This is a genomic window from Nostoc sp. DedQUE12b (genome assembly GCF_034530835.1).
In the GTDB taxonomy this organism is placed as follows: domain Bacteria; phylum Cyanobacteriota; class Cyanobacteriia; order Cyanobacteriales; family Nostocaceae; genus Nostoc.
The window spans coordinates 57,672-115,342 of the sequence record NZ_JAVRCI010000009.1 but is presented as its reverse complement, the minus strand read 5'-3'; the positions used below and the strand labels follow the sequence as shown (position 1 = coordinate 115,342).

Here is a 57,671-nt window from a genome sequence, read left to right as displayed (position 1 = left end):
CTGTTCGGGAGTTATGCCAGCATCCTTGAGAGCTAGTTCGATCGCTCTAGCGGCTCCGAGTCCACCAGGTACGGGAGAGGTGATATGGTAAGCATCACAGGTCATGCCATAGCCGATCATTTCGGCATAAATGTGAGCGCCGCGACTTAGGGCGTGTTGCAGTTCTTCGAGAATTAAAATTCCCGCACCTTCACCTAAGACAAATCCGTTGCGATCGCGGTCAAAGGGACGGCAAGCATGAGCCGGGTCATCATTGCTAAAAGAGAGTGCTTTGCAGGCGGCGAACCCAGCTATCGACAATGGTGTGACAGCTGATTCCGTTCCCCCACAAATCATCGCCTGGGCATATCCCCCTTGAATTAAGCGAAAAGCATCGCCTACAGCGTTAGAGCCAGCGGCACAGGCAGTTACTGGACAAGAGTTTGGCCCTTTAGCACCCGTATGAATTGCCGTTAATCCTGCGGCCATATTGGCGATCATCATCGGGATCATGAATGGACTACAGCGATCGGGTCCACGGTTGAGGTAGATAGTTTGCTGGTCTTCTAATACCTTAATGCCACCAACCCCAGAACCGATCATCACACCTACCTGTTCTGCATTCAGGTCATTGATCGCTAACTCCGAGTTAGCTAGAGCCTGTTTTGCTGCCGCAACCCCAAATTGGGAAAATCGATCCATGCGCTTGGCCTCTTTGCGGTCCAAGTAATCATGTGGATCGAAGTTTTTCACCTCACCAGCAATCCGGCAATCATGGCGAGACGCATCAAATAATGTGATGTAGTCAATGCCATTGCGTCCACTCAATAATCCATTCCAATATTCTGTTGCTGTGTTACCTATAGGTGTAATCGCGCCAACACCAGTTACAACAACGCGTTTACGTGTATGATCTGTCATGATTCAGTTAAAAATGGCGAAAAAGCAGCAGGCAAAAAATTTGAGGTTAGCAACTAGGTACTGGTGAGCCAGCGCGGTCTTAAAGATTTCCTTTACGAGCGACTGGCATCGGATTTGCTGACTTCAAGTGACTGTCGTTAACGTCAGCATTAGCGACATTAGCAGCGTCACGCGAAGGGTGGCTAGACATTAGAGAAAAATCTCCCCAATCCCAATCCCCAATTCCAATCCTCAGTTAAGCTGAGGCGGTAACTTTGTTATTGATGTAATCTACTGCGTCTTGAACCGATGTAATCTGCTCCGCAGCTTCGTCGGGAATTTCGATATCAAATTCTTCTTCCAAAGCCATCACCAACTCAACGGTATCGAGGGAATCTGCTCCCAGGTCTTCCATAAACTTGGCTTGTGGTGTGACTTTATCTGGGGGATCAACACTCAGTTGTTCGATAACGATTTTCTTGACCTTTTCAAAAAGTTCCGTTTGGCTCATAAATAAAAGTCCTTAACCACTTGCTACGATCTGCTCTTTAGAGGAGACATTGTTTTGAGCATATACATCTTATCGTCAAGCGCGATCGCCCGCATACTTCCAAGGGTTTTTCTGCTAGAAAACCTCTGCCATTTTTAAAATAAATGGAATAAGTTTTCTAGGAACACTTGAGCAGTGGAGCGTGCTACACCATCGCTGGTTCCGTGTAAATGCTTCAGTTTTATAATTATTGCTAAAATTTTTTACAATGTCTCGACCAGTATTTACAGTCTTGCTAGCAATTAAGAATATGTAGATGCTGCGACCCTTTAACCTAGACGCTTAAAGGGTAGCTAAACGTCAAACATCAGAATGGTGCTAACAAGGTAATGATAAAACAGTTATTGTTTAGAGCGATCGCTCTAACCCAAACATACTTCTATGCTACCTCAGACACTGAAATACGCTTACTTCCCTGGTTGTGTTGCTCAAGGGGCCTGTCGGGAACTTTACCAATCAACTCAAGCGCTTACCCAAGCACTGGGTATTGAACTAGTTGAACTTAAAAAAGCTGCTTGCTGTGGTTCGGGCACATTTAAAGAAGATTCGCAACTGCTAGAAGATACAGTCAACGCCAGAAATATTGCCCTAGCAGAAGAATTAGATCTGCCCTTACTTACCCATTGCAGTACTTGTCAAGGTGTTATTGGTCACGTCAATGAACACCTGAAAGAATGTAAGACTTCTAACCCTGTTTATATTGAACAGGTTAATGGTTTGTTAGATAAAGAAGGCTGTTCGCCTTATCGCGGTAGTACTGACGTTAAACATCTTCTTTACGCCTTAGTAACAGATTACGGTTTAGAGGAAATTACCAAACGTGTCACCCGAAAGTTAACTGGATTAAAATGTGCGGCTTTTTATGGCTGTTATCTCCTCCGCGCCCAAAAATCTATGCCTTATGACGACCCTTTCCAACCGGAAGCGATGGAAAATATGTTTCGGGCGGTGGGTGCAACACCAATTTATTACCGAGGGCGGACACAATGTTGTGGTTGGCCACTTGCTAGTTATGCCACTACCCAATCTTTTAAGATGGCGGGGATGCATATTCAGGACGCTATAGCATCTGGTGCTGACTGTATAGTTACACCTTGTCCTCTGTGCCACTTGAATTTAGATTCGCGCCAGCCAGAGGTAGAAAAGGTGATTGAACAAAAGCTAGGTTTACCAGTGTTGCATTTACCCCAGTTGATTGCTTTGGCACTTGGCGTTAGTCCAAAAGAACTGGGTTTAGACCGTCACATTGTTTCTACAAAGCCAGTGTTAGAGAAATTAGGATTTTAGTTTTAGGACTAGCCCTTTCAATGTGACTGGTAAAATCTCTTTTTCTCTCTGCGTCCTCCGCGTCTCTGCGGTTGAAAAGTCTTTTATTTAACCACAGAGGCACAGAGAACACAGAGTTAAGAGGGTGAACTACCCCGCCGTAAGATGGGCGGGGCTTCCCAATTCATCGGGAATAGCCTCCAGAACTTTATAAGTTCTCTGGAGTCTGCGCTAGCCTGAATGAACTCTATCAACTCTTCCATTTGTACTGCCATGCACCCTATCCATGACTTCCAATTTTCACCATATCAACAACTGTGATTTTTCACAAATGATTTAGGATTGCTATATGTGCGATCACCTGTCCCTAATAAGGCGATTTTTTTGCAGTGTATAGATTAATTGCACCCTTTAGTAACTTTATAGTTATGCAATTGATTTGTGCGAAAATCTAAGGTATGAGACATAGCTTTTATCCTCATTGCTGATTGCTAACTTACCAAGTTGTAACAAGCCCCAATCATTGGAGTAATTAAGCGATATGAAAAAGTCAATCATGTTGTCAATTCCTCTTGCTTTTGCCCTTGGCTCTATTTGTTCGGGAGCAGCAAGCGCAAATAATATTTTAATCAATTCAGGTTTTGAGAGTGGGAGTGCTGGATGGGTTGGAACAGCATTAAATTACTTTGGCTATAACTGTAGCCAAAGTAATTTTCCGGCAATCGATGGTCAATGCTTTGCTCTTTTTACATATGCTTCAGGCACATCTTTAACCCAGCATAATAAAATTCCGCGTTCTGGATACTATCAAGCATCTGTAGCTTTAATGGGGACAGGTAATGTACGGTTCGGTATTTGGGCATTCTGTCCTGGCGCTGCTCCTAGTTCATATGGATTTGGGTCAGTTAACCTGACGAACTCATGGCAAACATTGAAGGTTAAAACAGGTTATCTAAATGGTTGTGAAGTGAAATGGGAATTATATATTGACTCAGATAGTTTAGTCTTGGTTGATGCAGCAAGACTATACGAGACTTTTTAGTAAGTAGAACGAGGTGAAAAAACCAAACTGTGTAAAGATAAGTAAATAGGTAGAATGTGTCTACTAAGGTAACAGAGATATGGGCAGCCGTTTAAGAGTGTTTTTGACTTCAGAACAAGATAAAACTCTGTTCAACCTGAGAACGGCAGATGTACCCCAGAAAGTGAGAGACAGAGCAGAAGTGATTAGGTTAAGTGCTCATGGTTGGTACGTAGATGGATGCCTAAGCCAGGAAGTCACCCCCCTGACTCGTAATTATACAATTTAAATGTGGAACAGCTTATTAGCTTTGTAAAGTCAACGCTTCTTTTTCGAGGTTTTCATCCATCCAAGAAAACATATCGCCAATTGATTTAACCATATCTTCAACTCCTTCACGGAAGAGTTCAACATCTTTCTCAGACTTGGTATAAATTTGGGCTACTTGAATCAATTCATCTGTATGTTCTGGATCTAAGTGGCAGTGGAGATGAAAATATTCGATGGTATGGTCATCAATACCTTTAAATATCTTACGAAGTCCTTCGATATATTTGATGAAAATTCCAGGCAATACTTGCTCAATTGCCGCAAATCTTCCTAAAGAGCGTACTATAGGTTCATCATCACAAACTTCAAATTTCTTAAAGCGTAATGCCGGAATGAGAAACGCTCCATCATCGGCATTGATATCAATTTTAGGACAATCAATACCTTTCATAAAACGCATAAATAATGCTACATGAGCAAGCTCTGAGTTGAGTTCTCCATGCTCTGTAAATGCATTTTCTAGCATAATCGTTCTAGCATGGTAACTATCCATTTTAGACGCGACTTTCAGAAAAGCCATATTGAATCTGTTTGAGCCAGGTAGCATTTTTATAGCAAACTGGCGGATTGCATCTTGTGAAAATTCTCCATTAGCAAAGCGTTGAACAAAGGGATGTAGAGACAAATCTTGTGCAGTTGTGATTTCTAATAAAACTTGCTGTAATTGGCTGGATATTTCAGTATCTAAAGAAAGAATTGCAGTCATTATTTTAGGGGATAAGTGGGTTTTTATTGATGCTTGATTGTCTAATTTGGCGTGAATATATGGGCAATTATTCACGGAGCTTGCATAGCAAAGAATGCATACCTTTTGTAAGTATGGTTGCAAATGCTTATTAACGAAGTAAATTCACTTCAGTTACTTTATTGACAGATTCGATGCGAATAATGGAAAATTACTCAGGCAGTTTGCATAGTAAAATGTGCATACCCTTTGTAACCATACTTCACAAGTTATTTGCAAATGCTTATTTCGGTTCGGTTCGGCTTGAAAATTGGCATTATCTTCAACAATTGAGTTTAAACTTTAACTAAAATACGTTCCAAAAACTTTGTTTTTGGTTTACTGAACTGTATACACAGTTTTTAAACTAATTTGTTACCCTCTTTTATGAAAAAATTCAGTACAAGTTCGTACTTTGTCCTAATAAAGATTGTAGTCTTTATATTTTTTTATACGCAGAGAAAAAAGAATCATTAACTAAATCTTTACTTGTTCCCGCAATTTCTAAAGTTGGTATAAAATTATTAGGCAGCTTTTGTTTGTCATCTGCCAATAGGAATAAAAAAATCTTCTTGAACAAGAATACAGAATGGGACGTGCAAGATTCACGCCCCAGAAGAGTTAATTTGAATTTGGTTATGTAATTTAGATAACTTTCAGCTTATTCATTGCTATTTTTGAATTGACGTTGTAATTGTTTTAGCGATTGATACATATCTGGCAGGCGACCATAAACAGCACATACCTTGAGATATAGTTTGTAAGGAAGGGCTGGAGTTCCACAGACAACTTCTCCTGGTGCAACATCGCTGTGAATTCCAGTTTTAGCAGATGTCATTGCCCCGTCTCCGATTTTCACTTGATTGGCTATTCCTGTTTGTCCAGCTAAAATAACGCGATTCCCCAGTTTCACCCCTCCCGCCATGCCAACCTGACCTGCGATCGCACAACCAGAACCGATTTGGCAACCGTGACCTATTTGTACTAAGTTATCTATTACTGTATTGCGACCTACTCGTGTTTCTCCGACAGCTGGGCGGTCAATGCCACTGTTACAGCCAACTTCCACGCCATCTTCTAAGACTGTATAGCCTGATTGTTCCATTTTGAACCAACCAGTCCGGGTAGGAACAAAACCAAAGCCTTCTGCACCAATGACAGCACCACTGTGAATGACGCAATCTGCACCGATGCGGGTACGTTCGTGGATGGTACAGTTGGCGTGTAAGGTGGTGCGATCGCCTATTTTGGCATCTGGATAAATCACCACATTGGGATGAATGATTGCACCATCACCAATTTCTACCCCTTGTTGAATCACAGCATGGGGGCCAATGTAAACATTACTACCAACTTTTGCGGTGGAGTGAATCACAGCGGTAGGATGAATTTCTGGGGTAGGGCGATATGGTTGATAAAAAAGTGCGATCGCTTTGGCAAACAATAATCGCGGATCTGAGGTTGCTAGCCAGACAATACCCCTTTCTTGCGCAAGCGCTTGTAATTTTTCGTCCTGGGGCAAAATTAAGGCACTAGCATTGGTATTACCGACAAAAGACCCAAATTTTGCACTTTCTATGTAACCGATCGTACCGTTGGTAGCTTCATCAATGGCTGCTACCCCTGTAATTTCTGGGTCTTGGTCTGGGTTGCTAGTCAGGCTATGATTGGTGGCCGCGTCACCAAATTGACGGAGGATTTCGCTGAATTTCATTGTTGGGTGTGTTCAAAATTGATCTACAATTGCAAGATAATTTTCCCTCTTTATGCTCCAATACAATAATTTTATAGACGCGTAGCGGTGAGGTAATCAGACTGTTTCTAGTTTCGCTTCAGGTTGGATTACTTCACTGACATTCTTCTGTTGATGGCTCTCGTAAGCTTACTTTCACTGCATCTTGTCTCAATAGCGTCTTGAAGCGTTGATTATCTTCGGCAGCGATCGTTTCACCATAGTGATGAAGTTGAAAAAGCTGGCAATACCGATTTTGTTTAGCGCAAATCAAGCAGCCATAGGCATGATTACCGTTAGTACCACATAGCCGATGTCCCATCACCGGGCCGAGAGAAATATTTTGCTCGCTAGCTACAGTACTGAGAATTGAGCGCAGTTTTGACTCGAACTCTAATGACAAGTATTGCTTACGTCCTGGTTGTGTACGATTCCATTCTGGAACGATTAATTCCTGTTTTAACAGACTCGCTTCAATCTCTTCAGACATTACAAGCCCAGATAGGATAACGTGACGGGAAACATGAGGTAATAATGTACGTGCTAATTGCCACATTAAGGTTTCATCAAACCACTCTTCAACTAGTGGACGCAGATACCAACAACAGGGAATGCCAAGGTTTACTAAATCTTGCAGCAACTGTACCCGACTCGGAATTGAGGCTTGCTCATAGCCTGGTTTCAAGGGTGGTAGACTAACAAAGACAGTGACTCGAAGGGAATGAGGTTGCTCTAGAGTTTTTTTGAGGCGTTCTAGAAAAGATTGACCAGGATGAACTTTAGTGGTGATGTAGACGATGTTGGCAGCTTTGCGGTCAATCAGTGCATCCAAAATTGATAGTACGCGTTCTCGATGGGCTGGAATAAAAGGATCAGAGTAATCGCACAGTGAAATCGGAAAGCCCTTTTGTCCCTCGTGAGTAGCAAAAATGTAGTCTAGCAAAAGATCGAGCAGGTCGACCGGAGCTGAGACATCCTGAAAGTTTTGTGGATAATGATGCCAGTCACGGTCTTGGTGACAGACACAATAGGCACATTCTACCGGACAGCGATTTTGGGCATTTGGTAGAAATGGATTGAGACTGAAGTATTTGACAGCACGCTCATCATCAGGAATACCAAGCACTGGAAAGCCATGTAGGATATACTGGCTTCCTTGCAACATAATTTCAGACGCCGTATTTTTATCAGTATTCATTTATTTTTTGCGCAAAAAGTAATACACCCAGAAAAATTTACCTTCTCTAGGGTGGCTGGTATGAATATGGAGTGGCAAGGTGGGAAATGCTAGAGGATTAGTAAGAATTTTGATAAGTAAATATAGTTAAGTAGCGATCGCTTGTTCCTAAAGAACTGGTAAATAGGTTCGGGTTAACACGGAGACACTCTAGCTAACAAGTTTGGATAAGGAAAGGACTGAGATAAAATTTCCAAGTTATCTTTTTGATAAGCTCGTAGTAAGCACTTTAGTCCTTATTTTCCAGGCACTGAAGTGCTTACTACGAACTCTCTTAAGCTGTCATAATCCCTGTGGTGGTACTAATCGTTAGTCGCCATTGCCACGCCTGCTAAATACCCGGTTGTCCAAGCACTTTGGAAGTTAAACCCACCGGTAACGCCATCAATATCTAAGATTTCTCCGGCAAAATAAAGACCAGGAATTAACCTACTTTCCATTGTCTTGAAGTTGACTTCTTTGAGCTTGACGCCGCCACAGGTAACAAATTCTTCTTTGAAGGCTCCTTTGCCGTTGATTGAGTATTGTCCTTGAGTAAGTTCTTGCACCAGTTGATTTAAGGTTTTACTAGATATTTCTGCCCAACGGTCTTCTGTAGTAATGCCTACACGAGCAATAATATATTGCCAGAGACGATGGGGAAGATCAACGCCACGATGCAATGCGATCGCTTTTTTTCCCCATTCATCCTTAACTGCTAAAACTTTTTCTCGCACTTGTTCTTGGTGCAAATTAGGCAGCCAATTTATCAATAATGTGGCTTGATAGCGGCTTTCGTGCAGAACTCTCGCACCCCAAGCCGAAAGCTTCAAAACAGCGGGGCCACTTAAACCCCAGTGGGTAATTAGCAATGGCCCAGTTTGTTGTAATTGGGATTTTCCGCCCGCAGATAACCGCAATTGGGCAGGGTTAACGCTAACTCCAGCCAATTCCCGCAACTTTGGATCGAGAATGTTGAAAGTAAATAATGAGGGTACTGGCGATTCAATTTGATGACCTAACTCTCGAGCAATTTTATAACCCGCAAGGCTACTACCAGTTGCAAGAAGTAGGCGATCGCATTTAATTGTCTCTCCTGACTTCAGAAGAATATCAAAACCCCCATCTGCTGCGGTTCTCACGGAAGTTACATGCGTACCGATGCGGAGTTTTACCCCAGATTTCGCCACCGATTTAATTAGACATTCCACAATGGTTTCTGAAGTATTGGTGACAGGAAACATCCGGCCATCAGCTTCCGTTTTCAGATAGACTCCACCAGCAGCAAACCAAGCTACTGTATCTTGAGGCCCAAACCGAGTCAAAGCACCCCGCAAAGCTTTTGCACCTCTGGGGTAATTTTGCACTAACTCCTCCGGTTCAAAGCACGCGTGAGTAACGTTGCAGCGTCCGCCACCAGAAATTAGCACTTTCGCTAGGGGTTGGCGACTGGCTTCGAGTAAAGTAACTTGGGCATCAGGATTGGCTTTAGCACAAGCGATCGCGCCAAAAAATCCTGCTGCCCCACCCCCAATAACTACAATTTGTAACGGTAACAATTTCAAAAATGTCTCTTTTACAGCACCTACTTTCTAGGCTAGCTGTTATTTTCACTCTTCATCAGGTTCAAAGTCGGCTTTTGTCGCACCGCAAGTTGGACATGACCAATCTTCTGGGATATCTTCAAAGGCTGTTCCCGGCGCTATGTCGCTATCTGGATCGCCTTCTGCTGGGTCATATATATAGCTACAAACAGTACATTTATACTTTGCCATGTTCCTTTCCCCTCGTAAATTGTTGGCATTGCTTCCCTATTAAATACTTTTGGCAATCAGTCAAAATAGGCAAGCTACAATTCTTAAACGAGACTAGGGCATGAAAATCAAACCGCTTCGCAAAGTCATTTGTCATTAAAAACGCCACCATGTCCTTTGGGCGTAACTGATAATTCCGATCGCGATCGCCCCAAGTAGCAGTAGCCAAATAATTCCACCTGGGATAAAAGTGAGAATACCAATACCTCTCAGTACCCAGACGGCAACGCTAATGCCGAGAAGTGTACCAAAAATCTGGATTAATCTACGATTTAAAGAAGATTGATTCACCTAATTTTCCTCTCAACTCAACAGACATTACACTTGATATTGATAATTAAAATATGAAGTTACGATGAAGTTATAGTTTCATCAGAAATAACACGTAAAACCGAGAGATACTATCCAAACGTTAGGGTAAAGTACTTGATGTTAAATCGTGTTTGTGCCATTCTAGCTGTTAACAACGCAGTTTTTCATCTACAAGTATTACTTTGACAAAAGTCACTGGAGTATTAATTATGTTAATTGTGATAAGAAACACAGTTTTTACAGTAAAGTAACTGAAATGATGAGCAAAAAATCATCCTTTCCGGAAAAGATAAGTATTAAACTGGAACTAATTTAATAATGGGTTGGATCTAAATCAAGTTTTATGGCTTGTAGTTTCAACTCTATTTAGGTGGATGAGTTGAGGAGTAACTTAATCATTATGTCTGCGTCTTATATATCAGATTCAATTATTGCAGGTTCAGATATGGCTTGGAGTCAAGACAAGCAAAAGTTGCTGGTACAGGGTGAAATTCTCCTAGAAACGCGATCGCACAAGCTATCGGGTGGCGCGGTGACAGCCTGGATGTATTTGCCGATGGTGCGATCGCACGTTTGGCAGCAATTAACTGATTATCCCCGCTGGGTGCAATATTTTCCCGATATCACCAAGAGTGAGGTAGTACATAAAGGTGAAGTCAAACGTCTGTATCAAGCAGCACAAAAAGCTTTCTTCTTTTTTACGGCTCAAGTGGAAATTTACCTCAATGTTGTAGAAGTGCTGGGGCAGCAAATCCAATTTCGCATGGTAAATGGGACTTTTGAGGACTTTAACGCTAATTTAGAACTACAAGATTGTGGTAATGGCACAATACTTGCTTATACTGTGCAAGCAACACCTCTAATTCCGATTCCATCTATTTTTATTCAACAAGCGATGAATTTAGAGTTGCCTGCAAATATGCGTAAAATGCGACAAGTTATGTGTAAGACTCAATAAAAAATTCAGGCATTGCTGATAGGATTTTCACTTTACTTCTGAATAATTCAAAAACCCGCTCTCTGTTAGAAAACGGGTTTTTGTGTGTGATTTATCAGGTGTAATTATCCGGTAAAGACTTCAACTGGTAAACGGCTAAACGACAACCTTTCATTTTGCACATCAACAAAGATGGTGTTGCCGTCGTTGAATTCGCCGCGCAAGATGGATTTAGCGATTTGAGTTTCTAACTCTCGCTGAATCGCCCGCTTCAGTGGACGCGCCCCATACACTGGGTCATACCCTACTTCTGCTAAAAAGTCAAGGGCAGCATCCGAAAGTTTGAGAGATATTTTGCGATCGCTCAATCTTTGGCGCAATCTTTCCACTTGCAATAGCACAATATGCCGCAATTCCTTCTTATCCAAACCGTGGAAGATGATGATTTCATCAATCCGGTTCAGGAACTCTGGACGGAAGCTATTTCGCATTGCTTCCATGACTCGACGGCGCATTTCATCGTAGTGGCTGTTATCTCCAGCGATATCAAGAATGTACTGCGAACCGATGTTGCTAGTCATGATGATAATAGCGTTCTTGAAGTCCACTTTATGACCTTGAGCATCAGTGACGCGACCATCATCAAGAATTTGCAAGAAGATATTGAAGACATCGGGGTGTGCTTTCTCGATTTCGTCGAAGAGAATCACTGAGTAAGGACGGCGACGAATCGCTTCTGTAAGTTGTCCGCCTTCTTCGTAACCCACGTATCCTGGAGGCGCACCGATTAAGCGAGAGACGGCGTGTTTCTCCATGTACTCAGACATATCGATTCGCACCAATGCATCTTCGCTATCGAACATATACTGAGCCAGCGCTTTCGCCAATTCGGTTTTACCCACACCTGTCGGCCCAAGGAAAATAAAGCTAGCGATCGGACGATTAGGATCGGCCAATCCAGCCCGCGATCGCTGAATTGCATCGGCTACAGCTGTGACTGCTTCTTCTTGTCCAACTACCCGACGGTGCAGTTCATCTTCTAAATGCAGCAGTTTTTCTTTCTCCGATTCCACCAACTTACTGATGGGAATTCCTGTCCATTTAGAAATAATTTCAGCAATATCACCTTCTGTAACTTCTTCTCTTAATAGTGATTTACCACTTCTTTGAGTGTTTGCCAATTCAGCTTCTATTGCTTCCAATTGACGATGCAAACTGGTTAAAGTGCCGTATTTCAACTCCGCAGCGCGGTTAAGGTCATAGTCGCGTTCTGCTTGCTGAATCTCTAAATTGACTTGTTCAATCTCTTTTTTAACAGACTGAATTTTGTCAATGATATCTTTTTCAGACTGCCATTGAGTATTCAACGTTTTTTGTTCTTCTTTGAGATCGGCAATTTCTTTTTCCAGTCTTCCTAGACGTTCGCGAGAAGCAGCATCGCTTTCCTTTTGTAGCGAAAGCTTCTCCATTTCCAATTGCAGAATCTTGCGATCGATTTCGTCGAGTTCTTCTGGTTTGGAGGTAATCTCCATTTTTAATCTCGCGGCGGCTTCATCTACCAAGTCAATTGCCTTATCTGGTAAGAAGCGATCGCTAATATATCGACTCGACAATACGGCGGCGGCAACTAAAGCACTATCAGAAATCTTCACCCCGTGGTGGTTTTCATAACGTTCTCTCAACCCGCGCAAAATCGAAATACTATCTTCTACACTAGGCTGATCGACATAAACCTGTTGGAAGCGTCTTTCCAATGCGGCATCTTTTTCGATGTATTTGCGGTATTCATCCAGGGTTGTCGCCCCAATACAACGCAATTCGCCCCGCGCCAACATCGGTTTTAATAAGTTACCCGCATCCATCGCACCTTGGGTTGCACCAGCGCCGACAACGGTGTGAATTTCATCAATAAATAAAACAATATTGCCGCCAGATTCGGTAACTTCCTTTAATACTGCTTTCAGGCGTTCTTCAAATTCACCCCGGAATTTTGCCCCTGCAATCAAAGCACCCATATCTAAAGCGATTAGCTTACGGTCTTTGAGGGATTGAGGTACATCACCTGCGATAATACGTTGTGCTAATCCTTCAGCGATCGCAGTTTTACCAACACCTGGTTCGCCAATTAGCACAGGATTATTTTTGGTGCGACGAGAAAGAATTTGGACAGTGCGACGAATCTCATCATCTCGTCCAATTACTGGATCGAGTTGACCTTTACGCGCGGCTTCTGTAAGGTCACGCCCGTATTTTTCCAGTGCTTCATATTTGCCTTCTGGATTTTGATCGGTCACTTTTTGGCTCCCCCGAACTTGTTTAATAATATTTTTGAGTTTGTCTTCGTCTAAACCAAACTCTTGGAATAAAGCTTTGCCAAAGCGGTCATCTTTAGCGTAAGCCAACAATAAGTGTTCAATTGAAATATATTCGTCTTGAAACTCTTTGCGATATCCGTCTGCCCGATCTAGAAGTGTATCTAAGCTACGTCCTAAGTATACTGAAGTACTATTACCAGATACTTTCGGCTGACGTTGAAAAAATTGTTCAGTGCGATCGCGCAGTTTTTGGAGGTTAACACCCGCCTTGGTGAGAATCCCAATTGCTAGACCATCTTGTTCTAGCAGCGCTTTCATCAGGTGTTCGCTTTCAATTTGCTGTTGTTGATATTGTTTAACAATATCCGGGGTATGGGCGATCGCTTCCCAGGCTTTTTCTGTAAATTGGTTAGGATTAGTAGGTTGCATAGGCTTTTTCAGGAACGTAGAGGTGCAGCAGCTTGTCAGAGGCTACCACCAGAACACCAAGTAAAGATAATTTCTGCTGTTAATAGATATTGTATGAAGAGGGGAGCGATCGCCTAGATCGGTGTTCACGTCTTGTAAAAGTCGTATTTTCCCGTAGTTGCGATTTCCCTATGTGCGATTCTCAAGCTTTTAGCCATGTACTGAGATACTTCACTGTGCCAACTATGAGAGCAAAAGGCCCTTTTAAAACATTCTCTGATAGAGAAATTTTGCTGGATATTTTGCAAGTGGGCAATCTTACAGTTTAGCTGGATGAACCCTAATGGTGAGAACAGGTGGAGGAAGCGTTTAAGCAAGGTGCATCAGTTTCGCTGATAGCGCCTTCTAATGCGAGAGGAGATTTCAAGTCAGCAATTTTGAGTTTGGCATTGGAACTAATGGAAGTTGAGTTCTTGCAGGTTTATCCGGTAATGGAGGTTTGCAGAGGTCTCGTGAGGATTGGGGGTGAGATCGCGAGGCATAGAGGTATTGCAGTGACTAATGGCTAGGCTGAATTGGCAGCAAATTATGTAAAAAGAACCAATCCTGATAGTCTAAATGAAGAAACAAACGCATCAGATATTTATACTGATTTAAATGAAGATAGCGATGATGATTTTGAAGAAGAAGAGGGTGAAAGGTATTCTTCAAATAGAAACTTGAATACAGACATAACTAAAAATGAAAAATTACAAGAGCAATTGCTGGAGATATTTTTAGAAGCTTATTCACTTTTAGATAGTTTAGACAAAAGTAAAGAAGCAGAATCAAATATCACGTTTTGCTTGTATCGGTTAGAGCCTCATGAGCCAATACGTGAGAAGATAGTAGATTTACTTGACAGATTGCCTTGGCGTTCTGAAGCTATATGTTATTATTTAGGACGTTTTAAGAATGATTCATTTATTGTAGAAGAATTACAAAATTATATAAATAAACATAAGGTATATTCTTGGCATCGTGCTAATTCACTATGGTCTTTATATCAGATTAGCGGAGCTAATAATACTGCATTTATATGTCGAGAATGGCTAGCTGACACCCGATTGGACTGGTATGCCAGAATGATAGCCGCACGAATATTGGGAAAACTTCCCGGTCAACATTCCTATTTTATGGAATGCTTGCAGCAAGAACAGCATAACAGTAAAGATGATCCAGAATCTTCATCCTTGCTCAGACAAGAATTAGCTTATAGTGCTTTTCAGAGGATTAAATCACATAATAAGCTTTTGGCATTGTTTCGATTAATTTGTACTGATAAAAGCCCTATAATGCACAGATTAGCTATTTATCTTTTACAAATGAATAAATGTAGAGTTACTTGGGATGATTTAAAACCGTACCATCAAGAAATGAGCAAGCTGTCAGATTTAGTTATATCTGTTAGCTTATCACCAAACGCACCGAAAATATGCTTTATCTACCAAACACTTTCAACTATGTATAACGTCTCATTTTCATACAGCAATCTTTGTCTGTTTTATGGGGTGCATTATGAAAGAGCAGTCGAGAAGTTACGAGAATCTGTCAGTAGTTATCATAAATCACCTAATGCTTATATCAGTACTTTCCATCAATTTGCACATCTTACTTTAATTGCTTTTTATGAATACACTTTTCCTTCAGAATCAGGATTACATGACGGTTATGCATCTCTTACTGACAGAAAAGTTTTTACCGCTTCCCTTCCAAATGGCTGCGAAACCTGGAAAGAACTTGGCTCTATGCGGAACCGTGTTGATCATCCAGTAGATAAAAAAACCAAATCACACTCAAAAAAAATTACTATTGAAGAAACGGAATTTTTTTGTAAAAAACTCAATGTTGCTCTCCAAGAAATTTTTAATTTTTGGCTAAATTCATCACCTGCTTCTGCTCCTACTACTTCTATTCCTATATCAACAACATGACGAATTCAGGAATTATATAAAACTTGATAGCTGCCGTATTGTACTTACCAAAACTGTTACAATTATTGATTAGTTGAGGCACAATAGAACCAAAAACACTGTGAACACCAATGACTACTCAATTGATGATTCAACCCTCATCCTTAATATCTTCTGGTATCAGGATGAGCGAATTCGGTAATATTTATCTGTTTAAATTTACCGATGAGCTACAGTCTCGTTTTGAAGAACTCTTACAGAAGAAAAAAGCTGATGCGCTTACTCCAGAAGAAGAGGCTGAATATATAGGTATCTCCGAATTAGAGCGAATATTTACCTTGATTAACGCTCAACTAGCAGCGAAAAGTAAATGGTGTCCGAACAAACTCGAAGACTTGTAAGAAAACGATCTGAATATCTCTGCGAATACTGTCATTCTCCAGAATACTTGAGTCCAGAGCGTTTTACCATTGACCATATCATGCCGCAGTCTTTGGGTGGCTCTGATGAACTGGATAATTTGGCATTAGCTTGTCATCGCTGTAATGAGCGTCACTATAATTTTACAGTAGGTATTGATCCCAAAACCCAAGAACAAGTCTCTCTATTTCATCCCCGTCAACAAGAATGGTCTGAGCATTTCATCTGGACAGAAGACGGGATAAAAATTGTAGGTACAACTCCTATAGGGAGAGCTACTAGCGTTGGCGAAGCCCGCCGTAGGCATCGCTTTGACTTCAATGATGAACGTCGGGATGAGCCTTCGATTCAAGTGGCTCGTCGTTTTTGGGTAGAAGCTGGTTGGCATCCGCCCCAGTCAGATTCACGTCAAGAATAAGAGAAAATCCCCTTCAAGAAATTGGAAAGGTTATTGCCGAAGCGGGCTGAACCTCAGCATAAATCTAAATGTATACACTAAGCATGATGTATTAAAGTTCTTCTACCCCCACAATGATTGACTCCTACGACTTTGAAGATGATGACTTTGATTTTGAAGATGAAGATTTCTTGAAAATAAAACCCATCAGCCAAATGACTGAAGGGGAAAAGCTACAGCGATTTAAGCAATTCTTCGACAGCAGTAGCCGTGCGATGTTGCAAGACTGTCTATTTCGCATCATCAATTACGAAGATGGTACAGGCACGTTAGAAATTCTTTGCGCTAATGAAATCGTCAGGCAACGCCTCTCCAAGAAAAAACGCAAAATTACCAACAACATCAACACCTGCTGGAGTCATATCAGATGGTTTTCACTATGTGTCCAGCAAGATAGTGAGTTGGATTGTCAAAAGTTTACCCGTAACGGTGATTTAGTGACATCTTAAGGTGGGGAATTGGGAATTGGGTATGGGGCATTGAAAGTAATAAAAAGTGACAAATGACAAATGACTAAAAAACAAAAATTTCCTTACCTAGTTGGTTCTAAGTGGACAGCACAACAAAAAGTTGATGGCTGGCGGCATTTCCAAGTTGTCAATCGGAAAAATCAGGGTAAGTGGGTTTACGCCGAAATGGTTGCTGCTTGCGATCCTAAAGTCCGTTTTTGGATAAATGCCAAATTATTACAAGATAACTCCCAGTGGCAAGCTGGTTGGCAAACATTACAAGAAATCCAGGAAATTAAAACTGAGGTGTCCTAATTGCCTTAAGCCGCACAGCCAAAAGATTTTAACCTCACTTCCATTGCTCTCTCTTTTAGGAAGGAGGCTTTGAATCTTACTCCCCAACGCTAGTAGGGAAGGGGGGTTAAGTCGGTTAAGTCTGTCATAGGACTCAACCCAGAAACGCTATATCTTGCAAATTAATAATATTTTACAAAATCACACTAACTCACTCTCAAGCAGCAATTAAATGCTTTGCTCTACCGATTGAAAACTGTCAGATTATCTGCGATACCTTTGGTGAGCTACGCTAACGCAAATTGCAGTAGTATTTCCAGCATCAGGCTGCATATACCTCTGTTTCCCCTTAACCTTGCGCCCCAATGCCTTGAAAACAGGTTCTAAAAACATTAGCTAATTCTATGAAAAGCATTCAAAAAAGACGATTTCAGATTTTTGTTTTTTGTAACTATTTTTATAAAAATAGATAATAAAAAGTTTTTTGTAACTATTTTTAAATCTTTTAAGGTCTTTAAAATTCATAAAAACCTAAATAAATTTAATTAAGCTTGAATTCATCGTCTGAGAGCGTTTTACAGATTAGGAGCCACTTTCTTTTCTAGGTAATTTGCCCAATAATGACATCAACAGACCTCACGCATCGCCATCTCAGGAAAGGTGAAGGCAAATGTTTGAGCCACAAGTTTGACAAGAAGCTATAAGAGGGAAACAACAGTGAAACTAGCAGTCTACGGAAAAGGTGGTATCGGTAAATCCACAACTAGCTGTAATATATCCGTCGCCCTAGCTAAACGTGGCAAGAAAGTGCTGCAAATTGGTTGCGACCCAAAACATGACAGCACCTTCACCCTGACTGGGTTTTTGATTCCGACAATTATCGACACTCTCCAAGAAAAGGACTATCACTACGAAGATGTCTGGCCGGAAGATGTAATTTATAAAGGCTACGGCGGCGTTGATTGCGTAGAAGCTGGCGGCCCACCTGCGGGTGCTGGATGTGGCGGCTACGTAGTCGGTGAAACCGTAAAATTACTTAAAGAACTCAACGCCTTTGATGAATACGATGTAATTCTCTTTGACGTTCTGGGTGACGTAGTTTGTGGTGGTTTTGCAGCACCACTCAACTATGCAGATTACTGCCTGATCGTTACAGACAACGGCTTTGATGCTTTATTTGCTGCCAATCGGATCGCTGCTTCAGTCCGCGAAAAAGCAAGAACTCACCCACTGCGTTTAGCTGGGTTAATTGGCAATCGCACATCCAAGCGTGACTTGATTGAAAAATATATAGAAGCAGTGCCCATGCCAGTTCTAGAAGTTTTACCTTTAATCGAAGATATTCGTGTTTCTCGTGTGAAAGGGAAGACTTTGTTTGAAATGGCAGAGCAAGATCCTTCCCTAGACTACGTTTGCGACTACTATCTCAACATCGCTGACCAAATTCTGGCACGTCCCGAAGGTGTTGTGCCAAATGACTCACCAGATCGTGAGTTGTTCTCTTTGTTATCCGATTTTTATCTAAATCCGGGTAAACCCCAGGTTCCTAATTCAGAAGAGGAACTAGACTTGATGATTGTATAAATCACCAAGTTCTCAGGATGGGGGACAATAACATGGCATTCTTTCACAGCTTTACAGATTCAATAAAGCAAAAGTGGTTGCAATTTTTCCAGAATAATCGAGACTGGATTACCCTCCACATGGAAGTGGAATCGGTGTACACCCCTGATGGCGGGAAGCGACCACCTTCCTACCTCATCCTGGGAGTTCTTAACGCCCTAGAGCCAAAACTAGCGCAGTTAATGCTGCCTTTTGCCAAACTCAATCCTGATGCCGATACCCTAATTGAAGTGCTGGATTTGCATTTTGACCCAGATTTAGCTCTCGGTAATCGCTTCGTCGTCAACCCAGATGTAGAGAAATACGTAGAAGAAGCAGCATCTGTCATTGATGAAAAGCCTGAAGATGAAACATTGACACACGCTCATACAAATGGCTTTGCGGCGGTGGCGGTAGTTGAAGAGTTCGCAATGGTGGATTCTGAGGATGAAAGCCTGGGAATCAGCGAGTTGGAAGAAACGGAAAATGGCTTTGGCGATATTTCCTTAACCAACGGACACAACTCAAAAGATGAATCTCTTCAAAGCTCTAGCTTAGAAGCAGATGAGTTTGGGGAAATTGCCTTCGATACAACAGCCGCAACGGAAGTAAAGCTGGATGAAGAAGAAGACGAGGCGCTTGGAGATAGTCCACTAGATGAGAATGCGTTTAAAGACGTGTTATCAGATGTCTGGGGTGATGAAACAGCTTTACAAAAGGCTGAAGAAAATAACGATTTTTTAGGGGAAGAACTGCCAGCAGGCGTTTTTGATGAATCAGAAATTGCCCGCCTCTTCCCCAACGCTTAATTATTGCCGTTCTTCGCAATTTTAAGTTTTAGATTTGAGATTTTGGATGAGGAATTAGGGAAATTGTCGTTAGACAGCGGATACTTTTGTTGTCCCAGCTTTCAATCCAAAATTATCAATCGTTCGACTGAGCAACTTGTCCTGAGCGTTCGCGTAGCGTCTCGTAGAGAAGCCGAAGGAAGCCGAAGTCTAAAATCTGAAATTGGTTGAACTGCCATTAAATATAAAGGGGAGAAAAAACCAAAATGACTATCGCTCAACAACCAGAAGCTTTAAGCTTTGAATGTGAAACTGGAAATTACCATACCTTTTGCCCAATTAGCTGCGTGGCGTGGTTATACCAAAAAATTGAAGATAGCTTCTTTTTGGTGATTGGGACAAAAACTTGTGGCTACTTCCTGCAAAACGCGATGGGGGTGATGATTTTTGCTGAACCCCGCTATGCAATGGCAGAGTTGGAAGAGGGCGATATTTCGGCACAGCTGAATGATTATGAAGAGTTAAAGCGGTTGTGCTTGCAAATTAAACGCGATCGCAATCCTAGTGTAATTGTCTGGATTGGCACTTGCACTACCGAAATTATCAAAACCGATTTGGAAGGCTTGGCACCGAAGCTAGAATCTGAAATTGGGATTCCCATCGTAGTAGCGCGGGCAAATGGTCTAGATTACGCCTTCACCCAAGGGGAAGACACCGTATTAGCAGCAATGGCTAACCGTTGCCCTGATAAGGCTCCTGTGGCGGAAACAGAGAAAAGTGAACGTAATGCGATCGCAAAACTGCTCAACTTTGGTAAGAAGAAAGAAGATGTCGCCCAGGATGAATCTGAATACGTAGATCATCCACCTTTAGTTCTCTTTGGCTCCCTTCCCGACCCCGTGGTGACTCAGTTAACCTTGGAATTGAAGAAACAAGGCATCAAAGTTTCCGGCTGGCTACCCGCGAAGCGCTTCACAGAATTGCCAGTATTGGAAGAAGGGTATTATGTCGCTGGTGTCAACCCCTTCCTCAGCCGCACAGCTACCACCTTAATGCGCCGCCGCAAGTGTAAACTCATTGGCGCACCCTTCCCCATTGGCCCCGATGGCACCCGCGCTTGGATTGAGAAAATCTGCTCAGTGTTCGGTATTACTCCCAAGGGTTTGGATGAACGGGAAGCACAAATTTGGGCCGGTTTGGAAGATTACGTGAAACTGATTCGCGGTAAGTCTGTATTCTTCATGGGTGATAACTTGCTGGAAATTTCCCAAGCAAGATTCTTAATTCGTTGTGGGATGACTGTTCACGAAATCGGCATTCCCTACATGGATAAGCGCTATCAAGCTGCTGAGTTGGCATTGCTGGAGAAAACTTGCCAGGAAATGAATTCACCCCTGCCAAGGATTGTAGAGAAGCCGGATAATTACAATCAACTTCAACGGATTTATGAGTTGAAACCAGATTTGGTAATTACTGGTATGGCTCACGCGAATCCATTGGAAGCACGTGGTATTAATACTAAGTGGTCTGTGGAGTTCACTTTTGCTCAAATTCACGGTTTTACGAATGCGCGTGACATTTTAGAGTTGGTGACTCGTCCGTTGCGTCGGAATAATAATTTGAAAGATTTGGGTTGGGATAAGTTGGTGAGAGAAGAAGCGAAGATTTAGATTTGGGTTTGGATTTAGCAACAGCATAATAGTATGTTACGTATGTTACGGGCGAACTTTTTGGGTTCGTCTTTTTTTTACGTAGACGCGCAGCGGCTTCCCATTATCAATGAATAGAGGAGAGAGGCTTGACAAAAGGATGCTACTAACGTCGCACTAAGTATTTATCTAAGTATCTTTTTTTACTTACATTATTAAAAGAGGAGTTAACAGCGATCGCTATTAATTAACTGCCGCTTTTTGATCAATATATACAGTTAGTTGCAGCATACTAGCACTATTGTATAAACCTACCAATTTCCTAACTGCGCTGTTGGCTCGGCGCTTTCCCTATCTGACTATCTTTTCATATTTAAAGGCTTAATTCATTACCTTTGCTCTGCCTTGCTTTACTCAGTATTGCCAATTTCAGTTGTGGTTTGTGCAATAAATAGCGATCGCTCTTTTTTTACGAACCGCAAAGAACGCAAGGTAAGAGAGTGAACTGAATTTATCTGGAAGATTGCAAATCTAAAGGTTTGGATGGAATAATGTACATTAATTCTGCACCGTCTGGTTTAATTTCTGTAGATGGAGTTAATTTAAGCCAGTCATGAAAGCTGATTCCTAATTGGGATATTGCTTGCAATTCTGTTTGGTAAGATTCAAAACGGCGATTGGTTTCAATCATAGATTCTACGGCTTCCATAACTTTAGGAAGACGTTTATCTGCTTCCTGTTTTAAATCCTTATGATCTGGGCCGAACCAACCTCCTTGAACTTCATCACGAGTTAAAATTGCTGGAGGGAGTGAATCTACCCATTTATATGTAGAATATAACTCTTCTCCCATTTTAAATAAGTTCTCACGTTGCATCTCAAAAACTGCATTTTCATCTAAATTTGGGTTAATCCATTGGTAAATTAGTGTTAGCCTACGCAAATCTATCTGACCTTTGTAACAAGGCTGTAAGTATGCTGCTGGGTTAGAAGTGAGTACAATGTCAATATATTTTTTAATACGTGAACGGAGAACTTTTGCTCCTTCTTGAAAGCGGCGAAGTGCTGTATCGTGTTCTTCTAATTCTAAATAGCAACGTGCTTCAGCTAGATAAGCTAAAGATAAAGTCAGCAGATATTCATCAATAATTTGGCTTTTTTGCTCAATTTCGATATCGGTGTATTCAGCATAAATATGCTCTGCTTCTAAAAAACGGTTAATAGCTTGTAGAGCGCTGTTTCTACGATTTTCAGTTTTGGTCATTGTAAAAGCATTATTTGCTAATTCGATTGCAGCACGAAAATTTGCATAAAAACTAAGGTCGATTTTACGATTAATGTTATTCAACACTTTTTGTGCTTGTTGTAAGCGTTGTTCTAATTCCTTAAGCCGTTGTGCTATTAAAACAAAGCCTATAACTGAGACACCCAGGTTTAATATACTGACTGCACTAGTCATCTGCAAAATTAAATCTTTAGAAGGAGATGAATTAACCTCTCTTAACCAAGTAATTACTCGCTTACTGCCTACTTCCCTAATTACACCTCCAACCCGTTCAAGAGTTCCATCTGTTAGTCCTTTGACAATCCAATCAGCAAGCATAAAGGTTACTGTAACTGGTAAACTCACAATTTTCTCCTAGTTGCTAAAATTTCAGTAGCCTGGTATCTGGTAGGTAGTCGCTTCGATTCTGCACAGCAAATATCTGCGCTTTACTCAGTATTCCCAATTTGAGTTGTAGTTTATGCAATAGCGATCGCTCTTTTTAACGAACCGTCCACCCCAACAAAGAAAAGCGATCGCTCAAATATCATCTCAGTTAAACATAGTTAGAATTACAATAAGGCAGTAAAGATAGGAGTAAATATGAATTATGCTTAATGGAATTAAACAAAAAGCTATTGTAGGCAAAGATGGCAAGATTGAACTCTCAGCAACCGAACTAGTAGAAGGAACAATTGTAGAAGTTATTGTGCTAGTTGAACCATCAACTGAAGAGGATGAAACTACTTACCTTCTGAAATCAGAAACTAATAAAAAATATTTGCTCAAAGCTTTAGAGAATGTAGAAGAAGGAAACCTAATTTATGTAGATTTAGATGAATATGAAAAAAGTTGCCTTTGAACCAGAAGCTTTTGAACAATTAGGTCAGTGGGCAACAGAAGACAAAAAAATCTTCAAAAAAATCTTGGAACTGATTAGAGATATACAAAGAGATCCTTTTGCAGGTATAGGGAAGCCAGAACCATTAAAATATGAATTACAAGGTTACTGGTCAAGGCGGATCACAGATGAACATAGATTAGTTTACAAAGTGCAAAAAGATTTATTAATTATTTTGACTTGCAAATATCATTATGAGCAATAAAGGTTATTGAGGCTAGGATATTGTTTTAGTTCAAGCGATCGCTCTTTTTTAACCCAATGATGTGAAGCAAAACAAGAGAGCGATCGCTATTTTTCATAAATTCATTTAACTAACAGCAAAATCTGTATACTTACGCACAGAAGGTAACTGAAAACCTAAAACAATATCCTCTTTTGGGACACCTAATTCAACCAACTCATTAGCAATACCTACCTCTGTACCATCTTGCTGAATCCAAATTTTCTCGTCAATAATATCTAGATGGAGAACAGGCCCATATATGCGGTCTTGATCGCGCCAACCTACATAAACTAATTGATAACGATCGTGTTCTCTATCAAAAATTGTCTGTGCTTGAATGCGATTATCCCAAACAATACTCGCGTGTTGTTGAAGTAAGTCCTTAATATATTGTCGATATTCTTCTAGCTTTGCCATTGGGCGATCGCCTCCTGTTCAATATTATAAATTAGTAAACAGAGTTGATTAGTTTTAATTACAGATTGAATAAATGGAAGGATAAAAAACTCATTGTAAACAGTACTAGGAACTGCTAAATATAAAGTACGATTAGCTTCTTGTTTTTGTAAAGCAATTCGGTAAATGATAAATTTTCCTAATGCAGCATAAAGTTCTGTGATTTTTGACGGACTTAGAAAACTTTTAATTTCAACAGCTATTTTTTGTCCTTGTTTTTCGGCTGCAATAACTTTTTCTGCTCCTAAATCAACATATAATTCAAGGGTTCCTGCCTGGAGAGCATAAGGATCGTGAGTGATTAACCAGCCATCTTTCTCAAGTGCTGTTTTGACAACTGTATGAAAAGCATCTTTAGCAGACACAGGTTTAATTCCAATTTATGGCGGCACTTGATTTAAGAATTTCCATTTTATTAATACATTGACAACCTAGCGAAACTTTTTTTAACTAAATTTAATACAGTTCTGTTTCTTCTCGCCTGTCTACTTACTCCAGATGCAGAGGAGAAGAGGATTGAAAGAACCGCAGAGGAGAAAGCGATGCCTACGGCAACCCCTTTGGGGAACGCTCCATCCCCCAATAACTTCGATAAAATCACTATGGTGCTAGTTAAACCTCCCTAAATCTGATGAAAAGCGATATCTCCCCTTTGCAACTTTCCCTTCAACGTCCTGAACTACTTGCGCCAGCAGGTAATTGGGAGTGTGCTAAAGCTGCTGTGGAAAATGGGGCAGATGCAATTTACTTCGGTTTGGATCGGTTTAACGCCAGAATGCGGGCACAAAACTTTACTGAGGCGGACTTACCCCAATTGATGACATTCCTGCACCGTCGGGGCGTAAAGGGTTATGTCACTGTCAACACACTCATATTTCCCAAAGAACTAGCAGAAGCACAGCAATATCTCCGCACAATTATTGCAGCTGGTGTGGATGCAGCGATCGTTCAAGATATTGGTATATGCCGTCTCATCCGTCACCTTTCCCCCGATTTTCCCATCCATGCTTCCACGCAAATGACAATTACCAGTGCGGCTGGGGTGGAATTTGCTAAATCCCTCGGCTGTCAATTGGTGGTGCTGGCGCGTGAATGTTCTCTCAAAGAAATCAATAAAATTCAGCAGCAGATTGCCCAACAAGAAACTTCGCTGCCCTTAGAAGTTTTTGTTCACGGTGCTTTGTGCGTAGCGTATTCCGGTCAGTGTTTGACTAGTGAGGCTTTAGGTGGACGTTCTGCTAACCGAGGTGAATGTGCCCAAGCTTGCCGGATGCCCTACGATTTAATCGCTGATGGGGAAGTTGTGAATTTAAAAGAGCGCAAATATTTACTCAGTCCTCAAGACTTAGCAGGGTTAGATGTTTTGCCCGATTTGGTGAAATCAGGAGTAACCTCTCTCAAAATTGAAGGTCGCCTGAAAGCTCCAGAGTATGTTGCTAATGTCACCCGTGTTTATCGGCAAGCCCTGGATGGGGTGATGACGGAATTGGAAAGACCTAACCCCCTAACCCCCTTCCCTACGTTCGCGCAGCGGCACGAAGTGCGGGAAGGGGGAATAAAGGCTCCCCTCTCCGTTTCGGAGAGGGGCTGGGGGAGAGGTCAATCAGATCGAGAACACTACAACTTAGAGATGGCATTTTCTCGCGGACTTTACACAGGCTGGTTTGGCGGGATTAATAATCAGGAACTAGTTCACGCCCGCTTTGGTAAAAAACGTGGGGTTTATTTAGGTGAAGTCAGCCGCATCCACAACGAAGAGGTAACAGTCAAATTGGAAGCGCCTGTCAAGCCAGGGGATGGAATTGTATTTGACTGCGGTCATCCAGAAGCGAAGGAAGAAGGCGGTCGAGTTTATGGGGTGGTTTCCAAAGGAAAGGAAAGTGTGCTGACCTTTGGTCGAAATGACTTGAACCTGCGCCGAGTGCATATAGGCGATCGCATTTGGAAAACCAGCGATCCAGAACTCGACAAGCAACTGCGGCAGAGTTTTGCTGGCGAGAATCCCCAATTTCAGCGTCCGATTGATATAGAAATTTATGGCGAAGTTGGTCAGGCGTTGATTGCGATCGCCCGCGATCGACTCGGTAATATTGTACAGGTAGAATCTGCAACTTCTCTAGTTGAAGCGCACACCAAACCACTAGATACAGACCGTTTAAAAGAACAATTCGGTCGTCTCGGTAACACACCTTTCTGTTTAGGAACACTAACCAACCACCTCAGCGGCGCTATTATGCTACCCGTAAGTGAGTTGAACCGAATGCGGCGGGAAATGGTAGCACAGTTGGAAGAATTGCGAAGTCAACCCAAACGCTGGCAATTAGCTTCTGATGTCTCTTTCCAAAACTTACTCCCCTCATCTCCCACCCTGCGGGAAGCTAAAGCTACATCTCCTTCACTCATCGTCCTAGTACGAAATCTCAAGCAACTCCAAGCCGCCCTCAAAGCTGGTATTGAAACACTGTATTGTGAATTTGAAGACCCCCGTGCCTACCAAGAAGCGGTGCAAATGGTGCGCCAGCAACAGCAAAAAAACAAAGCAGAAAATTCTTCACTTTTAACTGATAACTCAGCACTCCTAACCCTTCGGCAGGCTCAGGGCATCGCTCCTAATTCCCAACTCCCCACAATTTGGGTTGCGCCACCCCGAATTACCAAACCGGGAGAAAATTGGATTTTGCAGCAAGTACGCGCCTCGGAAGCGGATGGCTATCTGATACGGAATTATGACCAATTGCAATTCTTTGCAGCAGACCGTTGTATCGGAGATTTTTCGCTCAATGTTGCTAATCCCTTAACAGCAGACTACTTTCAGCAACACTTTGGTTTAGAAAGGCTGACGGCATCCTATGACTTGAACATTACCCAACTGCAAGATTTGCTCACCAGTTGCCCACCCCAGTGGTTTGAGGTGACAATCCATCAGCATATACCGATGTTTCACATGGAGCATTGTGTTTTTTGTGCCTTTCTCTCGACGGGTACAGATTACACCAACTGTGGACGACCTTGTGAAAAGCAGGAAGTGAAATTAAAAGACCGTGTGGGGACTGAACACGTTCTCAAAGCAGATATAGGTTGCCGCAATACTGTATTTAACGGCACTGCTCAAACGGGAGCCGAGTACGTACAGCGCCTTATAGAACTGGGATTACGTCAGTTTCGCATTGAGTTTGTCAATGAAACACCAGAACAAGTGAGTAAAACCATACATTGTTATACTCAACTACTGCAAGGCGAGATTACAGGTTCCCAACTCTGGCGCGAGTTGAAACTGCAAAATCAGCTAGGTGTAACTCGTGGCCCTATGGGAGTCTCAGCACTGCGCTCATAATTGATTTTTTGAATACCCAGCTTGAAAAATCTGTTCGGCGGTCAAATTCAATTCTGGGAATGTAGGGAATATGATGCGTTCCCCGGAGGGATTGCCGCAGGCATCGCTTCTCCGAAACAGGTTAACTTGATACTCACCATCCACCAAATAATAAACCAAAATAGTTGGTTGTTTGGGATTACCTTAGAATAAAAGGGCTTTATTATATTCAATTAAAAACCACCATAATTATTTATGAATAATATTTCAACAAGCAATAATTGGGATACTTCCCTTTACGAAGATAAACACGCCTTTGTCTGGCAATATGGCGAAGACTTACTAAAATTACTCAACCCTCAACCAGGAGAATCCATTTTGGATCTTGGCTGTGGTACTGGACAACTCACAGAAAAAATTGCCCAAGCTGGGGCTGAAGTAATGGGAGTTGATTATGCATCTGAGATGATTGAAAAGGCAAGACAAAACTATCCCCATATCCGCTTTGATGTTGCTGATGCTAGAAGTTTTCAAGTAGATAAGCCATTGGATGCTGTATTTTCCAACGCTGTACTACATTGGATAAAAGAAGCAGATAGCGCGATCGCCTCCATACACCAATCTCTAAAACCCGGAGGGCGTTTTGTTGCAGAATTTGGGGGTAAAGGGAATGTAAAGGCGATCGTGACAGCTTTATACAGTGCTTTAGAGTCCATTGGTATCTCTCAAGCACAAGTAGAGAATCCTTGGTATTACCCTAGCATTGGTGAATATGCCAGCCTCCTAGAAAATCAAGGCTTTGATGTTATTTATGCTATCCTGTTTCCTCGCCCAACTCCCTTAGCAGAAGGAGAAGCTGGCATAGCAAACTGGATTAAAATGTTCGCCAGTCCATTCTTAGCGGGACTTTCACCTGAGCAACAAATACAAATAATTCCCGTCGTCGAGGAATATCTAAAGCCAACACTATATCAACAAGGAACTTGGACAGCAGATTATCGAAGAATTCGTATAGTTGCCATTAAACTTTAGATTGTGCCCTAATTACGAATTATGAATTACGAATTACGAATTAGTATCAGTTATGCATATACCTAAATTGTGCGATGCCTGCGGCGGGCTGCGCCAACGCCAGACATCATTTTCATTACTACTAACCATTAGTCTGACCACTTTACTAGCCCCGTCCACACTAGCGCAAACTCGTTCAATACCGTTACCTTCTAGTGCGCCTTTAGAACTAGACTTATTAACCAAGCCAAAAGACTATGTAATCACAGCTAACACTATTCATCCAGAACGATTAACCGTTCCCAGCTTATGGTGGGCACAACAAAACTCCGAGAAAAAGCTATTGGATAATTGGATAGCATATCCAACCTCTGGCAAAGAACCTGCACGAGTAGACTTGATTGTAAATCAGCAAATTTGGAGTTTACTAGAGTATGTAGAGCGCTACGATTTTGTAAATCGCTTGGGTAGCGCTGCACGGAATTTTGGTTACAACGTCCGAGTATTTAATTATCAAAAAGAACCCTTGGCAACCTACACTTGCAACTTTAGTACAAGTCCAGCTTTATGCAGTATCCAAACCACTATTAAGAACAAGATCGGTTTACAGCGTTTTTTGTAGCGATTGGGGAAACAGGGGAGCATGGGAGCAGTTACAGTAAGTTTTTCCCTTCTGCCCCTTTGCACCTCTGCCTCTTCTGCCCAATTCCCAATTAAACCTTAATTTTGGCGAATAAAGACTCGTATTGTTTTATTGCTGATGGAGGTAAGGGAAGTAAAAATTCACTTTTATCGAAAACTTTGCGATCGCTGTCTAACAAACTCCATAATGGTTCTTGGATATCGGAAGCGGCAATATTTGTAGAAATTGGCGAATTAGTTTTAGTCAGCACCGAAATTTGTTTAGCTGTGCTTGGTTGCCAACAAAAATCAATCCATTGATCTGATAAAGTATCCTTAGTAATGCCTGCGGGACGTACCCATAAGTCCGCCCAGATTGCAGTTCCTGACTGGGGGATAACTGCGGCAAGCTGCGAATAACGTCCCAAAACAGGCAATACATCGCTTGACCAACCAACCGCTAGCCAAGTGTCTTCCATGATTAGAGGTTCCAAATAGTTATTGGAACTGTAAAACTTCACCTGTTGGTTTAATACCTGTAATTCCTTTTCCAAGTCTGGTACTTGGTCAAGATTGTCTGTATTATAAGATTTTCCTAGCTTTTTTAAGACCAAACCAATAACTTCTCGTGGTTGATTGAGTAGGGAAATACGCTGCTGCATTCCATCTCGCCACAAATCACTCCAATCTTTGGGTGTCCATCCCAGTTTTTGGAACTTGTCACGGTTATAAACAATTACTGTACTACCCCACCTGTAAGGCGCACCCCACACCTTCCCTTGAGTATCCAAAATACCCTGGTCGTTGCGCGTTACCAGTTGTTTCCACCTTTCATCTAAAGTAGACCACTGCTTTAATTGGTTTCCCTGCACTTCTTGGAGTGGTTGAATCAATTTCTGTTCAATAGCTGCTTGTAGCCAGTAATCTCCCAATGTCACTAGGTCTGTGTCAGCGGCTTTTTGACCTTGCCTAAACGGTATAAAACGTTGCCATCCCTGCTCATCAGTGGTCTTTGGCTTCTGCTGCCAATTTTGTAATTGTTGAAATAAATCCTGTATGCGCTCAACTGGAGCAAACTTTAACTGCACCCGTTGCTGCAAACCTTTGTTAAACTGATTCACCACCTGACCAGGTATAGAACCTTTTAATAACTGTACTTTAAGTTGCGTCTGCTTGTTTCCACTACAGCCAAAAAGCAGTTGTGAAAACGCCAGTGTGCTCGTACCTAGCAAAAAAGACCGTCGATCCATTGATTTTGGATTTTGAGATTTTTGATTATACCTAATATTAAGCAGAGATTCACCAGTGGCTAACTAGCTGAAAAAGTGGATCTGGAGAATTATCGGTATTTTTTCTTGTTAATAGGGGTAATTTTGAATATTTGGCTCAAATTAGCAATTTTTTGTCGAATTCCTACCTAAAGATTAATTTTTATCCATAAATTTACTTGGTGGTACTTATAGGGAAACCTTACTGATATTGAGAAGTAATGATTTAAATGTCACATTTTCACTAAAAATTATCAATACTTAAATAATCCATAAGTATCGTTAAGGTTGAGAGTAAATTGAATAACATAGAGAAAATGTACGAATAAAGGTATTAAATGGAGCTATTACAGCAGCAGATCCTGACTTTAAGCCAAAAGCTGGATGACCTGTGCCAAGTAATTGAGCAGCTTGATAGTAAAGTCACTCAAACTTTCTCAGAGTGTTCTTTAGCGAATACACAAGCAAAGGATAATTGCCAACAAAATGGCGCAGCTGGAGGCTACCAGTTTAAAGGACGTAACAATTTAAATCCAGAAATGGAGCACAAGGATGTATTGACAGATGGCATTTATCTAGACATGCATCGTCAAAGTGGAGATAACATAACACCAGAAATTCAAATACAACGACTGACAGCGCAATTAACAGCAGCGTACAATCGCATTGCTGCTTTAGAAGAACAATTACTTAGAGAGAGAATTCACTAAATTTAACCTGAAGTTCAACGAATTAAAAAAACGGATTGAGGTAAGTAAAACAAGCCTTTAGGTTAAATATCGAGTGATGGTTTGATGAGCATATACTTAGATACAAGTAAGTAATCCAGCCATCAAGTTGATAAAAAAGTTAAACACACTATTACATATCTTTACGTAATAGTGTGATATATCTACCTATAGGTTTTTAGTCTATACCTCACTATGAAACAAAAAAAAACAACCCTCAGACTGATGTCATTAGGGTATTGTCTGATTAAAAAACCAAGATTTTCTTATTAATCTGTATTTTTCTCATTAGTGTTTTTGGCATCTTGTTATCAAATTGGTTGATGACAAGCCAGACAGCTTTCGCTAAGATTGACCTTTTACAACCTGCTCCTACTCAACCGCTATTGTAAATAAGGGACTCAATCCCAATTGATGAAACGGCAGAAATTTACGGAGATTTCAAGTCGGAAATTTTTAAAATATTTGCAGCCAAAGAAAAGAGTAAACGCAAAAAAAAAGATTGTCATAAAACTGTTGAAATATATAAATCTCAAAGTGAAATAATTAAATTACAGAGGGTACAAATTTTATTAAAAAGCTTATGTAAGACATAGCTGGTTTCAGAACTCATATCTTTCTGAGTCTACTAATCTCACGCTTTTATCTAGCACTATCTTTATGTTTTAGTTCCAGAAAATCTTTAGTTACTCTAACTATAGAATCTCCATTTATATAATTTGAAGTATAATTGGGCGTTAATGGTAAATTATCACCCGACTCTAGTACTAAAATAACCCGAAAAAAGTATCCATCTATACTAGTATCAATCCGCTCAAGCTTAACATTAGTAATCTCGTTCAAAGAATATTGAAAAACAGTTTTTCCTAACGTTCCAAACCATCTGTAACGACTAAGTTTTACAATATTTGTTTCTTTATCAAAATTACAAGTGATAAATAAACCTGGTGACGCTACTAGCAACGCTAATATTCCACAGAATACAGTAAACCTGACAACAATGTAACCCATAAAAGTGTCATCAAGTATAACCGCTAAATTGTTCTCTGTAGGGTTTTTCAAAAATTGGTTAATTCTTAATACTATTGATTGTAATTCTTCAAGTTTAAATTTTGGGTATGTTCTATCTGTAAAAGGAAAGCTATCTTTATCAGTTAATAGTAAAATTTTATATGAGGATCTGGGCTTAACTTGACTATCGGTTTGCATCTCTGTTTCCAATTTAGCCTCTAGTAACTCAGAAACTAGCACTTCACTTTTTTCTTGACCAAACCAATAGTTTTCTGTTAACTTACACATTCCTGTTAGAGTATTTTGTCCCGCACTCAAATCAATATTTGAAGTGGATATATTGTTTGAATAACGATTGCAGACAAGTTGTGTAATAGGTGTATATACAATAGTCGCAAATAAAAATAGAACAAATAATTGACTAAAAAATATTCCCAAACCTAAAAATACTTTTGGTCGAATAATAAAAATAAGTTTAGTTGATGTTAGCTCTGAGACTTTTAGAGGATTAGCTAGAGTCAAATAACATCCAGCACCTAAGTTAATTGTCAACAGGATGACAAATAATAAAAGAGTCATTTTATTTGTTGCTCCAGAACCGCTTTAGCAGATAGAAATATTACGCGTTTCCCAATTAGATAATAAATTAAAGAAAGAATAACCTTAACTAGTCTTCTGTAGCTAGCGCCATCGAATATGCCGGCATTAATGGAATTCAAGTACTGTGATTCCTGTCCAGGCTCGGACTTTGCCACTGCTAATTTTAGCTTGCTGATAAAGCAAGATGGCAATTTCTAATTTCAGTTCATCCTTAGTCATGTTTGATGCTTAGAGGATGTCATCGGGAATTATGACGCTCATAAATAAGGGAAAACTCCAATTCATAGTTTATTCTAATTCTTCTGTCATGCCGGGCAAGATTTTTAAACGCACAGAGAAGTAGCATCGGAGGAAACCTCCGTTTATAACTTTGGTGGGGCGCAGAATCTTGCCGAATTTAATTCGCTAAGAATTAATGAGATGCTGTACTTAGCCGTTCAAGTTGAGCTTCAATGGCTGTCAAAAGTTGGTGTTGCTGCCAATCTTGGCTAAGATGGGCGGCTATGCAAGCGGCTCCAGCACCCATACCTTCTTTGACAAAGCCCTGCTCATAAGCTCTCAGTTGGGGATAACGAGAATCAGCAAAGCTCAGATGAGTTGCTAATAGAGGAGGGGTTCCTCCACTCGGAGTTAAGCTGTTTTTTCCTAAGTTGAGAGCTAAGTCAACTGTAGCGCCAGTAGGATCTTCAGCCACCCAGCGGGTTGTACCTACAACTACTGCTTCTGGTTGCCATGATAAGGCGTAAGCTTGAGCGATCGCACTCATCAACGCATAAACCGCCAGCATTTGCGTCCCTCCAGCCAGCATCACACCACAACTACGGCTAGCAGCGATCGCCATCCCAGCTACCACTGCTTGCATCGGATCGCCCACGGCGGCGACAAGTTGTAAGGGATCTACAGAATTTTGGATTTTAGATTTTGGATTTTGGATTTGAGATTGGAAGTTTATCTCCCCCTGCACCCCCTGCCTCCCCTGCACCCTGCTCTCCCTCATCTTCTCCAGTCCAGCTTGCACTAGTGCCCACTTTTGCGCGTGGTTACAAACAGGGTGGCTACTGTTAACTTTTCCGGCAGCATCTATACCTAAACCTGTTAAGATTGCCAGGGCAGTTGTAGTACCTCCGACAACGCACTCACCGACAATCAGATACTCCTGTTGGATATTGGCAGCTAGGCGTTCTCCCCAAAGTAGCCCTTGTTCAAACAAGTGGTGTACTGTTGTAATTTCCATTGCAGCACCTCCACTTAAACACTTAGCAGGAGCGCTACCCAAATCAATTACTGGCACAGCAGGGGGCTGAGGTAAACCCGCATTAAATAAATGAACTGGTATCTTTAGTGACTCAAAGACAGCACGAGAAATCAGCACAGGTGAAGCCCCAGCCGCCAATGGTGGTAGGGGATATTGGGCTTTATGTTCTGGGCCGTAATACAAAAACTCGGCATCGGCACAAGCAGTATATTTCCGATCCTCTGGAGTGCGACCAGCTGCTGAAATCCCTGGAATTAAACCAGTTTCAGTAAATCCTAAAACACAAGCAAATACGGGTAGACAACCACGATACCTTCGCAGCCATTGTTCACCCTGTTCTTTTTGCGTATAAATACTAATTTGGGAATTGGGCATGGGCAATTGGGCATAGGACATTGGTTATTAATTAGAACTGATCGTTTAACCAATGACAAATGACAAACAACAAATGACTAATAACTATCCTTCATAATCCATGAGAACTTGTACCCAGTGTGGTGGGCGGGGGATCGGGTTGCCCAGACGGTCAAAAAGCAACCATGCTGCTAGGTGCACCACAAAAAGGTAGATAAAGTTGTTGAGTAAAATTAAAGCGATCGCTCCTACTTGAATCAAAAATACACTGGGACTCGTCAACAAACTCAAGTTAAAAAATACCCACTCAATGAACTCAGTCACCTGGGTAATCACATAAATCCACAGGTCTTCACCTGACAAAACAGACAGCAACCACACCCGAAAAAAGACTCCTAAAGTACCTAATAGCGTACCCAAAGTGATAGAAACAATCCAGGGAAGACGACGACGACACCACGTAGCGCCTAAAAGGACGCCCATGAACCCGTAGGGCATGACAAACAGCAAACTGCGGGCTGGCCCCATCAATACCGTCAGCAGTAACCCAGAGGTGAGTGCTGCCATCCATGCTGCACGTTTGCCCCAGCGCAGATAAACTAGAGCGATCGGCACCGGAAAAAATATCCGCAAAACTGGGCCCAAAGGAAAGTAAAAATTAATAAACCAAATCAGGCTAGCGGTACTGGCTAAAAATGCTGTTTCCACCATCCTCAAAGGCGCATCAGCTTTGATTTGAGGAGGCATTAACTGCTGTTCTTTATCTAACCAATGATTCTGAGGAGTTGGAGATTCAGAGGATGGATCTTCCTCCGGTTCATCTGAGAGAGAATCTAAAATACTCATATCTGACAAGTTTTTAAACGATCATTCTTTCTAAGGCTGACAAATCGGGAATACAAATAGTGTCTTGATCCCGTTTAATCAAGCCTTTTTTTTCTAGCCTTGTCAATACTCGTGTCACCGTTTCCCGCGCCAGTCCGCTCAAACTACTTAATTCCCGATGAGGTAAATTGGGGATTTCGGTTCCGGTTTGCCCTTTTTTTCCCTGTCCTTCTGCCAAAAATAACAACGTATCTGCTACCCTTGACTGGCTATCAGATTCCCGCAACCGCAATCGGCGATTTACTTGCCGCAAACGTCGTGCCATTAGTTGCGCCAATCGAACTCCCGCCAGGGGTTCTATCTGAAGTAATTTGACAAAATCCTGAGCAGGCATACTACCAATTACCGTTGGGGCCAAGGTAATCACGTCGGTGGATCGAGGTGCTTCATCTAGCGCCGCCATTTCACCAAACAATTCACCTTTGCCAATAATATTCAGCGTTACCTCTTTTCCTTCCAGATTGTATGTACGGATTTTTACCCATCCGTCCATAATAAAATACACAGAACCACCCCAGTCATTTTCCAGTAGAATCACCTGATTGGCTGGGTGAGTGCGGGTAACAAGATGGGTGAGGGCTGATTCCACAGCAGTTTCTGGCAACCCTTGAAAAAAGGGAGCGGAGGTGATCATCCAGGAATTAGCCTGTGCTTGCAAGCTATATCGATCTTCCATTACGACATCTTTAATTCAAGCTGCTATGTACACACAAAAAACAGGAGTGCCATTTTTAGCCTAAGCTATCATTGCACAGCTCCCTTTCAAAGAAAAAACTAAACTATGCTACACAAGAAAGCGACAAGAAGTTTTTCTAAATAATCTTTACCTATAAGTTTAAACGGGGTAAAAGTTTTGCAAAAAGTAGTTTATAGCCTGCGGTTGTATTGCTTAGGGGCTAGCTGCACTGCAAACTTGATTAGTTATGAATATAGGCAAACAACATTAATGATACTAAAGGGAGTAAATTATTGCTCAGGTATTTTAGCGATTTTCAAAAATAGGCAACCAATGACCTGCAAAATTAAGCTTTTCGAGCAAAGGCTGTTGAAGAGGATAAAAAGAGAGGGAGACAAGGAGAGAAGTTTCTCTTTGTTTTCTTCGATAATTGAAGATTGCCACGACTCACAGTAATCCATAACATAATGACTAGTCACAATTCCAAGTAGCGGCTTTTGCCACTCAAAATTTCTTCTATGGTCGACGCTGCACGTAGCAAGATCCCCATAGGGATACAGTGATTGTAAATTAATTGTCATATTATTTGACATATATTCTTAAATAAGGTAAAAAAGTGACTTTTAGTACAGATGAAATTCAAAAGCTGATCGCAGACATTGACAACTTACTTGCCAGCGGTGGCAAGCGCCTGTCTAGATTTTTGTCTGGTCAGGCGCAAGAGCCTAAAGAAGTTTTAGAGCGAATTCGCGACTTCTTGGTGAGGTTACAAGAAAAAGAAGCATTAGAGAGCGGCATCCCAAATCAGTCTTCTGAAGATCCGCGATCGCCCTTGGGGTTGACGGAGCCATCGCCTTTGTTAACAAAATTTATTGATCGTGGTAATAACCAGTATCCACTACCGCCGCTCGAACCCAGTCAGGAAGTGAGTACTGTTGGCGCGGGAGAATTAAAAAATGAATTTTCGAGATTGATTCAGCCGTTGCGATCGGAATTAGAATTGCTTTTGCAAGAGCGAGCCACTCTCATACAAGAAATTCGGCAACTAGAACAAAAGCGATTGCAAAACTACTCCTTAGCGCAGCAGTTGACAAACCAAGAGCAAATGATTGCCGAGTTTTTACAGGTACTTATGAGTCGCCTTGTGCCAACTTTAACACCACTGATGGGACAGACGAGGGAAAATTCCGCCAGTTCTTCAGGAGGAATTAATTACGCAAACTCTGCAACTCAATCTTTATTAGAATCCTCTGACGATGTGGAGCGCTTAACCCAGCTAGCTAGGGAGTTAGATCAACGCCTATTATCACTAGATGGGACGGTAAATGTAGTCTTTGAAGCACTACAGCGCAACATTAATACTTATTACGAATCCTTGTCCCAAGCACTGGCAAGAATGCATAGCAAGGGGATGCAAGGCGAACAGCTGATGGCCAGCTTTGTCAACAATTTAACCCAGCATTTGCAACAAGAATCCCCTAGTTCGCAGTCATCTTTGCTGGGAGAATCTGAGACACTACCATCATTGACTGAACCAGCCGAGATTGGTGCTGGAGTTGCACCCCAATCTTTGGAGCTGATACAGCCAGAAACTTCATCTCCACTCACAATTACTTCTGAGCAACAGGAGACTACCCTTACAGAGGATCTAGATGCAGTGCTGTTGCAGCTTGGTGTAGACTCATCTGAATATTCTCAAACCCCGACCGAATTACCGCAAGATATTTCTGCGGCTATTGGTGATGAAGTAGACCAACTTTACGCCAGTTTGTTTGATGCTGGTGATGTTAATAATCCCAGTCTCGATGTTCCCACAAATGACTTATCTGCTTCCACAGCCTCTGCATCTCAGTTGAATATCGCCCAGGACCCGCCTGTCTCTCCAATCGTGAATTCTGCGATTGTGACACCGGATATGGATCTTCCAATCCAATATTTAAGTGAAACCACAGATTCATCAGAGCCACAGGAAGAACTATTTTTTGAAGAGGATACTGACTTAGATTCACCTCTTAGCTTCTCTACTCCACAAATAGACAATTTGCCACAAATCGGCACTCAGCCAGCTAGTGCTGATACAATTAACACCCTAACTGACTTATTGCCTGATACAGAGAGTGAATTGCAATTGCTGGAAGTCTCATCTTCTGTGGATAATGCCACAACTACAGCAACTGACTTATTGCCTGATACAGATAGCGAACTGCAACTGCTAGAGGTCTCATCTTTTGTGGATGATGCCACAACCACATCACCAGTGACTCCAGAAGTAGCAGAAATTTCGTTGGTAGAGCCTACTGTTCCCGAAGCGTCTGTCTACGACACGCTGCCTGATCGCAGCGAAGATATCGCCACATCGGAAGTATTAATTAACAGCGATCGCTCCGAACTGTCTTCAGATAACTACATTGCTGCTTCACCCCAAGAAAACTTACTTTTTATTGAGTCAAACCAGTCTCCTGTCGTACCAGATATTTCTTTAGATGAAGAACAGTTGCAGCAATTAGATCGGGATTTGGCTAATTTTGATCGGCAGCTAAATTCTGAGTCGCAGCCAGCTACCAACTTGGATGTTTTCTCTGAACCACTTGATAACATTCAAGACACAACTTCCCCTGAAAATCTCCAAATAACAGAGAATACATCAGCTGCTTTCTCCAGTTTGGCAGTTCCCCAGGTAGAAACTGAAAAAAAGGAAGTCACAACTCCTGTTCCAGAAAGTTCTTTACCTCCAATTGCCAACTCCATAAATAATCCAGAAATTTCACCCAATCTTCTAGAATCAGTCTGGTATTTAGGAATTGATTTAGGTACAACAGGAATTTCCGCGGCATTATTAAATCGCTCGACTTTTGTTGTACATCCTATCTACTGGTCAGCAGAAAATCCGCCGGGAACAAGTTCCTTTCAGCAATCGTTTCGTTTACCAACAGAGGTTTATTTGCCTATTGCTTCTGTACCCCACGGTGAAAACGAAACTATCGAAGCACATGAGCAGACAGCACCTGCGGCTGTTGCCCAAGATAAAGCGCCTGATCGCTCGGACACAACTCCTGCAACACCAAGATCGACAGCAGATCCGACGAAAAATAATCTCTACTCTGCACAGTTGAAGCCCTATCTACAAGTAGCCATTCCCTACAAGAGCGAACGACAGAAATGGGAACCAGTTTTGCAATTAAATGAATTTTCGGCAGGGCCTTTGATTTGGGTTGTGCGATCGCTCTCTAAGTTACTATTAACCCTCAAATCCGAAAAAACAAGTACTACCCCTAGTTTAATGGCTGCTGCTATGGGGATCGGCGAACAAGATTTTCCCCAGATTATCAATAATATTGCTGGTGTAATTTGTACCTGTCCATCTAGTTGGTCGGAACAATACCGCTTTAACGTGCGGGAAGCTTTACTCACTAGCAAACTTATCCAACATCCGCAGCAAGTCTTTTTTGTCGAAGAAGCGATCGCTAGTCTACTCCCAGAACTCGATGCAGTTAATGGTGAGCAAGTAAAACTAAGCGATGCTCAAAGTTCTCATCCGCTAAAAACTAGCGAACATCCCATTGTTGGCAACACTCTTGTGATTAACATTGGGACAACTGCCACAGAAATGTTGCTGGTGAATCTACCAGAAACCTTGCAGCAATTGACATACAATGATTTCATGCTCCACAGTTTTGCTTATGCTGGCAAGGGAATTGAACAAGATATAATTTGTCAGCTGCTATTGCCACCGAAATCTCGGCAATCACGCCTAGAAACACCAAGCGATGCCTCCGGCGGGCTACGCCTACGCAAAACTACCACGAGTAATCCTTGGCAATGGCAACCGTCAATTCCTGGTTTAGACCAAATGCGTTGGCAGACTTTAGGGTTGGAAGAATTAGAACTACCTAGAGTTGGAGAACCAGATATCACTGCTCGCATTCGTCTCCAACAGCGTCTAGAAAGTTCTCTACTGGGACAGGCGGTATTAGATGCGGCGTTAGCCTTAAAACTGATTTTGCAACACCAAGACTCTTTCACCCTAGAATTAGCCGATCAGCGGTGGGTTTTGCAGCGACGAGACTTAGAAAGCCAAGTATTTATCCCCTTTGTGCGCCGCCTGAACCGAGAACTTAACAAGTTATTGGTAGCTCGTGGCATCCCCACAGAAGCCATTAATCAAGCTATCCTAACTGGTGGAGTGGCTTGTGTCGGAACGGTGAACCGCTGGTTACGGCAAAAACTTCCCAGCACTAAGATTATTCAAGATTTATACCTCGGCGAGAACGGCGCTCCCAATTGCAGTCGAGTTGCTTATGGTTTGGCGATGCTGCCTTTGCATCCCCAGATTTTAGATATACCCAGGCACCAATACACTGATTATTTCTTATTTACAGAATTGTTGCGACTGCTACCAGACCGACCCTTATCTTTCGGTGAAGTTATCCAGTTATTTGAGGGTCGTGGGATCAATACTCGCATTTGTCAGCAACGGCTGCTGGCTTTTTTGGAAGGTGAACTGCCTTCCGGTTTGATACCTTCAGTGACAGAATCAACCTGGCTTACCCAGAGTTCGCAAGAAAATCCTGACTATCAAGCGATCGCCACAGCACCACTTTTTGAAAAACAAGGAAGTCTCACTTATCGTCCTAATTCTCAACAATTGTTGTCTTTGCGTCGCTATCTAGATGCAATTAAGGCTAGTAATCAGCAATCACTAGAAGAACCATATACGGTGAATTTTGCCTTAGAGGTCGATCGTTGAGACTAGTACCGCAAGGCGGAATTAAAAATTAAAAATTAAAAATTAAAAATGAATGCAGCATAAGAGTTTCATTGATTTGGAATGATTGGTTTATTTCCGCCGTGTTGTACTAGTAGATAGATTGCGCTAGAAAAAAGAATACTACTCAAAATTCCAAATGCTCATAATGTAAGCATTTGGAATTTTGCAAAGTACTATTAGTACTAATACTTCAGGACAGTAATTTTTCGGTTCTGTACGATAGTAGTATCTTTGTTATTAAATGGATAAAATACCGTAATTTTACAATCTATCACTTGAATTGAAAGATTCTGTAAATTTTTGGTTTTTGGTTTTTACATCGGCTAAAATTTGTGTATATTAACACTCGGTAGTAACGACAACAGTAGTAAAAATCGCCCAACAATCATGTCTATGTCTACACTACTAATGTAGAAATTCCTGTTATAAAACTAAGTTAGCCCTTGTGAATAATCTTTCTCTTTATTCAGTTAATTGTTTGCAACAGCCTTCACACCCGTCAACTTTAAGCGTGAGAAAACGATTAATTGACATTGTTGGAGCCATTGTCGGGCTGATTATTACATTTATGATAGCAATTCCCGTAGCAATTGCTACCTTTATTCATGAGCCAAGTCCAATATTTTATTCCCAAATTCGCTGTGGTTTAAACGGAAAAACTTTCCGCATCTGGAAATTCCGCTCCATGATAGTCGATGCTGATAAACTCAAGCATTTGGTTGAGAACCAAGCCAAAGGTCACATTTTTAAATCCGTTGACGATCCTCGCATTACTCCTGTTGGTAAATTTTTGCGGCGTACTAGCTTGGATGAATTCCCTCAATTTTGGAATGTTTTGTTAGGGGACATGAGTTTAGTTGGTACTCGTCCACCTACTCCTGATGAAGTCAGTAATTACGATCCACATCATTGGGATAGATTGCGAGTCAAGCCAGGCATCACCGGAGAATGGCAAGCTAATGGGCGTTCTAGCATTACAGACTTTGAAACCATTGTGAAAATGGATATAGATTATCAACGCAAGTGGTCTGTAACTTATGACCTGAGTCTGATTATTAAAACTATCTGGGTGGTATTTAAAAAGACTGGTGCTTATTGAATTGGGTATGGGAAAAATATTTTTATCCCTTGACGCCGCTACCTGTTTCTGTGGGTACAATGTAACGTTGTAGAAACAAAAATAGTAATAATACTGGGGCGATCGCAATCACTGAGCCAGCAGCTACCAACCGCCAGTCAAGAGAAAATGTCCCTGCTAGCTTGGCGACTCCCAAAGGAAGAGTGTATAAATTTTCGTCTTGGATGACAATTAAAGGCCACAAAAAGTCACTCCAAGCACCAATGAATACAAAAATAGCTAGAGTTACTAGTGCTGGGCGAACTGCTGGTAACATAATATGCCACCATAATCCTAACTCTGAGCTGCCATCCATCCTGGCGGCTTCTTCTATTTCTTTGGGTACACTCATGAAAGCTTGGCGTAACAGAAAAATGCCAAAGGCAGAAGCTAAACTCGGAAAAATCATCCCTAAATAAGTATTTCTCAAACCCATCTGGACTGTCAAAATATAAAGGGGAATCATCACGATTTGGAAGGGAATCATAATCGTAGAGACGATCGCTACAAAAATCCAGTCTCGCCCCACAAACGACAATCTTGCTAACGGATAGGCAGCCAAGGCGCAAAAGAACAGATTTAAGCCCACAGTCAGTACTGACACCAAGGTACTGTTATACAAGTATTGTCCAAAAGGTAAAGAGTTCCACACACTAGAGAAGTTATTTAGTGTCGGTTGACTAGGTAGCAACTGTGGCGGCGACTGAAAAATATTTTCCGTCGGCGATTTTAAGGCTGTACTAATTAACCATAGTAAAGGAAAGAGCATCAACAGGGCGATCGCTCCCAACAGCGCATACATTAGCAGAATTTGCGATCGTGATTTTTTTAAGTTCAGCATTTGATTAATAAGATAAATTATCTTTTCTTAAAATTCAATTATGTCTTAGATAAATGTATAGACGTAAAATTTTACGTCTATACCAGAGTTTTAGTTGCACAACTAATAACTTTTGGACATCAAATCAGCAATGCCAAAAATAGTATCTAATCAAGTAGGCTTATCGTTTATCACCCTACAGTTTTAAGTCAAACAATAGTGGTTAATCTTCAACCGCTACATAAGGTTGTGGTTCCCGCGATCGTTGGGCGATTTGTTCTCGTCGATATTTTGCAAGTTCGCTGTAAAGTCTCTTGCGAGATAGATTTACACTTCCAACAGGCTCATGCTCTAGCAGTGTATGCCAAGGGGAAAACAATATACCCTCATCTAAGCGTTTGCGTTCTTCAAAGTCAAATTTCTGACTGGGAATACGGACAGTTGCAACTTTAATAAACGGTGAATCTGCTTCTTGCCATTCTTGAACGTGGTCTTCAATCGGTGTTTTGTCGTCATTTACATAAAACTGAATTAGGAAGTCAAAAGAAGCTTCTCTACCTTCTTCCGTCAAATATTTGACCAGCGTTTCTCGGAGGTAATTTTCTGATTCTGGAAGTGTTTCGGGTGGTTGTTCAGGCTGTTGAGATTTGACAGATAATTTTACAATTCGACTACCAAACTTAAACGGAGCCATACTCCAATATTGAATCAAAAGCGGATTTCCTACCTTTTTGCTGCCAATTTTTTGCAAGATAGCAAAGGCGTAACCAAGTTCTTCCAGCCTTTCTGGGGTAAGTTGTCCACTACCTGCTCTGGAAAGATCGGCGTAATCACGAACGTCTTTGGTCAAGAAAATAGGATAATTGTTGAGTATAAAATCTTGAGTTTTTTCTTCATCATCCAGCACTTTTGGTCCGTCCACATTCATTACTTTGATGGCGATACCGCGAACATCAGGTTGGCTATCGGAGTTGAATTGACCACGCTTTTGAGGCGAACCACCATTAGAGAAACGAATCCATACAGGATAGGTTTGGGGCGTTTTGAACAAACCTACTCTCAGGTCTTCAGAAAGATTGGGTTCAATAATAAACTCTCCCCAAAGGAGTCCATGACTTTTGCTATGAATTTGACGGAGGTCTGGACCTGTTTTTTGTTGAGCTTGGAGACTACTTGCTATAATTTCGTCAATTATTGTTTCCTGCTCAGTGGTAGATGACGTTGGATTAGTCATAAAACATTTGAGAATGCGTCCTCATTATCCTGAATCCTGGAACCTTCATGAGTCAATCCGGTTTCCGTACAAATAACTTGTAGTGGTTTATCCCAAAGCTCAATCGGTATTTGGGACAAATAGGCAAAATCAAAGATAATTCCGATAGTCGGCTTTGTCTGCCACTGCGGTAAACTGAGCAAGCGATCATAATATCCGCCGCCATAACCCAAACGATATCCTTGATGGTCGCAAGCTACACTGGGGACAAGAATCAAATCTACTTCCGCAGCATCTAAGATTGGAGCGTCAGGGTGTGGTTCAGTAATACCATAAGAACCGCTTTGGACAGAATCATTCGGTGTCCAAATATGCCAAGACAGAGATTTATCAACGCAGCGAGGAAATCCCCAACGATATTTGGTGTTGGCAAATAAGGGACTGAGGTCAGGTTCTTGGCGAAAGCTGAAATAAGCGAGTATTGTTTTTGCTTGGGAAAACAAAGTAGAGTTTTGTAAATGAGAGCATAAGCGATCGCTTTTTTCTCTCCATTCTCCAACGGACATTGATTGACGTGTTTTGAGTAGAGTGCGGCGCAGTTCTACTTTATTTAGCTGATGATTAACTTTGCCCATATAAATAAAAATAGTCAAAAAAATAAGCTGGGCATTACCCAGCTTGGATCACTTTACCTTCACCAGCACATAGTTATGCAGCGTGTTGACGATACCACTCAATGGTATTCTTTAGCCCTTCTTCAAAGCTTACCTGAGCCGTGAAATTAAAGGCAAGATTTGCCCGTTCAGTATCTAAACAGCGGCGGGGTTGACCATTAGGCTTATCAGTTTGCCAGACAATTTCCCCCTTAAACTCCATCAATTCGCAGATTAGAGTTACTAAATCAAGAATGGAGATTTCATAACCGGTTCCCAAGTTAACTGGTTCCGATTCGTTATAGAATTGAGTCCCCATCACAATCCCCCGCGCTGCATCTTCTGAATACAGAAACTCACGGGTAGGACTGCCATCACCCCAAACTGCAAGTTGTTTTTCTGCATTAATTTGGGCTTCGTGAACTTTGCGAACTAATGCTGGAATGACATGGGAACTTCCGGGGTCAAAATTATCTTCCGGGCCATATAAATTTACTGGCAGTAGGTAAATCCCATTAAAACCGTACTGCTGACGGTAAGATTGCAATTGAACTAAAAGCGCTTTTTTTGCAATTCCGTAAGGGGCATTGGTTTCCTCTGGGTAGCCATTCCAAAGATCGTCTTCTTTGAATGGCACTGGAGTGAATTTGGGATATGCACAGATTGTACCAACACAAACAAATTTTTCTACTCCCGCTTGATAGGCAGCATGAATTAGCTGGGTTCCCATGATCAAGTTATCGTAGAATAGCTCTGCGGGTTTTTCGCGGTTCAAACCGATGCCACCAACATGAGCTGCTAGATGTATGATTATGTCTTGCTGGTCAACTGCAAGTTGGCTATTTTCCCAAACACGCAAATCTTGATCGCGCGATCGCGGTATTGTAATTTTCTCGCGATCGGCTCCTGCTTTACACAGTTGATCTATCACCTGACGGCCTAGAAACCCCGACCCACCAGTGACTAGAATGCGTTTATTTTTTAGTTCTAAGGCGGTCATATTTTATCCTTTGTGATGCCGAATCAGAAGTGTAAAGCGCCCAGTGTTTGACGAATAGTCGCAATATCATCTGGAAATTGCGAACCTTTTCCATTGGGTGAAGTATGACCCAATGCTTGTAAGTCTGCTTCTACCATTAGGGAAACTAGTTCTTCAAAGGTTACTGATGGTGCCCAGCCCAAGTTCTGCCGTGCTTTGGTAGAATCGCCAATCAACAACTCTACTTCAGATGGACGCAGGTAACGCTCATCAAACTCTACATAATCTTGCCAATTAAGATTCACATAACTAAATGCCAGTTCCAAAAACTCTCGTACCGAGTGGGTTTCACCAGTAGCAATTACGTAATCGTCTGGCTGGTCTTTCTGCAACATCAACCACATTGCTTTGACGTAATCCTTCGCATAGCCCCAATCTCGCTTGGCATCTAGATTACCCATATAAATCTTTTTCTGCTTCCCAGCAACGATACCAGCTACCGCTCTAGTAATTTTGCGGGTTACAAAGGTTTCACCCCGCCGTGGTGACTCGTGGTTAAAAAGTATACCGTTACAAGCAAATAAATTATAAGATTCACGATAATTTACAGTTTGCCAGTGGGCGTAAACTTTCGCACAGGCATAGGGACTGCGGGGATAAAAAGGCGTTGTCTCAGTTTGAGGTATTGCTTGTACTAAACCGTACATTTCTGAAGAACCCGCCTGGTAAAATCGCACCTGAATTCCGGTACGATGCTGGTAGTCTCGAATTGCTTCCAACAGACGCAATGTCCCCATTCCAACTGCATCCACCGTGTATTCTGGTGAATCAAAGCTGACTCTGACGTGGGATTGAGCGCCGAGGTTGTAAATTTCTACTGGTTTTACTTCTTCTAAAATACGCCGTAACGTTGTACCGTCTGTCAAGTCACCGTAGTGAAGAAACAACCGTACTCCCTCTTTATGGGGGTCTTCGTAAATGTGATCGATGCGGTCTGTGTTGAAGGTAGAAGTCCGGCGAATTACCCCATGAACCTCATAACCTTGTTCCAACAAAAACTCACTTAGATATGAACCATCTTGTCCAGTAATACCAGTAATCAACGCTCGCTTCTGTTGCGTCATGCTCAATTATCCCTTATTGTCTTTGATTAAAAAGTTACAGCCAATCTGATACAACCTAGCAACTAATTGCTGAATTGCCTAATGGGAAACCTACGAGTTCTTGTTGTTATGAGACTTTTTCCGTAAATAAATATACTTAAGAAAAAGTAATTCAACACGTAAGTCCAGCATTAGATAGCTGAAGATTATTTAATTATGTATATTTTCTTTTACCAGATAAATCAAAATTTTTTATGTATGTTGTTTTTTGTCAAAACTTCATATATCTCTAGTTTTATGAAGACTCAATAAAATAGCAATTTTAAATTAGACTTCTGGCAAAAGTGCCAAAAATCCACACTCACAGAAGTCTGAATTAAGTAGAAAAGCACAAATTATAGAAACAAAAATGAGCAATCCTTTAGTTTGAGGGGAGAATTGGTACTTAGGGGCATTAACTGCCCCACAGAATCCACCCTAAGTAGTTACTCAGTATGCGCCGTTATTTTTGGGTAGAATTACCACATCAACAGTTTTCAAGATGATCCATAAATCAAGCCAGAAATTTCTAAATTTGACATAATGCAGGTCTATTTGGACTCTCCGAGGATAGGGAATGTCATTACGCCCAGATACCTGCCACAAACCAGTAATTCCTGGACGGATTGTTAAAATATCGTCAATGTGACAACCGTATTTTGGCAGTTCTTCTGCTACCAATGGTCGGGGACCGACTACACTCATGTCCCCTTTTAAAACGTTCCAGAACTGGGGAAATTCGTCTAAGCTAGTAATTCGCAAAAATCGACCAATTTTGGTAATCCGGGGGTCTTGTTTCAGCTTAAAACTGCTTTCAAACTCTTGTCGCAATTCGGGCGATGTTTCCATCATTTGCATGAGGATTTCGTCCGCATTGCTTACCATTGTTCGGAATTTAATACAACTAAACGCTTTGTAATTTTTCCCTACCCGTTCCTGGACATAAAAAATTGGCCCTTCTGAGCTAAAGGCAATCAGCAAGGTCAAAATTAAGTAGACGGGGAAGAACAAAATTAATACCGATAGCGAAAACACTATATCGAACAGTCGTTTGGCAAACTCTCCGTTTAAACCCTGAAAAGATAAACCTTTGGGTTTAACTTTTGGCGTCTTTGTTTTTTGACCGCGTTTTAAGAAACGCGTAGACGATCTAGTGTCTTGCCTAACGCCTCGTTTGCCGGAGAGGAGTGAGCTCTGGGCAGTCATCATACTCCTTAATAATCCACACCACACATAGTCCCAATATTAAAGCCAAAATGAGATGCTTCTGGGGGAAATTGCCAAAAGCCTAAAAAAATCAGACGTTAATCAAGACCATCATTGCAAAAATGGTCTTTTTTCGTTGCACTTGTTTACAAAATCTAGATAACGATCTGCAAAAATTTGCGGTGAAAACTGCGCGGCGTGCGATCGCATATACTCGGAATTGAACGAACCCTCATACATTTCAAACTTTTCTACTGCCTCCACCAAAGCCGCCTCTGTTTGCGTCTTGAAAAATATACCTGTCCCTGTATCCGCACCAGAGCGAATATCTCGCACTGTTTCTAAAGCACCCCCTGCACCATAAGCAATTACTGGCGTGCCGCAGGCTTGTGCTTCCACTAGGGCAATTCCAAAATCTTCACAAGCTGCATATACAAACGCCTTAGCCTTAGACATATATTTTTTTACCACATTATCGGGTTGCCAACCGAGTATTTGGATATTTGAGTTTGCCATCTCGCGAATCTTGTTCATTTCATCTCCTGTACCAATGACTACTAATGGTCGTTTTAGTTGATTAAAAGCCTTAACAATCAAGGATATTTGCTTGTAGCTTACTAACCGAGAAACTGTCAGGTAAAAGTCCTCTTTCTCAGAGAGAAACGGAAATTCCGCAATCTTCACTGGTGGATAAATGACTGTTGCTTCTCGCCGATAGCAACGCCAAATCCGCCGAGCTGTATGCTGCGAGTTGGCAATGAAGTAATCAACGCGATTGGCACTCAATACATCCCACTGGCGCAAACGATGTAATAAATATCGTGTCACCCACCCAGGTAAACCACTACCCAGTTTGCTGTGGCGCAGATAATCAAAGGTCAAGTCCCAGGCGTAGCGCATAGGGCTGTGACAGTAGCAAATATGCATCTGTTCGGGAGTGGTAAGGATTCCTTTGGCAACAGCATGGGATGAAGACAGAATGACATCATAATGCCGCAAATCAAGTTGTTCAATTGCCAAGGGCCACAAAGGCAAGTATTTTTGTATACCGTTGCGGGCATAGGGAAAGTTCTGGAGAAACGTCTTGCCAATTTGACGCTTATATAAATAACTTTCTCTATTGCTGGATTCAAAATCTATGAGAGCATACAAATCAGCATCAATGTGATTCAAAATTTCTCGTACAACGAGTTCTGAACCACCGGTGGCTTTGGGTGTCAGCCACTCATGAACCAGAGCATATTTCAAGGGCACAGCTAACTTGAATAAGTGGAAAATACAAAGGCTAACTTGATGACGTTAACTGAAAAGTTTCCCCTTGTGATTAATTAACGGGAAGCGCCCCAGATTAGCACATAAGACGGAATCTTTCCCTCAGAGGTTCCAGATGGATGCGGCAACCTGATAATCTCAGATTGGGAACGGGGCATTGGGCATTGGGTATTGGGGATGGGTTATTCTCCTTGTTCTTTTTGTTTCCCTAGTCCCAAGTCCTTACTCCCTTGATGAAAACTGATATAGAAAGGGTGAATTTATGCGAATTCTGATTATGGGTGGTACTCGGTTCATTGGTGTCTATTTGACTCAACTACTAGTGGAAAAAGGACACGAGGTCGTGCTGTTCAATCGTGGAAATCGGCCAGCACCTTCTTTACAGGGAGTAGGACAAATTATAGGCGATCGCACAGATGCTACTCAATTAAAAGCAAAATTATCACAAGAAAACTTTGATGTCATTTTTGACAATAATGGGCGCGAACTTACTGATACTCAACCACTAGCAGAAATTTTTCAAGACCGAGTGCAACATTTTGTGTATATGAGTTCTGCGGGAGTATATCTCAAATCCGATCAATTGCCCCATGTAGAAGGCGATGCAGTAGATCCTAAAAGTCGGCATAAAGGTAAACATGAAACAGAAGCTTATCTAACTCAATTGGGATTACCTTTTACTTCTATTCGTCCTACTTATATTTACGGGCCTCGTAATTATAATGAGTTAGAAGGCTGGTTTTTTGACAGAATTGTGCGCGATCGCCCCATTCCCATCCCTGGAAATGGGTTGCATATTACCCAGCTAGGCCATGTAAAAGACTTGGCACTAGCAATGACTCAGGTTTTGGGTAATAAACAAGCCATAGGACAGATTTATAATATCTCTGGCGATCGCTTTGTCACTTTTGATGGTTTAGCCCGCGCTAGTGCTATAGCGGCTGGCAAATCACCTGATGCTGTAAAAATCGTCCATTACGACCCGAAAAAGTTTGATTTCGGCAAACGCAAAGCTTTTCCGATGCGGGTGCAGCATTTCTTTGCTTCGGTGAATAAAGCGCAAACAGAATTAAATTGGCATCCTGAATATGATTTGATTTCTGGGTTACAAGACTCTCTGGAAAATGACTATTTAGCTAATGCAAAAGATAAAGCTGAAGTAGATTTTTCTGTAGATGAGGAAATTTTAAAAGCGTTGTGAGTAAAGATGTTTAGGGGCAGACAGCGATATGCCCCTCACATCTTCAAAACTTATCAGGGTTAACGCCTAACTCGCGCAGTTGTGCTGCTAATCTGTTAGCACGTTGACTTTCTCGTTCGAGGGGTGTGAGAAGCCATTTGATCAAGGAAGGCAAACCTTTTTTAGAATTGCCTGAAGGTTACTAAAATTAGTTTCTGTAAATACTGTTGTTGGTTGATAAAATGAGCCAGGTTTTACAATATCCACTCCAGAATGTTCTAGAAGCCCGTGCGCGGTTAGGTGAAGGTCCCATCTGGGACTCTACCCAAAACCTAATTTACTGGGTTGATATATACAACCATCGGGTACATCAGTTCAATCCTGCTACTGGAAAAGACTTGTTTTTTGATGTGGGAGATGTCGTAGGTGCGATCGCAACAGCAGGTAAAGATAGATTAATTATGGCACTGCGTCATCACTTGGCATTCCTCAACACCCAGACAGGTGAAGTTACACCCATTTTGGAAATTGAAGTAAATCTGCCAGACAACCGTTTTAATGATGGCAAATGTGACCCCCAAGGCCGCTTTTGGATCGGTTCAATGTGTTCTTCAGAAAAACCCCAGGCTAGCCTCTATCGCTATGATTGTGATGGTTCATTGCATCTGATGGAAACAGGATTGACTATCTCTAATGGTTTGGGGTGGAGTCCTGATCAAAAAACGTTTTATTTGACTGATTCTCCTCAGCAAAAAATATATGTTTACGATTTTGATTCAGTAACAGGTAGCATTACTAATCGCCGGATTTTTGTTGATTTAACTCATGAATCTTTCTACCCAGATGGTTTGACAATAGATAGTCAAGGAAATATTTGGTCAGCTATGTGGGATGGATGGTGTGTGATTCGTTTCAACCCCAAGGGTGAAGAAATATTGCGGATTAATCTACCTGTTCCACTCGTAACGAGTTGTACCTTTGGTGGCGAAGATTTGCAAACACTTTATATCACCACCGCTTCAGTTGGACTTAGCCAAGCCGAGATTGACAAAAGTTTCTACTCTGGTGATTTGTTTGCCCTACAAACTGATGTTACCGGATTACCTGGCTATGATTTTTGAAGATTACACAAACCGAAAGGAAATGTTTGCAGTCAAAGGCTTTGGCAGTGGTTTTCCTTGTGCTTGGTAATCTTCAATCAAAAGTTCCAGTACTTCCTCGCCATTATTGAGAGCATCTGCGTAGGTATTTCCATGAGTGTGTGCATAGGGGCCAAACTCAGGTAGGCTGACAACGTACTTTTTATCTTCATCAGACCACTGAATAACAATACTATATTGTGGTTTCATTCTTGCTCTCCTTTGTCTTCTTCCTCCAGTTGTCTTATTTCCATGAGCGCATTTCTAACATCTTTTTCTTGGTAACGATCTGCATCTGCTCCGTCTTTGCCAGACAAAGTGAGGCTGTAAACTAGCAAAGAATGGCTCCATACTGTATGACTGCCTTTGCCGCTTCTATAAGTGAATCCAGCTTTTAGGAGCATTGCTTTTAGTTCCCGAATTTTCTTGGGCACTGTTAGAAATTTCTGATTAGCTACAAATATTTTGTCATGATTATCTATAAAAATTTTAGACTTATAAGGATGATATAATAGATGTTTTTAATCAGCAGTGCTAGCTTTTTGCGGCAAAAGATAAATACCCCCAGATATTAAAGTCAAGGCGACAGAAACCCAAAAGGCAATCAAAGAGGGAGTTTGCCAAACTTCAGGTAGGGGTGCAATCAGAAGTGCGATCGCAACTATTTGACTGACAGTTTTGAGTTTACCCCAAATATTCGCCCCGGTAATTGTCGTTTGATTCACCCGCCAACCAGCGATCGCTAATTCTCGCGCTAAAATCAAAAACACTCCCCAAGCTGGCACTTTTCCTAGTTCAATAAAAATCAGCAACGGCGCAAGTACTAGAAATTTATCCACTAAGGGATCAAGAAACTTACCCAACTCACTGATTTGATTCAGTTTTCGTGCTAAATAGCCATCTAACCAATCAGTTAAAGCCGCAACGAGAAAAATTGCCAAACATATCCACCTAGCTTGTGGTGTGGGATTGTATAAGCCATAAAGCAGAAATGGTACACCCAGAAGGCGAGAGAAGGTAATCCAGTTGGGTAGGGTCATGGAAAATTAAAAGTTAACAAGTGTAAAGCAATAAGCAGCAAGCAAATATGCAAAATATATGCAGATTAGTGTATCTGAGTGTGCCTGCGTGGGAAAATCTGTTTTCTGAAGCTCTCTTAAAACAATACTATGACTGAACACACAAACTCTCAATTCCGCATCGAACGCGATTCGATGGGCGATCGCCAAATTGCTAGTAGCGTTTATTACGGCATTCAAACACTACGGGCGATTGAAAACTTTCCTATTAGCGGCATCAAGCCTTTAGCTACTTACGTAGATGCTGGATTAATAATTAAAAAAGCTACAGCAATTGTCAATGGAGAACTAAATTGTATTCCCCAAGATATTAGTCAGGCGATTGTCCAAGCAACTGATGAAATCCTGGCTGGGAAGTTCCGAGATCAATTTGTTGTCGATGTTTATCAGGCGGGTGCTGGAACATCCCACCACATGAATATCAACGAAGTTCTCGCAAATCGCGCCTTAGAAATTCTGGGTGAAGAAAAGGGCAATTATAAACGTGTTAGTCCCAATGATCACGTTAATTATGGGCAGTCTACCAATGATGTGATTCCTACCGCAATTCGGATTGGTGGATTATTGGCATTATCCAAGACATTACACCCAGCAATAGATGGTGCGATCGCAGCCTTAGAAAACAAAGCTGTAGAATTTAAAGATATCGTCAAATCTGGCAGAACCCATTTACAAGACGCAGTACCTGTGCGTTTGGGTGAGAATTTTCGGGCTTGGGCACAAATCCTCACAGAACATCAAAACCGGATTTACACCGCTTCTGGTGACTTGATGGTGCTGGGTTTGGGAGGTAGTGCAGCCGGAACGGGGTTAAATACTCATCCTTTGTATCGCGCCCGTGTGGTAGAAGTTCTTTCAGAATTGATTGATACTCCCCTAGAACCTGCGCCCCATCTCATGGCAGCTATGCAAAGTATGGCCCCATTTGTAAATGTTTCCGGTGCTTTACGCAACTTAGCGCAGGATTTAGCCAAAATCTCTCATGATTTGCGGCTGATGGATTCGGGGCCAAAAACTGGTTTGAAAGAAATTCAACTCCCGCCAGTGCAACCCGGTTCCTCGATTATGCCAGGGAAATATAACCCAGTCATGGCAGAGATGACATCAATGGTGTGTTTTCAGGTTATGGGTTACGACAGTGCGATCGCATTAGCCGCACAAGCGGGACAATTAGAATTAAATGTGATGATGCCACTGATTGCTTATAACCTAATTCACAGCATCGAAATTCTCGGCAATACCATCGCTGCACTCACCGAACGCTGCATTGAGGGAATCACAGCAAACCAGGAACGTTGTTTAGCTTATGCCGAAGGTAGTTTAGCTTTAGTAACCGCATTGAATACCCACATCGGTTATTTAAACGCCGCAGCTGTCGCCAAAGAATCTTTAGAAACTGGTAAATCTTTACGGCAGATTGTCTTAGAACGCGGATTGATGAATGAGGCAGAATTAGCCACAGTGCTAAATCTAGAACAGATGAGTGATATTTTACCTTTGAGTCGAGAATCAAAGCAGATCGATTAGTGTCAATTTTTTTAACGAACCACAGAGACGCAGAGTACACACAGAGAAAAAACTAAGCAAAAAACCTCTCATGACTCTGCGTTCTCTGCGGTTCGTTTTTGGCTGTATTTAATTCGGTGGATCAAAACGATTTACTACTGTAGCCCACAAAATCATTGGTGAACCAACTGCTAAACAAAATAACCACTGCTGCAAATTTAATGGTGCTGTTTCAAAAACTTCATTAATTAATGGCACATGAGCAAAAATAATTTGCAAAATAATTGCCCCTAAAATTCCAAAACCAATAGCAGGAATATCAACGTTCTCTTTAATTGTGCCATCCATCTTAGCAATCAAATTCGGAATTAATTGACTAATACTCAATAAATAGAATATCCGTCCAGCAATGAGAGAGTTAATCGCCATTGTTCTGGCTAAATCAATATTACCTGTAGTTTGGCGGATATATTCAAATACTCCAAATATGACAATCCAATTAAATAGAGAAATTGCTAAGATTCGTTGTAACCGACTCCCTGAAATTAATGGTTCATTAGGATGACGGGGCGCTTGTTGCATGACGTTTTGCGCCTTTGGCTCAAAGGCTAAAGGCACTGTCATAGTAATGGAATTGAGCATATTGAGCCACAGAACTTGTAAAGATAAAATTGGCAAATCCCTGGCTAACAATGTGCTAATTAAAATTGTCATTGATTCACCACCGTTGACAGGCAAAATAAAGCAAATTGCCTTGAGCAGATTTTTATAAACTGCTCGTCCTTCTTCTATAGCAGCTTCAATGGAGGCAAAATTATCATCGGTAAGCAGCATATCTGCGGCTTCTTTGGCAACTTCTGTACCAGCACCACCCATCGCAATCCCAATATCTGCTTGTTTTAAGGCTGGTGCATCGTTGACACCATCTCCTGTCATAGCAACGATTTCACCTTTTGATTGCAAAGCTTCGACTAAACGTAGCTTTTGTTCTGGGGCGACACGGGCAAAGACTACACCTTCTTCGGCAACTTCGGCAAGTTCTGCTTTATCCATTTTTGCTAGTTCTGCACCTGTGAAAGCCAGAACTGAACCATTTTTGTTGATGCCCATACGATAAGCGATCGCCTGCGCTGTGATAGCATGATCGCCAGTGATCATTTTGACTTCAATTCCCGCTTCCTGACAGGCTTGTACTGCCTTAATAGCACTCTCACGCGGCGGATCGATCATTCCCTGCAAGCCGATGAAAATTAACCCAGTATCAATATCTGAATGATCTAGTGTATTTTGCCTATCGGGTACTACTTTCTTCGCTAAAGCTAATACCCGCAAGCCTTGCCGTGCCATAATATTGACTTCCCGCTCGACGCTGCTTTGCCGTAATGTTTCTACACAATCCAATGGGCGGGGTTGTCCATCAGTGTTCAACATCAGGGTGCAGCGCTGGAGAATTGCCTCGACTGAACCCTTGACATAAATAGTCTTACCTTGGGGTGTGGCGTGCAAAGTCGCCATGTATTGAAAGTCTGATTCAAAGGGAATTCCATCTAACCTCAGCATTTGTTTGGCTAAGGTTGCTTGACTAAAACCTGCTTTGTTTGCGGATGTAATTAATGCCCCTTCTGTAGGATCTCCCATTACTACCCACCTGCCATTCTTCTTTTCTAAATGGGAATCGTTACACAATAAACCTGCGATTAAACATTCTTGTAAACCTTTATGGCTGTTCAGGTTCACGGGTTTGTCATCTATCAGGATTTCGCCTTCCGGTGTGTAACCGATACCAGTGAGAGTATATTGATATCCCCCGGCATAAATTGCCTGTACTGTCATCTGGTTTTCTGTCAAAGTCCCAGTTTTATCAGAGCAAACAACAGTTGCACTTCCCAAGGTTTCTACGGCTGGTAATTTGCGGATAATAGCGTTGCGTCGCGCCATCCGGGAAACGCCTATGGCTAGGGTGACTGTCACTACTGCTGGTAATCCTTCAGGAATCGCACTGACTGTTAAAGTGACTGCTGCTTCTAAAGCTTCTTCAAAACCTCGAAAGCTTAATCCCACCACAAAGCAGAGGGCTGCTAATCCTAACACCATATACAGCCAATTCTGGCTGAATTTATTGAATTTTCTAGTTAAGGGAGTAGAAATATCTGTATGCTGCTCCATTAACTGAGAAATTCGCCCTGTTTCTGTGCTGTTCCCTGTGGCAACTACAACACCAGTACCTTGCCCAAAGGTAACGAAGCCACCCGCATAAGCCATATTTTTGCGCTCGGCTAGAGCAATATCTGGCTTTAAAATTTGAGTCTTCTTTTCTATCGCTAGAGATTCACCAGTCAGGGCAGATTCATCTATTTGTAAATTTTTAACTTTAATTAACCGTAAATCTGCCGGGACTTTATCACCAGAAGTTAGCAGAACAATATCTCCAGGCACTAACTCACCAGAAGCAATGCGTAATTTTTGACCATCACGGATGACGGTTGCTTCTGTGGTAATTGCTTTGGCGAGAGCAGCGATCGCACTTTCGGCTTTCGATTCTTGAATAAATCCAATGATGGCGTTGGTGGTAGTCACTCCCCAAATAACACCAGCATTCACCAAGCTACCAGTTAGCGCTTTTACTAAACCCGCACACAACAAAATAATCAGCAGTGGTTGGTTAAATTGCAGTAAAAATTTTAACCACCAAGGTTTGCTTTTCTTGCCTGTGAGTTCATTTGCTCCCACTTCAGACAATAAGTGTTTGGCTACTACACTACTCAAACCATTCTCAGCATCACTATGCAAGCGAGCGATCGTTTCCGAAATTTCCAAAGTATGCCAAACGGTGGATTGCTTTTCTTGGGATGCAATGGGAGATGCTGCCTGTACCATACTTTCCTCTTTTAAATTAGTGTTAAATAAGTTTTAACACTAAAAATAAGTGCTAAAAAATAAAAAGCACTAATAAAAATTGATTATAATCATAATTACTTTCAATGCTTGCTCAGTAGTCACGCAAGTGAGTATGCTTGCGGTTAAGTGAGGATTAAAACCAAGGACAAAAACTAGGTGAATTTGGATTTGTCTATTCCTTTACAATTGGTTGGGCGATCGCTAGAATTTCAGCGGATTGTCGAAGTACTAGCCCAAGATGGAGACTTGCTGATTACTGGCGTACCTGGTAGTGGGCGACGAACTTTAGTGCGAGGGGCTGCTCAAGAAGTTGGTGCGATCGTCTTGGAAATAGACTGCATCCGCGCTACAGATGGAGAGCGATTTATCCTACTGCTAACAGAGACAATTAGCCAAAACTGGGAAGCAGCACAAATTCAAGACTGGGTGAGCAACTTTGGCAATGAGTTTTTTGTCTTTCATCCAGAAGGCAAACTTAAGTCATTGCGTTCCCTGAACCAAAAGCAGTTATGGCAAGCATTTGAAATTTTGCTCAATTTGCTCCAAATTATGGCTATTGGTCTAAATAAGCGGGTAGTGCTGATTTTGCAGAGTTTTCCGCACATTCGCTCTTGGGATCGTAATGGTTTGTGGGAAGCCACATTCAGACGAGAAATCAATGTACAAACTCATGTCAGCTACGTCTTAGTAGCAACGATCGCTGAGATCAGCCATCATCCAGATGAGACATATCCCCTAGAAACTATACAGTTAGCCCCCTTAGCTAATGACGTTTTAGCATTGTGGGCTAGGGAGATATTGCATATACAAGGAATGAAATTTGATTCTCGCTCCCAAGCACTACAATTATTTTTAGATGCTGTACAAGGACACATTGGCGACGCAATGGCAATAATTCGCCGCCTGCAAACTTTTTCTTTTCCTGATGGGTTAATTGGTGAAGCAGCAGTGCACCAGGCAATAGAAGGATTACTCAAAGACTTGTCTTTAGTTTTTGAATCTTTACTCATGTTAT

The 57,671-nt window shown here is 41.7% G+C and carries 53 protein-coding genes and 1 pseudogene (2 of these 54 cut by a window edge); 24 read left to right on the top strand and 30 right to left on the bottom strand.

What is annotated here, in order from left to right:
• Positions 1-900, bottom strand: the 5' portion of a protein-coding gene (fabF, locus tag RMY16_RS07225; RefSeq protein WP_322735801.1) for a beta-ketoacyl-ACP synthase II. Its footprint begins 351 nt before the window's first position; only the first 900 of its 1,251 coding nucleotides appear in the window; it begins with the start codon at positions 898-900; its stop codon lies off the left edge, out of view.
• 235 nt (positions 901-1,135) lie between these two features.
• Entirely contained in the window at positions 1,136-1,390 is a 255-nt protein-coding gene (gene acpP / locus RMY16_RS07220) for an acyl carrier protein (protein ID WP_292744190.1), read from the bottom strand.
• A gap of 420 nt (positions 1,391-1,810) precedes the next feature.
• Here acpP and RMY16_RS07215 point away from each other — a divergent pair, with 420 nt between their 5' ends.
• From RMY16_RS07215 to RMY16_RS07205, 3 genes are all read left to right on the top strand, one after another.
• The gene (locus tag RMY16_RS07215) at positions 1,811-2,716 is read left to right on the top strand and encodes a CoB--CoM heterodisulfide reductase iron-sulfur subunit B family protein (RefSeq protein ID WP_322735800.1); all 906 of its coding nucleotides are present in this window, start codon (positions 1,811-1,813) and stop codon (positions 2,714-2,716) included.
• Positions 2,717-3,236: 520 nt separating this feature from the next.
• Positions 3,237-3,737: a hypothetical protein gene (locus RMY16_RS07210; protein ID WP_322735799.1), complete on the top strand. Its 501-nt coding sequence runs from the start codon at positions 3,237-3,239 to the stop codon at positions 3,735-3,737.
• A 79-nt stretch (positions 3,738-3,816) separates the two neighbouring features.
• Positions 3,817-4,005, top strand: a complete 189-nt coding sequence (locus RMY16_RS07205; RefSeq protein ID WP_416211653.1) for a hypothetical protein — start codon at positions 3,817-3,819, stop codon at positions 4,003-4,005.
• A 15-nt stretch (positions 4,006-4,020) separates the two neighbouring features.
• On the opposite strand, the gene RMY16_RS07200 is transcribed toward RMY16_RS07205, so the two are convergent.
• From RMY16_RS07200 to RMY16_RS07175, 6 genes are all read right to left on the bottom strand, one after another.
• Positions 4,021-4,752, bottom strand: coding sequence for an iron-containing redox enzyme family protein (locus RMY16_RS07200; protein ID WP_322735798.1), 732 nt, complete (start codon positions 4,750-4,752; stop codon positions 4,021-4,023).
• A gap of 679 nt (positions 4,753-5,431) precedes the next feature.
• Positions 5,432-6,484 (bottom strand): UDP-3-O-(3-hydroxymyristoyl)glucosamine N-acyltransferase, encoded by a 1,053-nt coding sequence (lpxD, locus tag RMY16_RS07195; protein WP_322735797.1) that lies wholly within the window; start codon positions 6,482-6,484, stop codon positions 5,432-5,434.
• A 133-nt stretch (positions 6,485-6,617) separates the two neighbouring features.
• Positions 6,618-7,700 carry a hypothetical protein gene (locus tag RMY16_RS07190; protein ID WP_322735796.1) on the bottom strand — a complete coding sequence of 361 codons (1,083 nt, stop codon included), beginning with the start codon at positions 7,698-7,700 and terminating at the stop codon, positions 6,618-6,620.
• A gap of 341 nt (positions 7,701-8,041) precedes the next feature.
• On the bottom strand, positions 8,042-9,277 hold the full coding sequence (locus RMY16_RS07185; RefSeq protein WP_322735835.1) for an NAD(P)/FAD-dependent oxidoreductase: 1,236 nt from the start codon (positions 9,275-9,277) through the stop codon (positions 8,042-8,044).
• A 51-nt stretch (positions 9,278-9,328) separates the two neighbouring features.
• Complete coding sequence (gene rd, locus RMY16_RS07180; protein ID WP_322667342.1) at positions 9,329-9,493, bottom strand: rubredoxin; 165 nt, start codon at positions 9,491-9,493, stop codon at positions 9,329-9,331.
• A gap of 135 nt (positions 9,494-9,628) precedes the next feature.
• Complete coding sequence (locus RMY16_RS07175) at positions 9,629-9,823, bottom strand: hypothetical protein (RefSeq protein ID WP_292729343.1); 195 nt, start codon at positions 9,821-9,823, stop codon at positions 9,629-9,631.
• A gap of 421 nt (positions 9,824-10,244) precedes the next feature.
• Here RMY16_RS07175 and RMY16_RS07170 point away from each other — a divergent pair, with 421 nt between their 5' ends.
• Positions 10,245-10,802: an SRPBCC family protein gene (locus RMY16_RS07170; protein WP_322667343.1), complete on the top strand. Its 558-nt coding sequence runs from the start codon at positions 10,245-10,247 to the stop codon at positions 10,800-10,802.
• 104 nt (positions 10,803-10,906) lie between these two features.
• Here the strand turns inward: RMY16_RS07170 and clpB are convergent, their stop codons facing one another.
• Positions 10,907-13,525 (bottom strand): ATP-dependent chaperone ClpB, encoded by a 2,619-nt coding sequence (clpB, locus tag RMY16_RS07165; RefSeq protein WP_322735795.1) that lies wholly within the window; start codon positions 13,523-13,525, stop codon positions 10,907-10,909.
• Between the two features lie 554 nt (positions 13,526-14,079).
• Between clpB and RMY16_RS07160 the strand changes: the two genes are divergently transcribed.
• The 8 genes from RMY16_RS07160 to RMY16_RS07125 all read left to right on the top strand — a co-directional run bounded on the left by RMY16_RS07160 (position 14,080) and on the right by RMY16_RS07125 (position 21,136).
• Entirely contained in the window at positions 14,080-15,477 is a 1,398-nt protein-coding gene (locus tag RMY16_RS07160) for a hypothetical protein (RefSeq protein ID WP_322735794.1), read from the top strand.
• Between the two features lie 110 nt (positions 15,478-15,587).
• A complete protein-coding gene (locus tag RMY16_RS07155) occupies positions 15,588-15,857 on the top strand; it encodes a hypothetical protein (protein ID WP_322735793.1) in 270 nt (89 codons plus the stop codon).
• Positions 15,827-16,294 (top strand): HNH endonuclease signature motif containing protein, encoded by a 468-nt coding sequence (locus RMY16_RS07150; protein ID WP_322735792.1) that lies wholly within the window; start codon positions 15,827-15,829, stop codon positions 16,292-16,294. The genes RMY16_RS07155 and RMY16_RS07150 overlap by 31 nt, the downstream gene beginning before the upstream one ends.
• Before the next feature lie 113 nt (positions 16,295-16,407).
• Positions 16,408-16,782 (top strand): hypothetical protein, encoded by a 375-nt coding sequence (locus tag RMY16_RS07145; protein WP_322735791.1) that lies wholly within the window; start codon positions 16,408-16,410, stop codon positions 16,780-16,782.
• Between the two features lie 60 nt (positions 16,783-16,842).
• Complete coding sequence (locus RMY16_RS07140; protein ID WP_322672297.1) at positions 16,843-17,097, top strand: TIGR02450 family Trp-rich protein; 255 nt, start codon at positions 16,843-16,845, stop codon at positions 17,095-17,097.
• Positions 17,098-17,793: 696 nt separating this feature from the next.
• Positions 17,794-18,660, top strand: coding sequence for a ferredoxin:protochlorophyllide reductase (ATP-dependent) iron-sulfur ATP-binding protein (gene bchL, locus RMY16_RS07135; protein WP_292774821.1), 867 nt, complete (start codon positions 17,794-17,796; stop codon positions 18,658-18,660).
• A 32-nt stretch (positions 18,661-18,692) separates the two neighbouring features.
• A complete protein-coding gene (locus tag RMY16_RS07130; RefSeq protein WP_322735790.1) occupies positions 18,693-19,487 on the top strand; it encodes a DUF5331 domain-containing protein in 795 nt (264 codons plus the stop codon).
• 245 nt (positions 19,488-19,732) lie between these two features.
• On the top strand, positions 19,733-21,136 hold the full coding sequence (locus RMY16_RS07125; protein WP_322667348.1) for a ferredoxin:protochlorophyllide reductase (ATP-dependent) subunit N: 1,404 nt from the start codon (positions 19,733-19,735) through the stop codon (positions 21,134-21,136).
• 490 nt (positions 21,137-21,626) lie between these two features.
• Here the strand turns inward: RMY16_RS07125 and RMY16_RS07120 are convergent, their stop codons facing one another.
• Entirely contained in the window at positions 21,627-22,745 is a 1,119-nt protein-coding gene (locus RMY16_RS07120) for a hypothetical protein (RefSeq protein ID WP_322735789.1), read from the bottom strand.
• Positions 22,746-22,989: 244 nt separating this feature from the next.
• Between RMY16_RS07120 and RMY16_RS07115 the strand changes: the two genes are divergently transcribed.
• On the top strand, positions 22,990-23,241 hold the full coding sequence (locus RMY16_RS07115) for a hypothetical protein (RefSeq protein ID WP_322735788.1): 252 nt from the start codon (positions 22,990-22,992) through the stop codon (positions 23,239-23,241).
• Positions 23,222-23,485, top strand: coding sequence for a Txe/YoeB family addiction module toxin (locus RMY16_RS07110; RefSeq protein ID WP_322735787.1), 264 nt, complete (start codon positions 23,222-23,224; stop codon positions 23,483-23,485). Before RMY16_RS07115 ends, RMY16_RS07110 begins: the two co-directional genes overlap by 20 nt.
• A gap of 105 nt (positions 23,486-23,590) precedes the next feature.
• Here RMY16_RS07110 and RMY16_RS07105 read toward each other — a convergent pair whose 3' ends face one another.
• Both RMY16_RS07105 and RMY16_RS07100 read right to left on the bottom strand, forming a co-directional pair.
• Entirely contained in the window at positions 23,591-23,923 is a 333-nt protein-coding gene (locus tag RMY16_RS07105) for a XisI protein (protein WP_322735786.1), read from the bottom strand.
• A complete protein-coding gene (locus RMY16_RS07100; protein WP_322735785.1) occupies positions 23,911-24,327 on the bottom strand; it encodes an element excision factor XisH family protein in 417 nt (138 codons plus the stop codon). The genes RMY16_RS07105 and RMY16_RS07100 overlap by 13 nt, the downstream gene beginning before the upstream one ends.
• 266 nt (positions 24,328-24,593) lie before the next feature.
• On the opposite strand from RMY16_RS07100, the gene RMY16_RS07095 reads away from it, so the two are divergent.
• Positions 24,594-27,296 (top strand): U32 family peptidase, encoded by a 2,703-nt coding sequence (locus tag RMY16_RS07095; protein ID WP_322735784.1) that lies wholly within the window; start codon positions 24,594-24,596, stop codon positions 27,294-27,296.
• On the opposite strand, the pseudogene RMY16_RS07090 reads toward RMY16_RS07095, so the two are convergent.
• Positions 27,291-27,479: pseudogene (locus tag RMY16_RS07090) on the bottom strand (Uma2 family endonuclease); the annotation flags it as partial. The gene RMY16_RS07095 and the pseudogene RMY16_RS07090 overlap by 6 nt on opposite strands.
• 51 nt (positions 27,480-27,530) lie before the next feature.
• Between RMY16_RS07090 and RMY16_RS07085 the strand changes: the two are divergent.
• Together RMY16_RS07085 and RMY16_RS07080 are read left to right on the top strand one after the other, a co-directional pair.
• Entirely contained in the window at positions 27,531-28,307 is a 777-nt protein-coding gene (locus RMY16_RS07085) for a class I SAM-dependent methyltransferase (RefSeq protein ID WP_322735783.1), read from the top strand.
• Between the two features lie 52 nt (positions 28,308-28,359).
• Positions 28,360-28,908 (top strand): hypothetical protein, encoded by a 549-nt coding sequence (locus tag RMY16_RS07080; protein ID WP_322735782.1) that lies wholly within the window; start codon positions 28,360-28,362, stop codon positions 28,906-28,908.
• A 91-nt stretch (positions 28,909-28,999) separates the two neighbouring features.
• On the opposite strand, the gene RMY16_RS07075 is transcribed toward RMY16_RS07080, so the two are convergent.
• Positions 29,000-30,157: an extracellular solute-binding protein gene (locus RMY16_RS07075; RefSeq protein WP_322735781.1), complete on the bottom strand. Its 1,158-nt coding sequence runs from the start codon at positions 30,155-30,157 to the stop codon at positions 29,000-29,002.
• Positions 30,158-30,513: 356 nt separating this feature from the next.
• Between RMY16_RS07075 and RMY16_RS07070 the strand changes: the two genes are divergently transcribed.
• On the top strand, positions 30,514-30,885 hold the full coding sequence (locus RMY16_RS07070; RefSeq protein WP_322735780.1) for a hypothetical protein: 372 nt from the start codon (positions 30,514-30,516) through the stop codon (positions 30,883-30,885).
• Positions 30,886-31,545: 660 nt separating this feature from the next.
• Here the strand turns inward: RMY16_RS07070 and RMY16_RS07065 are convergent.
• The 5 genes from RMY16_RS07065 to RMY16_RS07045 all read right to left on the bottom strand — a co-directional run bounded on the left by RMY16_RS07065 (position 31,546) and on the right by RMY16_RS07045 (position 35,684).
• Positions 31,546-32,493 carry a hypothetical protein gene (locus tag RMY16_RS07065; protein ID WP_322735779.1) on the bottom strand — a complete coding sequence of 316 codons (948 nt, stop codon included), beginning with the start codon at positions 32,491-32,493 and terminating at the stop codon, positions 31,546-31,548.
• Between the two features lie 126 nt (positions 32,494-32,619).
• Positions 32,620-32,733 (bottom strand): UPF0175 family protein, encoded by a 114-nt coding sequence (locus RMY16_RS07060; RefSeq protein WP_322735778.1) that lies wholly within the window; start codon positions 32,731-32,733, stop codon positions 32,620-32,622.
• Between the two features lie 193 nt (positions 32,734-32,926).
• A complete protein-coding gene (cobT, locus tag RMY16_RS07055; protein ID WP_322735834.1) occupies positions 32,927-34,144 on the bottom strand; it encodes a nicotinate mononucleotide-dependent phosphoribosyltransferase CobT in 1,218 nt (405 codons plus the stop codon).
• A gap of 84 nt (positions 34,145-34,228) precedes the next feature.
• Positions 34,229-34,969, bottom strand: coding sequence for a DUF2232 domain-containing protein (locus RMY16_RS07050; RefSeq protein WP_322735777.1), 741 nt, complete (start codon positions 34,967-34,969; stop codon positions 34,229-34,231).
• Positions 34,970-34,982: 13 nt separating this feature from the next.
• The gene (locus RMY16_RS07045) at positions 34,983-35,684 is read right to left on the bottom strand and encodes a Crp/Fnr family transcriptional regulator (protein ID WP_104905149.1); all 702 of its coding nucleotides are present in this window, start codon (positions 35,682-35,684) and stop codon (positions 34,983-34,985) included.
• Between the two features lie 616 nt (positions 35,685-36,300).
• Here RMY16_RS07045 and RMY16_RS07040 point away from each other — a divergent pair.
• Positions 36,301-40,431: a hypothetical protein gene (locus RMY16_RS07040; protein ID WP_322735776.1), complete on the top strand. Its 4,131-nt coding sequence runs from the start codon at positions 36,301-36,303 to the stop codon at positions 40,429-40,431.
• A 466-nt stretch (positions 40,432-40,897) separates the two neighbouring features.
• Positions 40,898-41,551 (top strand): sugar transferase, encoded by a 654-nt coding sequence (locus RMY16_RS07035; protein WP_322668775.1) that lies wholly within the window; start codon positions 40,898-40,900, stop codon positions 41,549-41,551.
• Positions 41,552-41,573: 22 nt separating this feature from the next.
• Here the strand turns inward: RMY16_RS07035 and RMY16_RS07030 are convergent, their stop codons facing one another.
• The 7 genes from RMY16_RS07030 to RMY16_RS07000 form a co-directional block, all read right to left on the bottom strand.
• A complete protein-coding gene (locus RMY16_RS07030) occupies positions 41,574-42,410 on the bottom strand; it encodes a carbohydrate ABC transporter permease (RefSeq protein WP_322735775.1) in 837 nt (278 codons plus the stop codon).
• Positions 42,411-42,612: 202 nt separating this feature from the next.
• On the bottom strand, positions 42,613-43,623 hold the full coding sequence (locus tag RMY16_RS07025) for a catalase family protein (RefSeq protein ID WP_322735774.1): 1,011 nt from the start codon (positions 43,621-43,623) through the stop codon (positions 42,613-42,615).
• The gene (locus tag RMY16_RS07020; protein ID WP_322735833.1) at positions 43,620-44,237 is read right to left on the bottom strand and encodes a 5-formyltetrahydrofolate cyclo-ligase; all 618 of its coding nucleotides are present in this window, start codon (positions 44,235-44,237) and stop codon (positions 43,620-43,622) included. The genes RMY16_RS07025 and RMY16_RS07020 overlap by 4 nt, the downstream gene beginning before the upstream one ends.
• A gap of 73 nt (positions 44,238-44,310) precedes the next feature.
• Complete coding sequence (locus RMY16_RS07015; RefSeq protein ID WP_322735773.1) at positions 44,311-45,255, bottom strand: GDP-L-fucose synthase; 945 nt, start codon at positions 45,253-45,255, stop codon at positions 44,311-44,313.
• A 23-nt stretch (positions 45,256-45,278) separates the two neighbouring features.
• A complete protein-coding gene (gene gmd / locus RMY16_RS07010) occupies positions 45,279-46,358 on the bottom strand; it encodes a GDP-mannose 4,6-dehydratase (protein ID WP_322683489.1) in 1,080 nt (359 codons plus the stop codon).
• Positions 46,359-46,826: 468 nt separating this feature from the next.
• Complete coding sequence (locus RMY16_RS07005) at positions 46,827-47,582, bottom strand: sugar transferase (protein WP_322668790.1); 756 nt, start codon at positions 47,580-47,582, stop codon at positions 46,827-46,829.
• A 111-nt stretch (positions 47,583-47,693) separates the two neighbouring features.
• Complete coding sequence (locus tag RMY16_RS07000; RefSeq protein WP_322735772.1) at positions 47,694-48,836, bottom strand: glycosyltransferase; 1,143 nt, start codon at positions 48,834-48,836, stop codon at positions 47,694-47,696.
• Between the two features lie 280 nt (positions 48,837-49,116).
• Between RMY16_RS07000 and RMY16_RS06995 the strand changes: the two genes are divergently transcribed.
• Positions 49,117-50,055: an NAD-dependent epimerase/dehydratase family protein gene (locus tag RMY16_RS06995; RefSeq protein WP_322735771.1), complete on the top strand. Its 939-nt coding sequence runs from the start codon at positions 49,117-49,119 to the stop codon at positions 50,053-50,055.
• 221 nt (positions 50,056-50,276) lie between these two features.
• Positions 50,277-51,155, top strand: coding sequence for an SMP-30/gluconolactonase/LRE family protein (locus RMY16_RS06990; protein ID WP_322735770.1), 879 nt, complete (start codon positions 50,277-50,279; stop codon positions 51,153-51,155).
• A gap of 3 nt (positions 51,156-51,158) precedes the next feature.
• On the opposite strand, the gene RMY16_RS06985 is transcribed toward RMY16_RS06990, so the two are convergent.
• From RMY16_RS06985 to pgsA, 3 genes are all read right to left on the bottom strand, one after another.
• A complete protein-coding gene (locus tag RMY16_RS06985; RefSeq protein ID WP_322668783.1) occupies positions 51,159-51,383 on the bottom strand; it encodes a type II toxin-antitoxin system HicB family antitoxin in 225 nt (74 codons plus the stop codon).
• Positions 51,380-51,607 (bottom strand): type II toxin-antitoxin system HicA family toxin, encoded by a 228-nt coding sequence (locus RMY16_RS06980; protein WP_322735769.1) that lies wholly within the window; start codon positions 51,605-51,607, stop codon positions 51,380-51,382. The genes RMY16_RS06985 and RMY16_RS06980 overlap by 4 nt, the downstream gene beginning before the upstream one ends.
• Before the next feature lie 87 nt (positions 51,608-51,694).
• Positions 51,695-52,213 carry a CDP-diacylglycerol--glycerol-3-phosphate 3-phosphatidyltransferase gene (gene pgsA / locus RMY16_RS06975; protein WP_322735768.1) on the bottom strand — a complete coding sequence of 173 codons (519 nt, stop codon included), beginning with the start codon at positions 52,211-52,213 and terminating at the stop codon, positions 51,695-51,697.
• Between the two features lie 129 nt (positions 52,214-52,342).
• Here pgsA and RMY16_RS06970 point away from each other — a divergent pair, with 129 nt between their 5' ends.
• Positions 52,343-53,779: an aspartate ammonia-lyase gene (locus RMY16_RS06970; protein ID WP_322735767.1), complete on the top strand. Its 1,437-nt coding sequence runs from the start codon at positions 52,343-52,345 to the stop codon at positions 53,777-53,779.
• Positions 53,780-53,887: 108 nt separating this feature from the next.
• Here the strand turns inward: RMY16_RS06970 and RMY16_RS06965 are convergent, their stop codons facing one another.
• On the bottom strand, positions 53,888-56,635 hold the full coding sequence (locus tag RMY16_RS06965; RefSeq protein WP_322735766.1) for an HAD-IC family P-type ATPase: 2,748 nt from the start codon (positions 56,633-56,635) through the stop codon (positions 53,888-53,890).
• A 177-nt stretch (positions 56,636-56,812) separates the two neighbouring features.
• Here RMY16_RS06965 and RMY16_RS06960 point away from each other — a divergent pair, with 177 nt between their 5' ends.
• A protein-coding gene (locus tag RMY16_RS06960; RefSeq protein WP_322735765.1) for an ATP-binding protein crosses the window boundary here: on the top strand, positions 56,813-57,671 show its 5' portion. The gene runs 221 nt beyond the window's last position; only the first 859 of its 1,080 coding nucleotides appear in the window; its start codon is at positions 56,813-56,815; its stop codon lies beyond the right edge, outside the window.

Excerpts from the sequence above, each read along its gene's own strand:
- RMY16_RS07210 (WP_322735799.1), top strand. The coding sequence starts at position 3,237 with ATGAAAAAGTCAATCATGTTGTCAATTCCTCTTGCTTTTGCCCTTGGC.
- RMY16_RS07145 (WP_322735791.1), top strand. The coding sequence starts at position 16,408 with ATGATTGACTCCTACGACTTTGAAGATGATGACTTTGATTTTGAAGAT.
- acpP (WP_292744190.1), bottom strand. The coding sequence starts at position 1,390 with ATGAGCCAAACGGAACTTTTTGAAAAGGTCAAGAAAATCGTTATCGAA.
- lpxD (WP_322735797.1), bottom strand. The coding sequence starts at position 6,484 with ATGAAATTCAGCGAAATCCTCCGTCAATTTGGTGACGCGGCCACCAAT.
- RMY16_RS07070 (WP_322735780.1), top strand. The coding sequence starts at position 30,514 with ATGGAGCTATTACAGCAGCAGATCCTGACTTTAAGCCAAAAGCTGGAT.
- RMY16_RS07030 (WP_322735775.1), bottom strand. The coding sequence starts at position 42,410 with ATGCTGAACTTAAAAAAATCACGATCGCAAATTCTGCTAATGTATGCG.
- RMY16_RS07155 (WP_322735793.1), top strand. The coding sequence starts at position 15,588 with ATGACTACTCAATTGATGATTCAACCCTCATCCTTAATATCTTCTGGT.
- RMY16_RS07200 (WP_322735798.1), bottom strand. The coding sequence starts at position 4,752 with ATGACTGCAATTCTTTCTTTAGATACTGAAATATCCAGCCAATTACAG.
- RMY16_RS07205 (WP_416211653.1), top strand. The coding sequence starts at position 3,817 with ATGGGCAGCCGTTTAAGAGTGTTTTTGACTTCAGAACAAGATAAAACT.
- RMY16_RS07125 (WP_322667348.1), top strand. The coding sequence starts at position 19,733 with ATGACTATCGCTCAACAACCAGAAGCTTTAAGCTTTGAATGTGAAACT.
- RMY16_RS07025 (WP_322735774.1), bottom strand. The coding sequence starts at position 43,623 with ATGACTAATCCAACGTCATCTACCACTGAGCAGGAAACAATAATTGAC.
- RMY16_RS06990 (WP_322735770.1), top strand. The coding sequence starts at position 50,277 with ATGAGCCAGGTTTTACAATATCCACTCCAGAATGTTCTAGAAGCCCGT.
- RMY16_RS07060 (WP_322735778.1), bottom strand. The coding sequence starts at position 32,733 with ATGACTAAGGATGAACTGAAATTAGAAATTGCCATCTTGCTTTATCAG.
- RMY16_RS06985 (WP_322668783.1), bottom strand. The coding sequence starts at position 51,383 with ATGAAACCACAATATAGTATTGTTATTCAGTGGTCTGATGAAGATAAA.
- RMY16_RS07150 (WP_322735792.1), top strand. The coding sequence starts at position 15,827 with ATGGTGTCCGAACAAACTCGAAGACTTGTAAGAAAACGATCTGAATAT.
- rd (WP_322667342.1), bottom strand. The coding sequence starts at position 9,493 with ATGGCAAAGTATAAATGTACTGTTTGTAGCTATATATATGACCCAGCA.
- RMY16_RS07050 (WP_322735777.1), bottom strand. The coding sequence starts at position 34,969 with ATGAGTATTTTAGATTCTCTCTCAGATGAACCGGAGGAAGATCCATCC.
- RMY16_RS07085 (WP_322735783.1), top strand. The coding sequence starts at position 27,531 with ATGAATAATATTTCAACAAGCAATAATTGGGATACTTCCCTTTACGAA.
- RMY16_RS07015 (WP_322735773.1), bottom strand. The coding sequence starts at position 45,255 with ATGACCGCCTTAGAACTAAAAAATAAACGCATTCTAGTCACTGGTGGG.
- RMY16_RS07110 (WP_322735787.1), top strand. The coding sequence starts at position 23,222 with ATGAAAAAAGTTGCCTTTGAACCAGAAGCTTTTGAACAATTAGGTCAG.
- RMY16_RS06995 (WP_322735771.1), top strand. The coding sequence starts at position 49,117 with ATGCGAATTCTGATTATGGGTGGTACTCGGTTCATTGGTGTCTATTTG.
- RMY16_RS07130 (WP_322735790.1), top strand. The coding sequence starts at position 18,693 with ATGGCATTCTTTCACAGCTTTACAGATTCAATAAAGCAAAAGTGGTTG.
- RMY16_RS07115 (WP_322735788.1), top strand. The coding sequence starts at position 22,990 with ATGCTTAATGGAATTAAACAAAAAGCTATTGTAGGCAAAGATGGCAAG.
- RMY16_RS07105 (WP_322735786.1), bottom strand. The coding sequence starts at position 23,923 with ATGGCAAAGCTAGAAGAATATCGACAATATATTAAGGACTTACTTCAA.
- RMY16_RS07170 (WP_322667343.1), top strand. The coding sequence starts at position 10,245 with ATGTCTGCGTCTTATATATCAGATTCAATTATTGCAGGTTCAGATATG.
- RMY16_RS07215 (WP_322735800.1), top strand. The coding sequence starts at position 1,811 with ATGCTACCTCAGACACTGAAATACGCTTACTTCCCTGGTTGTGTTGCT.
- clpB (WP_322735795.1), bottom strand. The coding sequence starts at position 13,525 with ATGCAACCTACTAATCCTAACCAATTTACAGAAAAAGCCTGGGAAGCG.
- RMY16_RS07005 (WP_322668790.1), bottom strand. The coding sequence starts at position 47,582 with ATGACTGCCCAGAGCTCACTCCTCTCCGGCAAACGAGGCGTTAGGCAA.
- RMY16_RS07190 (WP_322735796.1), bottom strand. The coding sequence starts at position 7,700 with ATGAATACTGATAAAAATACGGCGTCTGAAATTATGTTGCAAGGAAGC.
- RMY16_RS07065 (WP_322735779.1), bottom strand. The coding sequence starts at position 32,493 with ATGACTCTTTTATTATTTGTCATCCTGTTGACAATTAACTTAGGTGCT.
- RMY16_RS07140 (WP_322672297.1), top strand. The coding sequence starts at position 16,843 with ATGACTAAAAAACAAAAATTTCCTTACCTAGTTGGTTCTAAGTGGACA.
- RMY16_RS07075 (WP_322735781.1), bottom strand. The coding sequence starts at position 30,157 with ATGGATCGACGGTCTTTTTTGCTAGGTACGAGCACACTGGCGTTTTCA.
- RMY16_RS06965 (WP_322735766.1), bottom strand. The coding sequence starts at position 56,635 with ATGGTACAGGCAGCATCTCCCATTGCATCCCAAGAAAAGCAATCCACC.
- gmd (WP_322683489.1), bottom strand. The coding sequence starts at position 46,358 with ATGACGCAACAGAAGCGAGCGTTGATTACTGGTATTACTGGACAAGAT.
- RMY16_RS07095 (WP_322735784.1), top strand. The coding sequence starts at position 24,594 with ATGAAAAGCGATATCTCCCCTTTGCAACTTTCCCTTCAACGTCCTGAA.
- cobT (WP_322735834.1), bottom strand. The coding sequence starts at position 34,144 with ATGCCCAATTCCCAAATTAGTATTTATACGCAAAAAGAACAGGGTGAA.
- RMY16_RS07045 (WP_104905149.1), bottom strand. The coding sequence starts at position 35,684 with ATGGAAGATCGATATAGCTTGCAAGCACAGGCTAATTCCTGGATGATC.
- pgsA (WP_322735768.1), bottom strand. The coding sequence starts at position 52,213 with ATGACCCTACCCAACTGGATTACCTTCTCTCGCCTTCTGGGTGTACCA.
- RMY16_RS07080 (WP_322735782.1), top strand. The coding sequence starts at position 28,360 with ATGCATATACCTAAATTGTGCGATGCCTGCGGCGGGCTGCGCCAACGC.
- RMY16_RS06970 (WP_322735767.1), top strand. The coding sequence starts at position 52,343 with ATGACTGAACACACAAACTCTCAATTCCGCATCGAACGCGATTCGATG.
- RMY16_RS07020 (WP_322735833.1), bottom strand. The coding sequence starts at position 44,237 with ATGGGCAAAGTTAATCATCAGCTAAATAAAGTAGAACTGCGCCGCACT.